The 43,212-nt window shown below is 68.6% G+C and carries 38 protein-coding genes and 2 pseudogenes (1 of these 40 cut by a window edge); 21 read left to right on the top strand and 19 right to left on the bottom strand.

The features are described from left to right. The 10 genes and pseudogenes from DK459_RS18640 to DK459_RS18595 all read left to right on the top strand — a co-directional run. Positions 1-198 (top strand): annotated as a pseudogene (locus DK459_RS18640) (MFS transporter); the annotation flags it as partial. Positions 199-205: 7 nt separating this feature from the next. Further along, positions 206-1,339: an MBL fold metallo-hydrolase gene (locus DK459_RS18635; protein WP_230846555.1), complete on the top strand. Its 1,134-nt coding sequence runs from the start codon at positions 206-208 to the stop codon at positions 1,337-1,339. Between the two features lie 71 nt (positions 1,340-1,410). Continuing rightward, positions 1,411-3,084, top strand: a complete 1,674-nt coding sequence (gene hutH / locus DK459_RS18630) for a histidine ammonia-lyase (RefSeq protein WP_006385807.1) — start codon at positions 1,411-1,413, stop codon at positions 3,082-3,084. A 232-nt stretch (positions 3,085-3,316) separates the two neighbouring features. Continuing rightward, complete coding sequence (locus tag DK459_RS18625; protein ID WP_006385808.1) at positions 3,317-4,015, top strand: glutathione S-transferase N-terminal domain-containing protein; 699 nt, start codon at positions 3,317-3,319, stop codon at positions 4,013-4,015. Positions 4,016-4,270: 255 nt separating this feature from the next. After that, positions 4,271-5,623 carry a cytochrome c gene (locus DK459_RS18620; RefSeq protein ID WP_020926242.1) on the top strand — a complete coding sequence of 451 codons (1,353 nt, stop codon included), beginning with the start codon at positions 4,271-4,273 and terminating at the stop codon, positions 5,621-5,623. Beyond that, positions 5,616-6,515, top strand: coding sequence for a c-type cytochrome (locus tag DK459_RS18615; RefSeq protein WP_020926243.1), 900 nt, complete (start codon positions 5,616-5,618; stop codon positions 6,513-6,515). The genes DK459_RS18620 and DK459_RS18615 overlap by 8 nt, the downstream gene beginning before the upstream one ends. A 120-nt stretch (positions 6,516-6,635) precedes the next feature. Beyond that, on the top strand, positions 6,636-7,562 hold the full coding sequence (locus tag DK459_RS18610) for a LysR family transcriptional regulator (RefSeq protein ID WP_024070462.1): 927 nt from the start codon (positions 6,636-6,638) through the stop codon (positions 7,560-7,562). 145 nt (positions 7,563-7,707) lie between these two features. Further along, entirely contained in the window at positions 7,708-9,141 is a 1,434-nt protein-coding gene (tcuA, locus tag DK459_RS18605; protein ID WP_020926245.1) for an FAD-dependent tricarballylate dehydrogenase TcuA, read from the top strand. Beyond that, a complete protein-coding gene (tcuB, locus tag DK459_RS18600) occupies positions 9,128-10,333 on the top strand; it encodes a tricarballylate utilization 4Fe-4S protein TcuB (protein ID WP_024070461.1) in 1,206 nt (401 codons plus the stop codon). Before tcuA ends, tcuB begins: the two co-directional genes overlap by 14 nt. Before the next feature lie 90 nt (positions 10,334-10,423). Continuing rightward, entirely contained in the window at positions 10,424-11,401 is a 978-nt protein-coding gene (locus DK459_RS18595) for a tripartite tricarboxylate transporter substrate binding protein (protein WP_006385815.1), read from the top strand. 39 nt (positions 11,402-11,440) lie between these two features. Here DK459_RS18595 and DK459_RS18590 read toward each other — a convergent pair whose 3' ends face one another. The 7 genes from DK459_RS18590 to DK459_RS18560 all read right to left on the bottom strand — a co-directional run bounded on the left by DK459_RS18590 (position 11,441) and on the right by DK459_RS18560 (position 17,999). Then, positions 11,441-11,917 (bottom strand): hypothetical protein, encoded by a 477-nt coding sequence (locus DK459_RS18590; protein WP_024070459.1) that lies wholly within the window; start codon positions 11,915-11,917, stop codon positions 11,441-11,443. A 54-nt stretch (positions 11,918-11,971) separates the two neighbouring features. Next, positions 11,972-12,691: a hypothetical protein gene (locus DK459_RS18585; RefSeq protein ID WP_024070458.1), complete on the bottom strand. Its 720-nt coding sequence runs from the start codon at positions 12,689-12,691 to the stop codon at positions 11,972-11,974. Between the two features lie 103 nt (positions 12,692-12,794). Further along, on the bottom strand, positions 12,795-14,204 hold the full coding sequence (locus DK459_RS18580; RefSeq protein ID WP_020926248.1) for a PLP-dependent aminotransferase family protein: 1,410 nt from the start codon (positions 14,202-14,204) through the stop codon (positions 12,795-12,797). 25 nt (positions 14,205-14,229) lie between these two features. Next, the gene (locus tag DK459_RS18575; protein WP_020926249.1) at positions 14,230-14,370 is read right to left on the bottom strand and encodes a DUF2474 family protein; all 141 of its coding nucleotides are present in this window, start codon (positions 14,368-14,370) and stop codon (positions 14,230-14,232) included. Then, positions 14,370-15,377, bottom strand: coding sequence for a cytochrome d ubiquinol oxidase subunit II (cydB, locus tag DK459_RS18570; RefSeq protein ID WP_006385823.1), 1,008 nt, complete (start codon positions 15,375-15,377; stop codon positions 14,370-14,372). Before cydB ends, DK459_RS18575 begins: the two co-directional genes overlap by 1 nt. 4 nt (positions 15,378-15,381) lie before the next feature. Continuing rightward, a complete protein-coding gene (locus DK459_RS18565; protein ID WP_020926250.1) occupies positions 15,382-16,818 on the bottom strand; it encodes a cytochrome ubiquinol oxidase subunit I in 1,437 nt (478 codons plus the stop codon). Between the two features lie 314 nt (positions 16,819-17,132). Further along, positions 17,133-17,999, bottom strand: coding sequence for an EamA family transporter (locus tag DK459_RS18560; RefSeq protein ID WP_070540283.1), 867 nt, complete (start codon positions 17,997-17,999; stop codon positions 17,133-17,135). Between the two features lie 144 nt (positions 18,000-18,143). Here DK459_RS18560 and DK459_RS18555 point away from each other — a divergent pair, with 144 nt between their 5' ends. Next, complete coding sequence (locus tag DK459_RS18555; RefSeq protein ID WP_020926253.1) at positions 18,144-19,040, top strand: LysR family transcriptional regulator; 897 nt, start codon at positions 18,144-18,146, stop codon at positions 19,038-19,040. A 32-nt stretch (positions 19,041-19,072) separates the two neighbouring features. On the opposite strand, the gene phbB is transcribed toward DK459_RS18555, so the two are convergent. The 7 genes and pseudogenes from phbB to DK459_RS18520 all read right to left on the bottom strand — a co-directional run bounded on the left by phbB (position 19,073) and on the right by DK459_RS18520 (position 28,268). Beyond that, the gene (gene phbB / locus DK459_RS18550; RefSeq protein ID WP_006385829.1) at positions 19,073-19,819 is read right to left on the bottom strand and encodes an acetoacetyl-CoA reductase; all 747 of its coding nucleotides are present in this window, start codon (positions 19,817-19,819) and stop codon (positions 19,073-19,075) included. Beyond that, positions 19,809-20,291 (bottom strand): hypothetical protein, encoded by a 483-nt coding sequence (locus DK459_RS18545; protein ID WP_006385830.1) that lies wholly within the window; start codon positions 20,289-20,291, stop codon positions 19,809-19,811. The genes phbB and DK459_RS18545 overlap by 11 nt, the downstream gene beginning before the upstream one ends. Before the next feature lie 47 nt (positions 20,292-20,338). After that, positions 20,339-21,466 (bottom strand): ABC transporter permease, encoded by a 1,128-nt coding sequence (locus DK459_RS18540; protein ID WP_053498288.1) that lies wholly within the window; start codon positions 21,464-21,466, stop codon positions 20,339-20,341. A gap of 3 nt (positions 21,467-21,469) precedes the next feature. Further along, the gene (rbbA, locus tag DK459_RS18535) at positions 21,470-24,223 is read right to left on the bottom strand and encodes a ribosome-associated ATPase/putative transporter RbbA (RefSeq protein WP_070540278.1); all 2,754 of its coding nucleotides are present in this window, start codon (positions 24,221-24,223) and stop codon (positions 21,470-21,472) included. Continuing rightward, entirely contained in the window at positions 24,223-25,290 is a 1,068-nt protein-coding gene (locus tag DK459_RS18530; protein ID WP_070540275.1) for an HlyD family secretion protein, read from the bottom strand. The genes rbbA and DK459_RS18530 overlap by 1 nt, the downstream gene beginning before the upstream one ends. A gap of 21 nt (positions 25,291-25,311) precedes the next feature. Further along, positions 25,312-26,745: pseudogene (locus DK459_RS18525) on the bottom strand (efflux transporter outer membrane subunit); the annotation flags it as partial. A 2-nt stretch (positions 26,746-26,747) separates the two neighbouring features. Further along, positions 26,748-28,268 carry an alpha/beta hydrolase gene (locus DK459_RS18520; protein ID WP_070540269.1) on the bottom strand — a complete coding sequence of 507 codons (1,521 nt, stop codon included), beginning with the start codon at positions 28,266-28,268 and terminating at the stop codon, positions 26,748-26,750. Positions 28,269-28,504: 236 nt separating this feature from the next. On the opposite strand from DK459_RS18520, the gene DK459_RS18515 reads away from it, so the two are divergent. From DK459_RS18515 to DK459_RS18490, 5 genes are all read left to right on the top strand, one after another. After that, a complete protein-coding gene (locus DK459_RS18515; protein ID WP_058207495.1) occupies positions 28,505-29,107 on the top strand; it encodes a TetR/AcrR family transcriptional regulator in 603 nt (200 codons plus the stop codon). 99 nt (positions 29,108-29,206) lie between these two features. Then, positions 29,207-30,790 (top strand): EAL domain-containing protein, encoded by a 1,584-nt coding sequence (locus DK459_RS18510; RefSeq protein WP_370445602.1) that lies wholly within the window; start codon positions 29,207-29,209, stop codon positions 30,788-30,790. A 455-nt stretch (positions 30,791-31,245) separates the two neighbouring features. Beyond that, positions 31,246-31,908, top strand: coding sequence for a hypothetical protein (locus tag DK459_RS18500; RefSeq protein ID WP_054499208.1), 663 nt, complete (start codon positions 31,246-31,248; stop codon positions 31,906-31,908). After that, entirely contained in the window at positions 31,908-32,141 is a 234-nt protein-coding gene (locus tag DK459_RS18495) for a helix-turn-helix transcriptional regulator (protein WP_006385840.1), read from the top strand. The genes DK459_RS18500 and DK459_RS18495 overlap by 1 nt, the downstream gene beginning before the upstream one ends. An 84-nt stretch (positions 32,142-32,225) precedes the next feature. Then, entirely contained in the window at positions 32,226-32,594 is a 369-nt protein-coding gene (locus tag DK459_RS18490; protein WP_006385841.1) for a DUF4156 domain-containing protein, read from the top strand. Here the strand turns inward: DK459_RS18490 and kch are convergent. Next, positions 32,591-33,781 carry a voltage-gated potassium channel protein gene (gene kch, locus DK459_RS18485; protein ID WP_370445606.1) on the bottom strand — a complete coding sequence of 397 codons (1,191 nt, stop codon included), beginning with the start codon at positions 33,779-33,781 and terminating at the stop codon, positions 32,591-32,593. The genes DK459_RS18490 and kch overlap by 4 nt on opposite strands. Positions 33,782-34,220: 439 nt before the next feature. After that, entirely contained in the window at positions 34,221-35,036 is an 816-nt protein-coding gene (locus DK459_RS18480) for a winged helix-turn-helix domain-containing protein (protein ID WP_024070445.1), read from the bottom strand. Between the two features lie 680 nt (positions 35,037-35,716). On the opposite strand from DK459_RS18480, the gene DK459_RS18475 reads away from it, so the two are divergent. Then, positions 35,717-36,112: a helix-turn-helix domain-containing protein gene (locus DK459_RS18475; protein ID WP_080564226.1), complete on the top strand. Its 396-nt coding sequence runs from the start codon at positions 35,717-35,719 to the stop codon at positions 36,110-36,112. On the opposite strand, the gene DK459_RS18470 is transcribed toward DK459_RS18475, so the two are convergent. Then, a complete protein-coding gene (locus DK459_RS18470) occupies positions 36,093-37,292 on the bottom strand; it encodes an acyltransferase (RefSeq protein WP_324610090.1) in 1,200 nt (399 codons plus the stop codon). The genes DK459_RS18475 and DK459_RS18470 overlap by 20 nt on opposite strands. Before the next feature lie 265 nt (positions 37,293-37,557). On the opposite strand from DK459_RS18470, the gene DK459_RS18465 reads away from it, so the two are divergent. The 3 genes from DK459_RS18465 to DK459_RS18455 all read left to right on the top strand — a co-directional run bounded on the left by DK459_RS18465 (position 37,558) and on the right by DK459_RS18455 (position 39,854). Continuing rightward, positions 37,558-38,088, top strand: coding sequence for an META domain-containing protein (locus DK459_RS18465; protein ID WP_020926270.1), 531 nt, complete (start codon positions 37,558-37,560; stop codon positions 38,086-38,088). Positions 38,089-38,226: 138 nt separating this feature from the next. Then, entirely contained in the window at positions 38,227-39,021 is a 795-nt protein-coding gene (locus tag DK459_RS18460; RefSeq protein ID WP_006385847.1) for an META and DUF4377 domain-containing protein, read from the top strand. 95 nt (positions 39,022-39,116) lie between these two features. Beyond that, a complete protein-coding gene (locus DK459_RS18455) occupies positions 39,117-39,854 on the top strand; it encodes a sulfurtransferase (protein WP_024070442.1) in 738 nt (245 codons plus the stop codon). An 84-nt stretch (positions 39,855-39,938) separates the two neighbouring features. On the opposite strand, the gene metG is transcribed toward DK459_RS18455, so the two are convergent. Both metG and DK459_RS18445 read right to left on the bottom strand, forming a co-directional pair. Further along, a complete protein-coding gene (metG, locus tag DK459_RS18450) occupies positions 39,939-42,005 on the bottom strand; it encodes a methionine--tRNA ligase (protein ID WP_024070441.1) in 2,067 nt (688 codons plus the stop codon). A 211-nt stretch (positions 42,006-42,216) separates the two neighbouring features. After that, entirely contained in the window at positions 42,217-42,492 is a 276-nt protein-coding gene (locus tag DK459_RS18445) for a hypothetical protein (RefSeq protein ID WP_006385850.1), read from the bottom strand. A gap of 101 nt (positions 42,493-42,593) precedes the next feature. Between DK459_RS18445 and apbC the strand changes: the two genes are divergently transcribed. Continuing rightward, on the top strand, positions 42,594-43,212 hold the 5' portion of the coding sequence (apbC, locus tag DK459_RS18440; protein ID WP_107316107.1) for an iron-sulfur cluster carrier protein ApbC. Its footprint extends 470 nt past the window's final position; only the first 619 of its 1,089 coding nucleotides appear in the window; it begins with the start codon at positions 42,594-42,596; its stop codon lies off the right edge, out of view.

The following is a 43,212-nucleotide window of genomic DNA, read 5'->3' as shown; positions in this document are numbered from 1 at the left end:
CCGACGGCGGTGCGCTCGTCCGGCATGTCCCTGGCCTACAACACCGCGGTGACGGTGCTGGGCGGCTTCGCGCCGGCCATTCTGACCTGGATCACCTACACCACCGGCGTGGCCTTCGCGCCGGCGCTGTACGTGATGGGCGCCTGCGTGGTGGCGTTGGTGGCGTTGACCGTGCTGCCGCAGAAGAATCATGTCTGAGGCCCACATGCGGTTCGCGAATGTGGCGCCAGCAAGCTTGCCGGCGCGTCGGTTGGCCGCCGGCGGCCTGCGCCGCTGGTTCGGCCGCGCCGCCGCTGCGCTGGGCGTGGCGGCGATGCTGGCCGCGCCCGCCGCGCAGGCGGCGGATGACGCCGAACTGGTGCTGCTGGGCGTGGCCGGCGGCCCGACCTGGTACGGCAACGACGCGCCCCACGGCATCTCATCGGCGCTGGTGGTGGACGGCAAGGCCTACCTGGTCGACCTGGGCTCGGGCGCCTACCGGCAATTGCGCCGTGCCGGCATCAAGCCCGGCGCCGAGCAGGCCGTGTTTCTCACGCACCTGCACACCGATCACATCATCGACCTGGCCAGCCTGCTGATGTACGACCCCAGCGCGCGCCGCCGCGCCAAGGCGTCGTTGCAGCTCTACGGGCCGGGCCGCCGCGGCGCTTTGCCGCCGCTGGCGCCGGGCCTGGCGGGCGATCCGGTGATCCATGCCGAGAACCCCGGAGCCGGCACGGCGGACCTGGTGGACTCGGTGGTGGCGGGCATGGCCGCCGACCTGAACATCCGCGTGCGCAGCGAGGGCGTGCCCGATGTGCGCGGTTTCTTCCAGGCCCACGACATCGTCGTGCCGGCCGGGGTGGTGAAAGACCCGAACGCCGATCCCGCGCCGCCGATGGAGCCCTTCGAGGTCTGGCGCGACGAACGCGTGACGGTCAGCGCCATCCTGGTGCCGCACGGGCTGGTGTATCCCAACTTCGCCTACCGCTTCGACACCGCGTCGGGATCGGTGGTGTTCTCCGGCGACACCGCGCTCAGTCCCAACCTGGTCAAGCTGGCGCGCGGCGCCGACATCCTGGTGCACGAGGCGATCGATCCCGCCTGGGTCGACCACATCGTCGGCCCCAAGCCATGGGATGCGCGCCAGCAGGCGCTGGCGCGGCAGCTGCTGGAGGCGCACACCACGCCGCAGCAGGCGGGCGAGGCGGCCACGCGGGCCGGTGTGCGCAAGCTGGTGCTGTCGCACCTGGTGCCCGGCGACGCGCCGGCCGAGCATTGGCTGCATGCCCGCGAGACCTTCAAGGGGCCGGTGGTGCTGGGCCAGGATCTGATGCGTATTCCCCTGAAGCAACCCTAAGCATCGTCGGAGGCGAGATGAAGTCTTTGCGTGTTGATACCCAACGACGCGCGGCGCGCGCGTGCGGCCGGATGGCGCTGCTGGCGTCGCTGCTGCTGGGCGCGGCCGCGCAGGCGGCAGCCGATTGCAGCGTGACGCTGGACGGCAAATCGCTGACCGCGGCGCAGGTGCTGGCGGTGGCGCGGCAGGATTGCGCCGTCGCCATCGCGCCGGCCGCTGCCCAGCGCGCGGCGCGCGCCTACGACCTGCTGCTGGCCTACGCGCGCCTGGACAAGCCGGTCTATGGCCTGAACCGGGGCGTTGGCCTGAACAAGGACCAGACCATCTTCCAGGGCGGCGAGATCTCGCCCGAGGTGCGGCGCCTGTCCGAACAGTTCAACCGCAACCTGCTGCATTCGCACAGCGCGGCCTATGGCGCCGAGGCGCCGCGCGACGTGACCCGCGCCGCCATGCTGATCCGCCTGAACACCGCGCTGTTCGGCGGTTCGGGCATGCAGCCGGCCGTGCTGGAGCAATACGCCGCTTTCCTGAACCGCGACGTGACGCCGGTGATGCTGGGCGAGGGCTCGGTCGGCCAGGCCGATATCACCATCCTGCCGCAGATCGGCCTGGTGATGATGGGCGAGGGCGAAGCCTGGCGTGGCGGCCAGCGCATGAGCGCCGCGCAGGCCTTGCGCGAGGCCGGCCTGGCGCCGGTGCGCCCGTTCGGCAAGGACGCGCTGGCGATGGTCAGCTCCAACGCCTACGGCGCCGCGCTGGCGGTGCTGGCCGCGCACGATGCGCGCGCGCTGCTGGCGCAGGCCGACGCCGTGGCGGCGCTGTCGCTGGAAGGCCTGGACGGTAACCTGGCGCCGTTGTTGCCGCCGGCCCAGGCGCAACGGCCCTACGCCGGCCAGCGCCAGACCGCCGAACGCATGCTGGGCCTGCTGCGCGGCAGCGCGCTGTGGCGGCGCGATGCGCAGCGGCCGTTGCAGGATCCGCTGAGCTTTCGCACCGTGAGCCAGGTGCATGGCGCGGCGCGCGACCTGTTGGCGTTGCTGGATCGCCAATTGCAATTGCAGATCAACAGTTCGGATGACAATCCCACCGTGGTGCTGGACGCCGCGCCGGCGGCCGACGCATCGGACTACGAAACGCAGTACTACGTGACCGACGGACCGGTGCGCGGGGCGGTGATGCCCAGCGCGGGTTTCGACCCCAGCGCCTGGGCGCTGCCGCTGCAAGGCACCGCCGTCGCCCTGTCGCAGGTGGCGCAGTTGTCGGCGCAACGCACCCTGCGCCTGACGGACCCGGGCTTCACGCGGCTGCCGCGCTTTCTCAGCCCGGGCAATGGCGCCATCGGCTACGGCCCGATCCAGAAGACCGTGTCGTCGCTGGCGGCGGACGTGCGCGCCCTGGCCGGACCGGTCCTGACCGACGTGCAGCCGCAGGCCGGCAACATCGAGGACGTCGGCACCAACGCGCCGCTGACCGGCTTGCGCGTGGCGGGCCAGGTCGCTGCCCTGACGCGGCTGCTGGCGGTTGAACTGATGCACGGCGCCCAGGCGGTCGACCTGCGCTATCCACAGGGGCCGGCCGCCGCGCTGGGGCAGGGCACCGCCAGCCTGTGGCGGGATTTCCGCAAGCAGGTGCCTTACATGGCCGAAGACCGGCGCAACGATACCGATGTCATCACCGCCACGGCCTTTCTGCGCCAGGCGCGAGGCGGCCAATCGGCCTGGGCGCGCGCCGACACGGCGCGCTGAGCGGCTGCCAGCGGAAATCGGCTCGCGCCTGGCGGAAATGCGCCCGGGCGTGCGCGCGGTTTTTCCCGTGGAACAGTGCGTTGCGCCGCCATCGCCCGCGCGGTAGCCGGGAGGCGCTTTCCGGCGGGCGATTTGCGCTACATTTGCCCGACGCGCGCGGGGCCCCAGCCAGGCGCCGCGCCTGTCACAATCGTCATCCCTTACCGCCACCGGATCTCCAGGAGCTCCCCGCATGTCCTCCCTAGACTCGTTCGCCATCACCCGGAAATGGCCCGCCCGGCATCCCGACCGCATCCAGCTGTATTCGCTGCCCACGCCCAACGGCGTCAAGGTGTCGATCCTGCTGGAAGAGCTGGGCCTGCCCTACGAGCCGCACCGGGTCAGTTTCGATTCGCAGGACCAGTTCACCCCGGAGTTCCTGTCGCTCAGCCCGAACAACAAGATCCCCGCGATCCTCGATCCCAATGGCCCGGACGGCAAGCCGCTGGCGCTGTTCGAGTCCGGCGCCATCCTGGTATACCTGGCCAGCAAGACCGGCCAGTTCATCCCCGCCGACACCGCCGGCCGCTTCGAAACGCTGCAGTGGGTGATGTTCCAGATGGGCGGCATCGGCCCGATGTTCGGCCAGCTGGGCTTTTTCCACAAGTTCGCCGGCAAGGACTACGAGGACAAGCGCCCGCGAGACCGCTACGTGGCCGAATCCAAGCGCCTGCTGGGCGTGCTGGACAAGCGCCTGGATGGGCGCGACTGGGTCATGGGCGAGCAATACACCATTGCCGATATCGCCATCCTGCCGTGGGTGCGCAACCTTATCGGCTTCTACGGCGCGGGCGACCTGGTCGACTTTCCGCAGTTCAGGAACGTGGCCCGCGTGCTGGAAACCTTCGTGGCGCGTCCGGCCGTGGTGAAGGGCCTGACGATCCCGGCCTGACGGCCCCCAATTGGTGCCGGTCCGGCGGCTCATCGCGGCCCGCCGGAGCGGCCCGATCCGCGCATTCAGGAGATCGTTCCCCTGTTAATTAGTCTGAGGGATCGGGCCGGTTTGCGCCGCATCAAACAACGCCGATACTTTCATTCTTTTCGGTCATATGCTTATTACCAAAAAGCGTAAGCTGCCTCCATAAGCTGGACCACGCAGTACGAACACCCCGACGTGCGCGCTGGCCGGCAGCAACGGAGGGATGGAATGAAGCACTTCGGGATCAAGGCGGTGGCGCTATTGGCGCTGGCGGGCCTGGGCGGCGGTATCGGCGGCGCCCACCTGTTGACCGCCGTCCGCAAGACGGACAGCACGGCGGTCGTCGATCCGCAGGACCGCCGGCTGGCCGAAGCCGGCGCCTACATCGCGCGCACCGCCGACTGTATCGCCTGTCATAGCGCGCCGGGCGACAAGCCGTTCTCGGGCGGCCTGGCGATGCAGACGCCGGTGGGCACCATCTACTCCTCCAACATCACGCCCGACAAGCGCACCGGCATCGGCGCCTATAGCTACGCCGACTTCAAGAACGCGGTGCAATACGGCATCCGCAAGGATGGCGCCACGCTCTACCCGGCCATGCCGTATCCGTCGTACGCCATCATGCCCGACGCGGACATCCAGGCGCTCTACGCGTATTTCATGTCGCAGGTCGAGCCCGTGGACAAGCCCAGCGCCGACTCCACCATTCCGTGGCCCTTGAACATGCGCTGGCCCATGGCCTGGTGGCAGCTGGTGTTCGCCGGCAAGCGCGACTTCGCCGCGCCGGCGGGCGCGGACGAGCAGGTCAGGCGCGGCGCGTACCTGGTGGAAGGTCCGGGCCATTGCGGCGCCTGCCACACGCCGCGCGGCCTGGCCTACCAGGAAAAGGCGCTGTCCATGGCGGACGGCGACGCCTTCCTTTCCGGCGCCGTGATCGACGGCTGGCGCGCCAAGAGCCTGCGCGGCGAAGCCCGCGGCCTGGCGTCCTGGAGCGCGGACGACATCGCCCTGTTCCTGAAGACCGGCCGCACCGACAGGGTCGCGGTGTTCGGCGCCATGGCCGACGTGGTCGAGCACAGCACGCGTCACTTCACCGATGACGACCTGGCCAGCATCGCGGCCTACCTGAAGCAACTGCCGCCGGTGCCGGGCAAGGCGCCGGTGTTCCCCGCCAAGGCGGACAACACCACGGCGTCCCTGCTGGCTGGCCGCTACGACTCGCGCGGCGCGGTGATCTACATGGAGCATTGCGTCATCTGCCATCGCGCCGACGGCCAGGGCATGCCGCGCATCTTCCCGGCGCTGGCGGGCAACTCGGCGATCTTCGCGCAGAACCCGCAGTCCATCATCCAGATCACGCTGGAGGGTGGCGGGATGCCCGCCAATGACCATGACACCATGGCCTTCGCGATGCCGCGTTTCAACCACCTGAGCGACGAGGACATCACCGACGTCATCAACTTCATCCGCACGGCCTGGACCAATCAGGCGCCGCCGATCGCCAGCGACGAGGTCGCGCACATCCGTGGTTTCCTGGCCAGCAAGAAGCCGAACATCGTGTCGGGAGGCAAGCATGAATAAGCTGTACAAGATCGCCGCCGCGGTGGCGCTGATGGCCGGGGGCGGCATGGCCGCGCTGGCGGCGCCGCCGGCGCCGGCCGGCGAGGCCAAGACCTTCGCCGTGCTCGACAAGGACGGCAAGCGGCTGGCCGACTACACCATTCCGTCCGATACCCTGATCGACAAGGAACCCAACGCCGAACAGATCCGCTACGGCCAGCGCCTGCTCAACGAAACCCGCCGGCTGCTGCCGGACAACACCGGCGCCAGCCTCAACTGCAGCAGCTGCCACGTGCAGCAGGGCAAAAAGCCGATGGGCGCGCCGTACATCAATTCGTTCAATTCGTTCCCGCAGTTCAACCCGCGCGCGGGCCGCGAAGTGTCGCTGGCGGACCGCATCAACGGCTGTTTCCAGCGCTCGATGAACGGCAAGCCGCTGGACAAGGAATCGCCCGAAATGCTGGCGATGCTGGCCTACATGAAGTGGCTGGCGCAGGACGTGCCGCACGGCGCGCAAGTGCAGATCAAGAACGCCTGGCCCATCGACACCAAGCTGGTGCCGGATGCGGCGCGCGGCAAGACCCTGTACGCGGCGCAGTGCGCGGCCTGCCACGGCGCCAATGGCGAAGGCAAGCGCGACCGCGCCGGCAACATCGTGTTCCCGCCGTTGTGGGGCGACGAATCATTCAATATTGGCGCCGGCCTGGCGCGCACCTACAAGGCAGCCGCCTTCATCCGCAACAGCATGCCGATGGGCGTGAACACCCATGGCAACTGGGGCGAGGGCAAGGTGCTGTCGGACCAGGACGCGGTGGACGTGGCCGAGTACTTCACGCACATGCCGCGGCCGGATTTCCCGCCCAAGGACAAGGACTGGCCGAACGGCAAGAAGCCCAAGGACGCGCGCTATTGAGCAACCGAGCCGGACGCGCGGGCCGGTCCCGTCCGGGGCGGCCCGGATCCGGGCGGGGTGATGGCGCGCTCCACGCCCTACAATCGGCGAGTCTTCCCTCGTGATCGTCCCCGGCCCGCCATGGAACTGCGCCAGCTTCGTTATTTCGTTCGCGTCGTCGAAGCCGGCAGCATCGGCCGCGCGGCCATGTCGCTGGGCATGGTGACGTCCGCGCTCAGCCAGCAGATCAGCCGGCTCGAAGGCGAACTGGCCACGCGGCTGCTGCAACGCAGCGCCAGCGGCGTGGTGCCTACAGACGCCGGGCTGGCGTTCTTCCGCCAGGCCCAGTTGGCGCTGCGCCATGCCGACGACGCGATCCAGGCCGCGCAGCAGGCGCGCCTGGCCGGTCACGTCAGCGTCGGCCTGCCATCCACCACCGCGGCCATCCTGGGCGCGCCGTTCGTGCAGGCCATGAACCAGCGCTATCCCGATATCCGTCTGCATCTGGTGGAGGCATTGTCCGGCCATCTGGCCGACATGCTCAACGGCCGCCAGCTCGACCTGGCCATCGTGTTCCATGCCGAGGCGGCGCGCCGCTGGAGCGTTATGCCGCTGCTGGACGAACCCCTCTATCTATGCGCCCGGCGTGACATGCCGGGACTGCCCGCCGGCCCCACCACACGCCTGGACGAGATCGCCGGCCTGCCGCTGGTGCTGCCCGGCGGCCGCCATGGGCTGCGCGCCTCGGTCAACCTGGCGTTTCAGCAGGCGGGCCACGTGCCGCGGGTGGTGGCCGAGGTCGATGGCCTGGCGCTGCTGATGGACGTGGTGCAGCTGGGTTACGCCGCCACCATCCAACCCAGCTCGGCCACCGCGCGCATCGCGCCGGGCCAGTTGGCGATGGCGCGGATCGACGAGGCCGACCTGTTCCGGCCCAATCTGCTGGCCAGCCTGTCGGACGACGAACTGTCGCCGGCGGCGCTGGCTGCGCGCCTGGTGCTGGCCGACGTCTCGCGCAGGTTGGCGCGAGACGGCAAATGGGCCGTTACCGCGCTGCATGAGTCGTGAACGGGTGTCGCTTGCCGCCCATGAGCGATGCCGCGCGCAGGCGGCATACCGCTCTTCACGAATCATGAAGACCCGTTGACGGCGCGCTGATATCGCGGCGGGCGGCGCCGGCCTACAGTCCGTTCCTTGATCCGGGAACGATGACATGGTCGATGTATTGGTGATAGGCGGAGGCAATGCGGCGCTGTGCGCGGCCTTGATGGCGCGCGAGGCGGGCGCCAGCGTGTTGCTGCTGGAGGCCGCGCCGCGCGCATGGCGCGGCGGCAATTCGCAGCACACGCGCAACCTGCGCTGCATGCACGACGCGCCGCAGGACGTGCTGGTGGACGCCTATCCGGAAGAGGAATACTGGCAGGACCTGCTCAAGGTCACCGGCGGCCAGACCGACGAGAAACTGGCGCGGCTGGTGATCCGCGAGTCCGCCACCTGTCGCGACTGGATGCGGCGCCATGGCGTCAATTTCCAGCCGCCGCTGTCGGGCGCGCTGCACGTGGCCCGCACCAACGCCTTCTTCATGGGCGGCGGCAAGGCGTTGGTCAATGCCTATTACCGCAGCGCCGAGGCCCTGGGCGTGGGCATTCGCTACGACGCGCCGGTGGACGCGCTGGAACTGGAGAACGGCCGCTTCAAGGCCGCCCGCATCGGCGCCGAGCGCATCGAGGCGCGCGCCTGTGTGCTGGCGGCCGGCGGTTTCGAGTCCAACCGCGAATGGCTGCGCGAGGCCTGGGGCCGCAACGAACGCGGCGAGTGGCCGGCCGACAACTTCCTCATCCGCGGCACCCGCTACAACCAGGGCGTGCTGCTCAAGTTCATGCTGGACGCCGGCGCCGACCGCATCGGCGATCCGTCGCAGTCGCACTGCGTGGCCATCGACGCGCGCGCGCCGCTGTACGACGGCGGCATCTGCACCCGCATCGACTGCGTCTCGCTGGGCGTGGTGGTCAACCGCGACGCGCAACGCTTCTACGACGAGGGCGAGGACTTCTGGCCCAAGCGCTACGCCATCTGGGGTCGCCTGACGGCCATGCAGCCCGGGCAGATTGCCTACTCCATCATCGACGCCAAGGCCGTGGGCCGTTTCATGCCGCCGGTCTTCCCCGGCGTTACCGCAGATTCCGTGGCGGAACTGGGGCGGCGCCTGGGACTGGACCCGGTGGCGTTCGAGCACACCATCCGCGAATACAACCAGGCCTGTAGAACCGGCACCTTCGACCACACGACGCTGGACGACTGCCGCACCGAGGGCCTGGCTCCCGCCAAGACCCACTGGGCCCGGCCCATCGACACCGCGCCGTTCTACGGTTACGCGCTGCGGCCGGGCATCACCTTCACCTATCTGGGGCTGAAGGTGGACGAGACCGCCGCCGTTCGTTTCAACGGCGCGCCCAGCGACAACCTGTTCGTGGCCGGCGAGATGATGGCCGGCAACGTGCTGGGCAAGGGCTACACAGCGGGGGTGGGCATGTCCATCGGCACCGCCTTCGGCCGCATCGCCGGCGCCCGCGCCGCGGCAGCCGCCCAGCGCATGCATCGTACCCCCGGCACCCACCGCAACGGAGCACAGCATGCGGCAGCTTGAAACCCTGGCCCGCGAGGCTCAATCGTTTGCGCGGACGGCGCCGGCCATGGAGGAACGGCCGGTGCGCTGGCATGGCCGCGGCGCGGCCGCGCTCAGTCCGCAAGAAACCGAAGTGGCGCGCGTCATGCAGATCTGCAACGCCTGTCGCTACTGCGAAGGCTTCTGCGCCGTCTTTCCGGCCATGACCCGGCGCCTGGAGTTTGGCAAGGCCGACCTGAACTACCTGGCCAACCTGTGCCACAACTGCGGCGCCTGCCTGCACGCCTGCCAGTACGCGCCGCCGCACGAGTTCGCGGTGAACGTGCCGCAGGCCATGGCCAAGGTGCGATTGCAGACCTATACCGAGTACGCGTTTCCAGCGGCGCTGGGAAAACTGTACCGGCGCAACGGGCTGGCGCTGTCGCTGGCCACGGCGGCGGGGCTGGCATTGTTCCTGGCATTGACGGTGATGCTGACGGGCGGGTTGTTGCACGCGCCGATGGCCGGCAATTTCTACGCGGTGTTCCCCCACAACACGCTGGCGCTGATGTTCGGCGCGGCGTTCGGTTTCGCCATGGTGGCGCTGGCCATCGGCGCGGCGCGCTTCTGGCGCGACGTCAGCCCGGGCACGGCCAGCGGCGCGGCCGTGGCCGAGGCCGCGCACGACGCGCTGCGCCTGCGCTACCTGGATGGCGGCCATGGCAAGGGCTGCAACAACGCCGATGACGCCTTTACGCTGTGGCGCAGGCGCTTTCACCACTTCACGTTCTACGGCTTCATGCTGTGTTTTGCCGCCACCTGCGTGGCCACGCTCTACCACTACCTGCTGGGCGAACAAGCGCCATATCCGTTCTGGAGCGCGCCGGTGCTGCTGGGCACGGCGGGCGGCATCGGCCTGCTGATCGGACCGGCGGGCCTGCTGTGGTTGAACTTGCGGCGCCATCCGCTGCAGGGCGACGCGGCGCAAAAGCCGATGGACCGCGGCTTCATCGCCTTGCTGTTGCTGACCAGCGCCACCGGCCTGGCGCTGCTGGCCGGCCGCGATACCGGCGCCATGGCCCTGCTGCTGGCGGTGCACCTGGGCGTGGTGATGGCGCTGTTCCTGACCTTGCCCTACGGCAAGTTCGCACACGGTATCTATCGCTCGGCCGCGTTGCTGAAGTGGGCGATCGAGAAGCGCCAGCCCGACAAGCTGAAGTTGGGCGCCGACTGAGCCGCGCCGCCGCCGCGGTCCCGTGGCGGTATGCGCGCATGACGGCGCCCTCGAAGGCGCCGCGATTCCAATATCCTTCAGGAGACTTGCATGTTCCCTCATCGCCTTGCCCGCGCGGCATTCGCCGCCGCCTGTCTGCTGCCGGCCCTGCCGGCCGCGCAGGCGCAGCCCTTTCCCGTCAAGCCCATCACGCTGGTCGTGCCGCATTCGGCCGGCGGCACCTCCGACATCCTGGCGCGCACGGTGGCGGCCGAAGCCGCCAGGTCGCTCGGCCAGACCATCGTGATCGACAACAAGGGCGGCGCCAACGGCACCATCGCCGCCAAGCAGGTGGCTTCGGCCGCGCCCGACGGCTACATGCTGCTGCTGGCGACCGCCAGCACCCATGGCATCAACCCGTCGCTGTACTCGCGCATTTCGTATGACGCGGTCAGGGATTTCAAGCCGGTCACGTTGCTAGCGACCGTGCCCAATGTGCTGGTGGTCGGCTCCAACGTGAAGGCCGCCAGCGTGCCGGAGCTGATCGCCTACATCAAGACGCAGGGTGATCGCATCAACATGGGTTCCGCGGGGGCGGGCACGCCCGGCCACCTTGCCGGCGAGATGTTCAAGCGCGCGGCGGCCTTGCAGTTCACGCACGTGCCGTACAAGGGAGGCAGCCCTGCCATCACCGACCTGATCGGCGGCCAGATCGACTTCATGTTCACCACCATTCCGGGCGTGCTGCCGCACGTCAAGGCCGGCACCTTGCGCGCGCTGGCGGTGACCTCGCCGCAGCGTTCACCCGCCTTGCCCGACATTCCCACGATGGCGGAGTCGGGCCTGGCGGGCTTTCAGGCCCTGTCGTGGCATGGGGTGGTGGCGCCGGCCGGGACGCCGGACGCGGTGGTGGCGCGGTTGAATGAAGCCTTGGGCGGGGCCTTGGCGGCGCCGGCGGTCAAGCAGCGCCTGATGGAGGAGGGGGCCCAGGCATCGACTCTGCACACGGCCGCCTTCGGCGCGTTCATCGACAAGGAGATCGCGGCCTGGGCGCAGGCCGTGAAGGACTCCGGCGCCACCGCGAACTGAGTGCGTTGCCGATGCGCGCCGCGCATCGGCGATGGCCGTTCAACCCGCCTGGTAGGCGTCGCACAGGGCCAGGTACTCGTCGCCGCTGATCTCCAGCGCCATGGCCGGGATCAGCACGCGCTTGCGGTCCGGCAGCGAGGTCTTCAGCTGGATCTGGCGGCCGATCGGAATGCCGACGTAGGTCTGGTTGACGTAGGTGTTCTCGTTGACCGCCTGCCAGGGAATCACCGTGCCGTCCGTCAGCCGCAGGCCGTCGCGGGTGAAGGTGATGACGGGCTTGGCGGGGCCGAAGGCGCGCATCAGGCAGCGGATCACCAGCCAGACACCGATGGCGGCGATGGCGGCGAAGAACGCCATCCCGCCGATGTTTGCGCGGGCACGCGCGGCCAGCACGCCGAACGCCACCGCGGCCACCGTCCAGATGACGGCGCCGGCGATGAGGCGGTTGCGGGAGTAGTACACGGGGCGATCGGCCAGGGTCTGGGCTTGGTGCGAGGCGGAGCTGTAGATTTCCATGTTCGGGTTGCGTGCAAAGGATGAGGGGGCCGCCACGCGGGCGGGATTTCGGAGTCAGGCAGGCAGGTAGTGCCGCAGGCAGGCCAACAGCACCGGCTCGTTGTCGATGCCGGAGCGGTCGATCCTGTGGGTCTTGCCGCGCGCGACGACGATCAGCGTCTCGTCGGTTTCCATGCCTTCGCTGTCGGATTGGGTGCGGATGGTGTCGATGCTTGCCCACGGGATCTGCTGTCCCTTGTGCACCAGGCCGGCGGCGTTCATGCCCACGGCGCCGAAGGCGACGGTGGCGCCGGCGTCGATGCGGCGCCTGGCATCGGCTTCGAGATTGCCGCCCACGCGCGCCTCCAGCAGGTCCAGCAGCGCATCGGCATCGTCCCAGATGGCCAGGCGCAGCCGCAGGCGTCGGCCGTCGGTCAGCGTGAGCAGCAGATGGTCGCGATTGTGGCGATGACGCATCGAGGCGATGTCGGCATAGGGTACCGCCAGGGGACCCAGGCGCAGCGCCCGCTCGTCCAGCGTCAGCGCGGCGGGCGCGCGCCACCACGCGACCAGGTCCGAACCCCGCCACAGCAGGTAGCCCACGGTCGGCAAGGTCAGGAAGAAGACCAGCCACATGGCGCGATAGCGCAGCATCTCGACCAGCAGGCGGCGCGGCAGCAGCCAGATGTCAATGGCCGCCAGCAATTGCGCGGAGAACAGATACAGCAGCGCCGCCGCGCCCAGGTAGCAACCCAGCGCGTAGCGCGGCAGAATACGGGGAAATGAAGCCGTCATGGAAACCGGCCGCGACGCGGCACCGTTCTGGAATTTGAAGGCTTGGCACTCTAAGGCGATGTCCGGCGAGGCGGGGTTTCCAACTGTATCAATATTGCGGATTTCATGTCGCCATCAGCTTGCCCAGCGTCGCCATGCCCTGTTCCATCGCGTCGCTCCAGGGATGTCCGCAGTTCAGCCGCAGGTAGTTGCCGAACGCGCCGGAGGACGAGAACAGCGGCCCGGGCGCGATGCTGATGCCGTGGTCGAGCGCCGCGCGATGCAGTCGCAGGGTGTCGATGCGCGCGGGCAGTTCGACCCAGGTGAAGTAGCCGCCGAGCGGCCGCGTGGCGCGCGTGCCCTTGGGAAAGTAGCGCGCCACCGCCTGCAGCATCTCGCCCTGCTGCAAGGCCAGCGTCTGGCGGAACTGGCGCAGGTGGCGGTCGTAGCCGCCCTGCGACAGGTAGGCGGCAATCGCCGCCTGCGTCGGCGCGGCGGTGGCCAGGCTGGTGGTGAGCTTGTTGCGCATGATGGCGCGGGTGTAGCGTCCGGCCGCGACCCAGCCGACCCGGTAGCCCGGCGCCAGCGTCTTCGAGAAGGACGAGCAGTGCATCACCACGCCCTCGTGATCGAAGGCCTTGGCGGGCCGCGGCCGATTGGCGCCGAAGTACAGTTCGCCGTACACGTCGTCCTCGATCAGCGCGACGCCATGGCGCGTCAGCAGCTCGACCAAGGCTTCTTTCTTGGCCTCGGGCATCAGGCTGCCCAGCGGGTTCTGGAAGGTCGTCATCAGCCAGCAGGCGCGCGGCTGGTGTTGCTGGATGGCCCGCTCCAGCGCCTGCAGGTCGATACCCTCGCGCGGATGCGTCGCCACTTCGATCGCGTGCAGCTGGTTGCGTTCGAGCGACTGCAAGGCGGCGTAGAAGGTGGGCGATTCCACGATCACGGCGTCGCCGGGCCGGGTGACCGCGCTCAGGCACAGGTTGAGCGCGTCGAGCGCGCCGTTGGTGATGATGATGTCGTCCACCGGCACCGTCAGCCCGTCGGCCAGGTAGCGCAGGGCGATGGCGCGGCGCAAGGCTGCGTCGCCCGGGCTGAGGTCGTCGATGGAACCCCACGGGTCCAGCTGCTGCACGGTGGCGGCCATGAATTTCGCCAGCCTGCCGTACGGCAGCAGCGACGGGCTGGGAAACGCCGAGCCGAACGGCAGCATGTCGCGCCGCAGGGTGGCGTTGAGCACCTGCAGCACGTTGTCGCTGACGTCCACCGGATGGCGGCCGGCGGCGGCGCTGGACAGATCTTCGGGCTCGGGCAGGCTGGCCTGCGAGGCGCGCAGCACGTAGTAGCCGGAACGGTCGCGCGCGCGGATCAGCCCACGCGCTTCCAGCAGGTAGTAGGCCTTGAACACCGTCGACGGACTGACGCCGCGGCTGGCGCTGGTCTGGCGCACCGAGGGCAGGCGGTCGCCCGCCTGCAGCAGCCCTGACAGGATCGAGGCGGTGATCTCTTCGGTCAGCCGTTCGTAGCGTTTCATGAGGGGATCCGGAGAAGACGGCGTTTCAGGTCGACATGCCGAGGGCGCGCATCACCAGCCGCAACGCGCCGGCGGCCAGGCCCAGCGACGCCACGCCGCCGGCCCAGATCAACAGCAGCCACAGCAGCCGGCTGCGCCAGGAGGGCAGGGAGCTCGGCGCGGCCATCAGTGAAACGCCTCGCCGGTGCGCACCTTGCCGCGGAACACGTAGTAGGACCAGGCGGTGTACATCAGGATAATCGGAATGATGGCGAGCGCGCCGACCAGCGCGAAGCCCAGGCTCTGCGGCGGCGCGGCCGCGGTCCAGATCGACACGTCCGGCGGAATCACGGCGGGCCAGATGCTGATGCCCAGGCCGCTGTAGCCCAGGAACACCAGGCACAGCGCCAGCACGAACGGCCCGGCGTCCGGCTTGCCGCGCACGCGCCGCATCAGGTCGATACCGGCGGCCGCCACCAGCAGCGGCACCGGCAGGAACCAGAACATGTTGGGCAGGCTGAACCAGCGCTGCGCGATATGCGGCTGCGCCAGCGGCGTCCACGCGCTGATCGCGGCGATCACGGCCAACAGCGCCAGCGTCAGCGGCCGCGCCAGCGCGCACATGTGGCGATGCAGGCGGCCCTCGGTCTTCATGATGAGCCAGGTGCAGCCCAGCAGCGCATACGCCACCACCAGGCCCGCGCCGGTGAACAGCGAGAACGGGCTGATCCAGTCCCACGGTCCGCCCTGGTAGGCGCGCTCGACCACCGGGATGCCCTCGATGTAGGCGCCCAGCGTCACGCCCTGGAAGAAGGTGGCGCAGAGCGAGCCCAGCACGAAGGCGCGGTCCCACAGCGGGCGGTGGCGCGGGTCGGCCTTGAAGCGGAACTCGAAGGCCACGCCGCGGAAGATCAGCCCCAGCAGCATGAACACCAGCGGCAGGTGCAGCGCGCTCAGGATCACCGAGTAGGCCAGCGGAAACGCGGCCAGCAGCCCCGCGCCGCCCAGCACCAGCCAGGTCTCGTTGCCGTCCCACACGGGCGCCACGGTGTTGACCATGGCGTCGCGTTCCTCGGCGTCGCCGACCAGCGGAAAGAGGATGCCGATGCCCAGGTCGAAGCCGTCCATCACCACGTACATCATCACGCCGAACAGGATGATGACGGCCCATATCAGTGCAAGGTCGATGCCCATGGTGTCAGGCTCCTTTGAATCCAGGTTGCGCGGACGGGGCGTCCGCCGAGGTGGAGGCGGCCGACAGCGGCCGCGACGGCTGGCGCGGTTCGCCCGGGCCGCCGGACAGCGGCGCATGGCCGGGCGCCGGGGTCGGACCCATGCGGATCAGGCGCAGCATGTACGACACGCCCGCGCCGAACACGAACAGGTACACCACCACGAACAGCGCCAGCGTCAGCGTCAATTCGCCCAGGCCGTGGCGGGTGGCGGCGTCGGCCGTGCGCATCACGCCGTAGACGATCCATGGCTGGCGGCCGATCTCGGTCACGTACCAGCCGGCCAGGATCGCCACCAGGCCGGAGGGCCCCATCCACAGCGCGAAGCGTTGCAGCGCGCGCGACTGGTACAGGCGGCCGCGCCAGCGCGCCCACAGCGCCCAACCGGCCAGCAGGATCATCAGCATGCCCAGCCCCGCCATCACGCGGAACGACCAGAACACGACGGTGGCGTTGGGCCGATCCTCGGGCGGATACGACTTCAGTCCGGGGAACTGGCCGTCCCAGCTGTGCGTCAGGATCAGGCTGCCCAGGCGCGGCACGTTGAGCGCGTAGCGGGTCTCTTCGCGTTCCATGTCGGGGATGCCGAACAGCGTCAGCGGCACGCCCGCGCCCGGCTCGTTTTCCCAATGGCCTTCGATCGCGGCGATCTTGGCGGGCTGGTGCTTGAGCGTGTTCAGGCCGTGGAAATCGCCCACCACCGCCTGCAGCGGCGCCGAGATCGCCAGCATGGCCATCGCCATCGCGAACATCTTTTTCACCGTCGGGCTGCGGTCGCCGCGCAGCAGGTGCCAGGCGCCGGACGCGCCCACCATCAGCGCGGTGGCCAGGAACGCGGCGATGCCCATGTGCGCCAGGCGGTAGGGGAACGAGGGGTTGAAGATCACCGCCAGCCAGTCGGTCGGCACCACCCGGCCGTCCAGGATCTCGTAGCCCGCGGGAGTCTGCATCCAGCTGTTGGACGCCAGGATCCAGGTGGCCGATACCAGCGTGCCCAGCGCCACCATGATGGTCGAGAAGAAGTGCAGCCCCGGGCCCACGCGCGACCAGCCGAACAGCATCACGCCGAGAAAGCCCGCTTCAAGAAAGAATGCGGTCAGCACTTCGTAGGCCAGCAGGGGTCCGGTGACACTGCCGGCGAAATCGGAGAAGAAGCTCCAGTTGGTGCCGAACTGGTACGCCATCACCAGGCCGGATACCACGCCCATGCCGAAATTGACGGCGAAGATCTTGGTCCAGAAGTGGTAGAGGTCGCGGTAGACGGTGTTGCGGGTGCGCAGCCAGCAGCCTTCGAGCACGGCCAGGTAGCTGGCCAGGCCGATGGTGATGGCCGGAAAGATGATGTGAAAGGAAATGGTGAATCCGAACTGTATTCGGGCAAGCAGTAGCGCGTCGCTATCCATGGCGGGTGATTCCTGACTTCAAGGCCCGCGCGATCCTGCCGCCACCGGGCGGCGCGCGCGGACAGGCCGATGCCTGTAGCGCCAAGATAGGCCGGCGGCGCTGCGCAGTACAGATTCAGAAACGTCAGGAAAAAGCGGATCAGTTTGCCGACACCAGGCAGATTGAGTGCGGTGCCGCATAGCGGAAAAGGGCCATTTCCGAGAAAAGGGCCAGATCCCTACGTTACAAAAAAAGCAGCGCAGCGGGAACGCTGTGCTGCCTGGTATCGCCCTCCTGCGGGAGCAAAACGGCAAGGTCGCCGGCGAGTTGGCTCCTAGGCGGGTTTGGTTGACACGCGCCGCTGCACCCGCTGGCTCAGCCACACGCTGCCCACCACGATCACCATCCCCGCCATTTGCGCCGCGCTCAGGCGCTGGTCGAGCAAAGCCCAGCCCAGCAGAACGGCCGATACCGGGCTCAGGAAGCCCAGCGACGACACCACCGCGGGTTCCAGCCGCGCCAATCCCCGGAACCAGATCACATAGGTCAGCGCCGCGCCGATGAGCCCCAGATAGGCAATGCCCAGCACATTCAGCGTGGTCACCGGCGGCAGCGCCGGCTCGGCCAGCAAGGCGACGGGCAGGAGCAGCGCGCCGCCGGCGGTCAATTGCCAGGAGGTGAAGGCCAGCGCCGACACCGGCGGCTGCCAGCGGCGGCTCAGCACGGTGCCCAGCGCCATCGACGCGGCGCTGGCCAGGCCTGCGGCCACGCCCACCGGATCCAGCGCCGCCTTGGGGCCCAGCACCAGCAGCGCCACGCCGCCGATGCCGGCCAGCGCCGCCAGCACCGCCAGGCCGCGCACGGGCGTACCCAGCAGGGCGCGCGCCAGCAGGATCACGATGAGCGGCTGGATCGCGCCCAGCGTCGCCGCCACGCCGCCCGGCAGGCGATAGGCGGCCACGAACAGCAGCGCCCAGAAGATGGAGAAGTTCAGCGCGCCCAGGATCGCGCTGCGCAGCCACCAGATGCCGTGCGGGATCTGGCGCACCGCCAGCAGCAGCAGGAGGCCGGCCGGCAGGGCGCGCAGCATCGCCACGGTCAGGGGATAGCCCTGCGGCAGCATCAGGGTGGTGACGACGTAGGTGCTGCCCCAGATGGCGGGGGCGGTGGCGGTCAGAAGCAGGTCGGTGCTGCGGCTCATTATGGGTTCCTGGCGGCCGGCGGTCGCCACGATGGCCGGCCGACGACTTCGAAACCGACAGGCTAATTGATTAGCGCCGATACGATAATATCCATTCTGATGGCGACATCATTCACTACTGGTAAACAATAAACGGGCCCGTCCATGGACCACCTCACCGCGCTCAAGGTCTTTCGCCAGGTGGTCGAGCAAGGCGGCTTCGCCGCGGCCTCGCGCCAGCTTGGACTGTCGCCCGCCGCCGTCAGCAAGAACATCGCCGAACTGGAGGCGCACGTGGCGGTGCGCCTGCTGAACCGCACTACCCGCCGCATGAGCCTGACCGAGGCGGGGAGGCAGTACTACGAGCAGGTCGCGCGCATCCTCGATGACCTGCACGATGCCGACATGTCGATGGGGCCGCTGCAGCAGGAACCCACTGGCACGCTGCGGGTCAGCGCGCCCATGTCCCTGAGCCTGACGCTGCTGGCGACCGCCATGCCGCGTTTCCTGGCACGCCATCCGCGTCTGTCGCTGGACCTGCACCTGGAGGATCGCCGCATCGACCTGATCCGGGAAGGCTTCGACGTGGCCATCCGCGGCAGCGACAGGCTGGAGGAATCCAGCCTGGTGGCGCGCAAGCTGATGACGCTGGAGCATGTGCTGTGCGGCGCGCCGGCCTACCTGCGCCAACATGGCGAGCCACAGGCGCCCGCCGACCTGCGGCGCCTGGAATGCGTGCGCTTCACCCTGTCGGGGCATGCCGACGAATGGACCTTCCAGCGCGCCGGCCAGGTCGAACGCGTGCAGGTGCGCGGGCGCTACAAGGTCAATTCCAGCCTGGCGGTGCGCGACGCGTTGCGCGCCGGCCTGGGCGTGAGCCTGGTGCCGCGGGTCTACGTGCAGGCCGACCTGGAGATCGGCGCCTTGCGCCAGGTGCTGACGGATTGGACGCCGGTGGAGACGGACGTGTACGTGGTGTATCCGTCGCGGCGCCACATGGTGGCGAAAGTGCGGGCGCTGGTGGACTTCCTGGTCGAGGAACTGGCGCCGCCGGCGGCCTGAACCGCCGGCGGCGCCGCAGCGCGCGATCCGCGTCAATACATGTGCTGTCCGCCGTTCATGGCGACATTACTTCCCGTCATGAACGCCGCCGCATCGCTGCAGATGAACGCCACCAGCGCGGCGATTTCGTCGGGCTGGCCCAGCCGGCCCAGCGGAATCTGCGGCAGGATCTTCTCCTTGAGCACGTCTTCCGGCACGGCCTCGACCATGCGCGTGGCCAGGTAGCCCGGCGACACCGTGTTGACCGTGACGCCCTTCCTGGCCAGTTCCAGCGCCAGCGATTTGGTGAAGCCGTGGATGCCGGCCTTGGACGCGGCGTAGTTGGTCTGCCCGAAGGCGCCCTTGGAGCCATTCACCGACGAGATGTTGACGATGCGTCCCCAGCCGCGGTCGGCCATCGGCCCGCACAGGGGCTGGGTCATGTTGAACATCGAATCGAGGTTGCTGCGCAGCACGTCGTTCCAGTTCTCGTAGCTCATCTTGCGCAGGCTGGCGTCGCGCGTGATGCCGGCATTGTTGACCAGGATGTCGATCTGGCGGCCGTCGTCGGCCAGGCGCCGCGCCAGCGCCTGGCAGGCGTCGTAGTCGGCCACGTCGACCTTGACCATGTCGTAGCGGCGGCCGGCGGCCGCCTCCTGGTCGAGCCACTGGCGCGTGGCCGCTTCGCTGGCATGGCAGGTGACGATGACATCATGGCCGGCATCGAGCAGCGCCCGGGCAATGGCGCGCCCCAGGCAGCCGGTGCCGCCGGTGACGAGCGCGGTGCGTTTAGTCGCCATGGCGCGCTCCGAACTGGCTCGCTTCGCGCATGGCCGAGCAGGCCGAGGTCATCTGGTCGCAATACGACGACCACATACGCGTCAGCGGCGAATCGGCCAGGCCGCCGCTGGCCGCCGCCGAGGCGTTGCGCAGCCAGCCGCTGACGGCCTCGCTGACGCCGGCGGCCAGCGCCGCCTGGTCTTCCAGCGCGGCATGGGTGATGGCCTGGCTGGCTTCGAGCTGGCACTGCCATTGCTTGCGCGTGACCTCGCCCAGCGCGGGGGCGATGTTCTGCCAGTTGCCGTCGAGCTTGAGCGGCGCCAGCGTCGACAGGTACTGGCCGGTGCCGTCGCTGGCCAGGCGCTGGCCCAGCTGCAGCCAGCGCTGCTGGCTTTCGCGCGCCAGTTCAGCCAGGCGCTGGCAGTAGGCGGCGTTGGCGCCGGCGAGGTCCTGGGGCGTGGAAGCGGTGGTCTTCCCGGTGGTCTTCTTCATGATGCGTCCTTTTAAGAGAGTGGTAAGGGGCAACGAATGCACAGGCCTCACGCCATCTGGCTGAGGGTCTTGCGGAAACGGGTCAACGAGAAGGCGAACAGGACGCTGCCGATCAGCGCCAGCGCCAGGAACGGTTGCCATACGACGCCCAGGCCGGCGCCGCGAAAGAGAATCGCCTGGCCGAGTTCCACGAAATGGGTGGTGGGGGCGGCCAGCATGATGTTCTGCACGAAGTCCGGCATGCTTTCGCGCGGCGTGGTGCCGCCGGACAGCATCTGCAGCGGCAGCAGCACCAGGACCAGCAGCATGCCGAACTGCGGCATGCTGCGCGCCAGGGTGGCCATGAAGATGCCCATGGAGGTGGTCGCGAACAGGTGCAGCGCCACCCCGGCCAGGAACAACGCCACCGATCCCTCGATCGGCACGTGCAGCAGGCCACGCACGACGAATGTCAACGATAGCCCAGCCGACACCAGGACCACCAGCCCCATGGACCAGACTTTCGCCAGCATGATCTCGGTCGGTGTTACAGGCATGACCAGCAGGTGCTCGATGGTGCCGTGCTCGCGCTCGCGGATCAGCGCCGCGCCCGTCAGGATGATGGACAGCATCGTGACGTTGTTGATGATCTCCATCAGGCTGCCGAACCAGGCCTGCGTCAGGTTGGGGTTGAAGCGCATGCGCACCGCCAGGTCCACCGGCAGCTCGGTCGGCTTGCGGTAGCGTTTGACGAATTCGTTGATCTCGTCGGTGATGATCTGCTGGATGTAGCTGCTGCCGGTGAACGCCTGGCTCATGCGGGTGGCGTCCACGTTCAGCTGGATCTCGGCCGGCCTGCCGGCCAGCACGTCGCGCTGGAAGTTCGGCGGCACGTTGACCACGAAGGTGTAGCGCCCGGCGTCCATGCCGGCGTCGGCCTCGGCCGACGTGACCATCGCCGGCCGGGTGAAGTGCGGCGGGTAGAACGCCGAGGTGATGCGGGCGGACAGCGGCGAGACGTCCTCGTCTACCACCGCGATGGCCGCGTTGTGCAGCGACTCGGGCACGGCGGTCGCGGCCGTGTAGATCATCAGCGTGAACGACACGAAGATCAGCACCAGCATCATCGGGTCGCGCGCCAGGCTCCACAGTTCCTTGACGCCCAGGCGGAAGATATTGGCGGCATGTCGCGGCATGGTTCAGGTCTCCTGCTTTTTCAGAAGCAGCGCCGAGGCGCCCAGGATCACCGGAATGGCGATCAGCAGCGGCCAGAACGAACCCTGCAGGTTGGAGAAATCCAGCGCCTTGCTGAACACGCCGCGGCTGATCGTGAGCATGTGGGTGGCGGGGTAGACCTGGCCGATCAGCTTGCCGGCGCCTTCCAGCGAGGACACCGGATTGAGCAGGCCGGCGAACTGCACCGCCGGCACCAGCGTGCCGATCATGGTGAAGAACAGCGCCGCGATCTGGCTGCGGGTGAAGGTCGAGGCCAGCAGGCCGATGGCGGTGGCCACCACGTTGTAGATCAGCGCGGCCGCCAGCAGCGTGGTGAAGCTGCCGGTGATCGGCACGCCGAACAGCGTCACCGCCAGCAGCGTCATCAACAGGAAGTTCAGCATCGCCAGCGCCACATAGGGCGCCTGCTTGCCCAGCAGGAATTCCAGCCGCGTCACCGGCGTGACGTACAGATTGATGATCGAGCCCAGCTCCTTCTCGCGCACCACCGCCAGCGCGGTCAGCATGGCCGGCATCATCAGCAGCAACAGCGGGATCACGGCCGGCACCATGGCCGGCAGGCTGCGCACGTCGGGGTTGTAGCGAAAGCGTGTCTCGATGCCGACCGCCTGCGTGGCGGCGGCGCCCAGCCGTTCGCGCGCCTGCTGCTGCAGCCAGCCCTGGTGCATGCCGAGCACGTAGCCGCGGATGGTCTCGGCGCGCTGCGGCATGGCGCCGTCGATCCAGACGCCGACCTGCGCGTTGCGGCCGCGCTCGGCGTCGCGCGCGAACCCCTGCGGAATCTCGATCGCCAGCGACAGCTCGCCGCTGCGCATGCGCGCGTCCATGTCCTGGTAGCTGCTGATCGGCGGCTGCTCGATGAAGTAGCGCGAGCCCGCCAGGTTCAGGCTGTAGTTCTGGCTCAGCGTGGTCTGGTCGCGGTCCATGACCGCGTAGCGCAGGTCTTCCACGTCCAGGCTGATGCCAAAGCCCATCACGAACATCAGCAGCAGCGAACCGGCCAGCGCCAGGGTGGCGCGCACTGGGTCGCGGCGCAGCTCCAGCGCCTCGCGCCACATGTAGCTGAACATGCGCTGCATGCTGAAGCCGCGCGGCTCGTGCGCGGCTGCCGGCGGCTGCGCGACAGGCGCCTGCTCAACATCCCGCGCCGCGTCGGGTGCCGTGCCCGCGCCCGCATCGACCAGGTAGGCGATGAAGGCTTCCTCCAGCGTCTTGGCGCCGCGCATCCGGGTGATCTCGTCGGGCGAGGCGCTCACCAGCACCTTGCCCGCGTGCATCAGCGACATGCGGTCGCAGCGCTGCGCCTCGTTCATGAAGTGCGTCGAGATGAAGATGGTGACCTGGTCCTGCCGCGCCAGCGCGATCAGCAGGCGCCAGAAGTTGTCGCGCGCCACCGGGTCCACGCCCGAGGTCGGCTCATCCAGGATCAGCAGTTCGGGCTTGTGCACCATGGCCACCGCCAGCGACAGGCGCTGGCGCACGCCCATCGGCAGGTTCTCGGGCAGTTCCTCCAGCGCATCGCCCAGGCCGAAGCGCGCCGCCATCTCGGCGACGCGGCCGGGGATGTCGGCCTCGGGCACATGGAACAGCCGCGCGTGCAGCACCAGGTTCTGCCGCACGGTCAGTTCGCCATAGAGCGAAAACGCCTGCGACATGTAGCCGACGCGGCGGCGCGTGTCGATGTTGCGCGGGTCGACTTCGGCGCCGAACAGCCAGGCCTTGCCTTCGCTGGCCGGCAGCAGGCCCGTCAGCATCTTCATGGTGGTCGACTTGCCGCAGCCGTTGGATCCGAGAAAGCCGAAGATCTCGCCCTTGCGGATGCGGAAATTGACATGGTCCACCGCGACGAAGTCGCCGAAGCGCATGGTCAGGTCGCGCGCCTCGATGGCGATGGTGGCGTCTTCGTCCAGCGCCAGCGGCGTGATCTCGACGGGTTGGTGGCCGCGCCGCTTTTCCTCGGGCAGCAGCGCGATGAAGGCGGCTTCCAGCGAGCCGGTGCCGGTGCGCTGGCGCAGTTCGTCAGGGGTGCCGGTAGCCAGCACGCGGCCTTCGTCCATGGCGATGAGCCAGTCGAAGCGCTGGGCCTCGTCCATGTAGGCGGTGGCGACGATCACGCTCATGCCCGGGCGATCGCGCCGGATCTGGTTGATCAGGTCCCAGAACTGCGCCCGCGCCAGCGGGTCGACGCCGGTGGTGGGCTCGTCCAGGATCAGCAGGTCGGGATCGTGGATCAGCGCGCAGCACAGGCCCAGCTTCTGCTTCATGCCGCCGGACAGCTTGCCCGCCGGGCGCGACAGGAACGCGGCCATGCCGGTGCTGCGGGTCAGGCTGTCGATGCGGCGGCGGCGCTCGGCCTCGCCATGGCCGAACAGGCGGCCGAAGAATTGCAGGTTCTCTTCCACCGACAGGGTGGGGTAGAGATTCTTGCCCAGGCCCTGCGGCATGTAGGCGATGCGCGGGCAGACGTCGTCACGGTGGCGCTTGCTGGCCATGTCGCCGCCCAGCACCTCGACCGTGCCCTCCTGCACCGCGCGCGATCCGGCGATCAGCGCCAGCAGGCTGGACTTGCCCACGCCGTCCGGCCCGATCAGGCCGATCATGCGGCCGGCGGCAATGTCGAGCGTGATGCCATCCAGCGCCAGCGTCCTGCCGTAGCGCAGCGACACCCCCGACAGCTTGACCACCGGGGCGGGGGAGGCCGTCGTGGTCGCGGTCATCACGGCACCTTGACTTCAAGGTTGGCGGGCCATTGCGCGTCGGCGTCCAGCTTCAGCCAGGCCACGCCCGGCAGGCCGGTCTTGACCTGGCGCAGATGCTGGCGCAGCAGCTCGGGCGCGATCTGCGCCTTGACGCGGAACATCAGCTTCTGGCGCTCGGTGGCCGTCTCGACGGTCTTGGGCGTGAATTGCGCGGTGCTGGCCACGAACGACACCTTGGCCGGAATCACATACTGCGGCGCCGCGTCCAGCACGATGCGCACGTCCTGGCCCAGGGCGACGCGGCCGGCCGCCTGCTCCGGCAGGAAGAAGGTCATGTAGACATCGGCCAGGTCGGCCATGTTCAGCACCTTGCCGCCCGCGCCCAGCACTTCGCCGGCCTGCGCCACGCGGTACTGCACGCGGCCGTCGCGCGGGGCGCGCAGTTCGCTGTCGGCGATGTCGGCCTCGATGCGGGCGATGGTGGCCAGCGCGGCGTTGACCGCGGACTGGGCGCCAACCTGGGCGGCCTTGGCGGCGTCGATGGCGGCCTGTGCCGCCTTGACCTGGGCGCGCCCGGCGTTGACGGCGGCCTGCGCGCTGCGCACCCGGGCGCGGTCGTCGTCCAGCTCCTGGATCGACGAGGCGCCTTCGCGCGACAGCGTCTCGGAACGCGCCAGGCGGCGGCGCGCCGCGTCCAGCTCGCTTTCGCGCTGCACCACCACGGCCTCGGCGGCCAGCTTGTCGCTTTCGCGTTGCGCCACCTGCGCGCCGGCGCTGGCGGCATTGTTGACGGCCTGCTGGTGCTGGGCGCGGGCTTCCTCGCGCTGCGCCTGCAGCGTGTCGATCTGCATGCGGGCCAGCGGCTGGCCGGCGCTGACGAAATCGCCTTCGGCCACCAGCACGTCCTGCACCCGCCCGGCCAGCTTGGTGGCGACGTCGACCTCGGTGGCTTCGATGCGGCCGTTGCCGCTGACGAAGCCCGCGCCCGGGCCGGTGTCGGACAGCATGCGCCAGCCGTAGTAGCCGGCGGCCGCCACGGCCACGATCGCGAGCAGGGGAATCAGTTTTCGGGTGGACAGCTTCATGATGCGGATCCTGTGTTGAGCGGCGCGCGCCTGCGTGCCCCCGCCCAGCGCGGCGTACAGGCCGACACGGGCCGACAGCAGCGCGCGGCGGGTCTGCACCAGCGTCTGCTGGGCGGCCAAGAGGTCGCGCTGCGCGTCCAGTACCTCCAGATAGGGCGAGGCGCCGTGGTCGTAGCGCAGCTTGGCCAGCCGCGCGCGTTCGCTTTGCGCGTCCACGGTGGCGCGCAATACCTGCACCTGTTCGGCCAGCCAGCGGCGCGCCGACAGGGCGTCCGCGACATCCTTGAAGGCGCCCTGGATGGCGCGCTCATAGCTGGCCACGGCCTGGTCGCGCCGCACCTCGGCCAGGTCGAGGTTGGCGCCGCGGCGTCCCGCGTCGAAGATCGGCAGGTTGATGCTGGGCGCGAAATTCCAGGCGCGGCTGCCGCCGCCGAACAGGCCGTCCAGTTCGGCGCTGGCGCTGCCGAACGCGCCCGTCAGCGTGATGCGCGGAAAGAAGGCGGCGCGCGCCGCGCCGATGTTGGCGTTGGCGGCACGCAGCTGGTGTTCGGCGGCGACGATGTCGGGCCGATTGGTCAGCAGGTCCGACGGCAGCCCGGCCGGCAGGTCGCGCATGACGCTGTCGTCGTCCAGGCCGGCGCGCGGCAGCGGCTGCGCCAGCGGCTGGCCGGTCAGCAGTTCCAGCGCATGGGCCTGCGTGGCGCGGGCCTGTTCCAGGTCGGCGCCAAGCGCGCGCGCCTGTTGCCAGAGCGTCTCGACCTGGGTCAGGTCCAGCTTCGAGATCGAGCCCACCTCGTAGCGCCGGCGGAAGATGCGCAGCGACTCCTCGCGCGAGGCGATGGTTGCGCGCGTCAGCGCCAGCCGCTCATCCAGTTCGCGCAGCGTCAGGTAGCTGTCGGCCACTTGCGCGATCAGGCTCAGCGTGGCGGCTTCGGCGGCGGCGTCCGAGGCCAGGTAGTTTTCCAGCGCGGCGTCCTTGAGGCTGCGCACGCGGCCCCAGAAGTCCAGTTCCCAGGCCGCCATGCCCACGCCGACCTGGTACTGGCTGGCCACCTGCGGCTGGCCGGTGAGGTTCAGGTCGCCGGGCGTGCGGCCGCGGCTGCCGTCCGCCTGCGCGCCGATCGTGGGGAACTGGTCGGCGCGCTGGATGCCGTAGAGGGCCCGCGCTTCCTCGACCCGCAGCAGGGCCGTGCGCAGGTCGCGGTTGTGCGCCAGGGCGTCGCCGATCAGGCCTTGCAGCACGGGATCGGTGAAGTAGCCGCGCCAGTCGACCCGCGCCGCGCTTGGCAGCGAGGCGTCGGGCGCGGCGGCCTGGCCGGGATAGACGGCCGCCACTGGCGCCGTGGGCCGGACGTATTGCGGCGCCATCGACACGCAGCCTTGCGCCAGCAGTACGGCCAGGGCGGCCGGCGCCAGCCGGGCGGCGCGCCATCGCGCAAGGGGACGGCGGGTCATGCTCATTGCTCCATCACATAGGTGCCGGGCGCGTCGCCCAGCGCGGGGTAGCCCTTGCGCGCGGCGTCCATCGCGGGGGGCCTGGCCGGCTTGCCGGACAGCCCGTCCAGCCAGGCGCGCCAGTGCGGCCACCAGGAACCGTCGTGCGGCGTGGCCGCCGCCAGCCAGGCGTCCGGGGCCAGCGCCGGCTGACCCGCCGCGCGCAGCAGGCTGCGAAAGCGCCGCCGCGGATGGCCCGGTTCGCTGACGATGCCGGCGTTGTGACCGCCGCTGGTCAGCACGAAGGTCAGCGCGGCAGGCGACAGTTCGTGCAGCTTGTAGACCGAACGCCATGGCGCCACATGATCGGTCTCGGTGCCGACGCAGAAGGTCGGCAGGCGCAGGTCCTGCAGCCGCACCGGGCGGCCGTCCACGGCGTAGCGGCCGGCGGCCAGGTCGTTGTTCAGGTACAGGTGGCGCAGGTATTGGCCGTGCATGCGCGCCGGCATGCGGGTGGCGTCGGCGTTCCAGGCCTGCAGGTCGTTCATGGGGCGGCGCTGGCCCAGCAGGTATTCCGAGATCATGCGCGACCACACCAGCTGCTGCGCGCGCAGCAACTGGAACGCGCCGCTCATCTGCCGCGCCGGGAAATAGCCCAGCGCCGCCATCTCGGCCTCCATCAGGGCGACCTGGAACGCGTCGATGAACAGGCCCAGCTCGCCGGGCTCGCTGAAGTCGGTTTGCGCCGCCAGCAGGCTCAGGCTGGCCAGCCGCGAGTCGCCGTCGCGCGCCATGGCGCTGGCGGCCATGGCCAGCAGCGTGCCGCCCAGGCAGTATCCCGCCGCGTGCACCGCCGCGCCGGGCACGATCGCCGCGATCGCTTGCAACGGCTCGCGCACACCCAGGCGCAGGTAATCGTCCAGGCCCAGGTCGCGGTCGGCGGCCGTGGGGTTTTTCCACGACACGCAGAACACCGTATAGCCCTGGCCGACGAGATAGCGGATCAGCGAGTTGTGCGGCGACAGATCCAGCACGTAGTACTTCATGATCCAGGCTGGCACGATGAAGATCGGCTCGGGCCGCACCTGGCGGGTCGCGGGCCGGTACTGGATCAGTTCGGCCAACGGATTGCGCAGCACGACCTTGCCGGGCGTGACCGCCACCTCGTGGCCGGGACGGAACTGTTCGGCGCCGGCCGGCGGCAGGCCGCCCAGCTGGCGCAGCCCGTCTTCCCAGGCGGCCTGCGCGCCGCGCAACAGATTGGCGCCGCCTTCCCGCAAGGTCTGGCGCAGCACCAGCGGATTGGTGCATGGGTTGTTGTCCGGGGCCCACCACTCCAGCCATTGGCGCACCATGAACGCGGCCAGGTCGCGCTGGTGGCGATCCGCCAGCGGCAGGGCGCGGACGCAGGCGTCCCAGTTGCGCTGGGCCTGCTGGAAGCCTTGGCTCCACAGGGCATAGGGCCATTGGCGCCAGGCGTCGTCATCGAACCGGCCCGCGCGCAGCGCGGTCCGCGGGGGGGCTGGCGGGTTCCGTTTCGGCATGATGGCTCCAGGGCGCGCGGGCGGCGGGAATGCCGCTGGCGAGGCCGGATCGTCGCGCATCCGGGCTTGTGGCCCGGTGTCGGACCAATCCGACTCAAACGTCTTGAACGCATTGTGCCGCCGCGGTGGTGATCAATCCTTGATCAGAATCAAGTTAGCGACTGACTGGTCGGTTTTTAATGGTGCTGTTGGCGGGCGGCGGCGCTGCCCGCCAATCCGCAATGGGAGCAGGGGTGATGAGTTCGCAACGTCAGCGTCTCCCTCCTACCGTGCGCGTCGGGCAGATCCTCGATGCCGCGCTGCAGGAGTTCTCGGCCGCCGGCTACACCGGCGCCCGGATGGATGACATCGCCTTGCGCGCCGGTCTGTCCAAAGGCGGCCTGTACGCGCATTTCGCCAGCAAGGAGGAAGTCTTCGAGGCGCTGCTGGCGCGCTACCTTTGCCCACCGCGGCTCGACGCCCGCGCCCTGGTCGAGGGCTCGACCACGCCGCGCCACCTGGCCGAACGCCTCGTCAACCATCTCTATGCCAGCCTGGCCAATCCGGCCATGATCAGCGCCATGCGCCTGCTGCTGGCCGAAAGCCTGCGCGTGCCGCACCTGGCGCGGCGCTGGCGCGAACAGACCGCCGACGCGCACCAGGCCGACATCGCCCAACTGCTGGAGCTGGCCCGCGCGCGCGGCCTGTGCGGCGATGGCGCCGCGCTGCGGCATCCCTGGCTGCTGCTGTCGCCGGTGGTCCACGCCATCTTCATGGCGATCCTGCTGGGCCCGGACGAGCGCCTGAACCTGCCGCAGCGGCGCGAAGCGCACGTGGCGCTGATCTGCGACCTGCTGTAGCCGCGCGCCTGCCTTCGGCGGCGGCGTCGCCGTGGATGCGCGGGGCCGCGCCGCCCTGTATCCTTGCGACACCCCCATGACTGACGCTGCGAGGAAGATGTGCCCACCTCAGGAATGACGGTCCGCGTGCCGTCCTGGCGCTATTTCCCGGTGGCACTGGCCCTGGTGCTGCCGGTGCTCGGTTGCATCGGCTGGACCTGGCTGCACGCGCTGAGCACCGAGCGCGCCGAAGCCGCCACGGCGGGCCGGATCGTGCGAGTGCAGACCGGCCAGATCATGGCTCGCGCCCTCGACATCCTGCCGCGGGTCACGGCCCTGTCCGCGCAGTCCTGCCAGACGGCGCGTCCCGACCTGTACCGCTGGGGCACGCTCAATCCGTATTTCCGCTCGTTGTTGCTGGTCAAGCGCGAGCACATCTATTGCTCGTCGGCCTTGGGCGAGGTGGACTACGAGACTGGCGCGTTCCACCGCTGGCCGGTCGGCACGCCGCCGACGCAGTGGTTCGTCAGCGTGTCCGGCACGCCCCTGGCGCCCGACCGCCCGGCCTTGCTGCTGGGCATGGCGGGCGAGGACGGCCGCGGCGGCGTGGTGGTGGTCGACGGCCGCTACGTGCAGGACCTGCTCAACGCGGTGTCGTCGCTGGGGGCCTACCAGCTCGAAGTGACGCTGGGCCGGGGCGCGCCCATCCGCAACGATGCCTGGGGCACGGCGGCGGCCGAGAGCCTGTTTGAGTCGACCGAGGCGGTTGCCGGCCGCGGCGACCTGGTCATCAGGGTGATGGCGCCGTCCGAAGCCGTGGTGCGCGCCTGGCAGCAGCTGCTGGTCACCTATCTGCCCGTGGCGATGCTGTGCGGGGCGTTGCTGGCCTTCGGCGCCTACCGCCTGCAAGTGAACCGGCAGTCGTTCAAGGAGCAATTGCGCCGCGCCATGGACGCCGATGAGCTGCACGTCGAATACCAGCCGGTCTACGGCAAGGCCACCGGTCGCTGCGAAGGCGCCGAGGCCTTGATGCGCTGGACCCGGCCGGGCGTGGGGCCGGTGCGGCCCGACATCTTCATCGCGGCGGCCGAGGCCGAAAACATGATCGTGCCGCTCACGCAACACTTGCTCAAGCTGATCCAGCGCGACATGCAGGCCTGGAACACGCCGCCCGATTTCCATATCGCCGTGAACGTGGCGCCGGAACATCTGTCGAGTCCCGCCCTGGTCGCGGACATCCAGGCCTTTCGCGGCGCGATCCGGCCGTCCTTGATGGTGCTGGAAATCACCGAACGCAGCCTGATCTCCGACAATGGCCAGGCCCGCCGCAATATCGACGCGCTGCGCGCGCAGGGCGTTTTCGTCGCGATCGACGATTTCGGCACGGGACATTGTTCGCTGTCGTACCTGCAGATGTTCCCGGTCGACTATCTCAAGATCGACAAGGGCTTCGTGCAGGCCATCCAGGACAACGGCGAGGAAGCGCCGGTGCTGGACGTGATCATCACGCTATCGCACCGCCTGGGCTTGGCGGTCGTGGCCGAGGGGGTGGAAACCCCTGGACAATTCACTTACCTGACCGAGCGCGGCGTGGCATTCATCCAGGGCTACCTGTTCGCGCGGCCCATGCGGTCGGCCGACTTCGTGCGCTGGTATGCCGACAAAGCGGCCGAGCCACCGGTGCCGGCCACGCTTCGGGGCTGAGCGCGGCGCGCTCACTCCATGGCCTGCGCGGGCCGCCCGGACGCCGATATCTGCCAGGGCTTGCCGCGATCCTTTTCGTCCGCCGCCTCCGAAGCCGTTCCGGTCCGGGGCAATGGGCCCCGGTCACAACAGGCGCATGCCGCCCCGTCGCGCACGGACGGGAAGCCCAGCCTTGGCAAGGTCGGCAATGCAAAGCGCTGGCCCAGTGACCAGACGCTGGCGGTGCGCACGGCCGGCGCGCCCCTGTCGCGGTGGCAGGCCCGGCCAGGCGTGTCCCGCCCACAGGCGCAAGCCGACGCCAGCGCCATGAACAACAAGGCCGCGGCGACTAGCGCGGCGATCGCGATGGCTGACCGCATGGTTTTCCTTTTAGGATAAAAAATTATCGTTTGACGATAATTTGTTGCTACACTACAGCAACGTCATTACCTTCGCAACGTGTTCTGGAGGCTCCCGTGGCCGCAGCGCTGACTTCGACTCCCACCCAACAAACCCCGCCCGCGCCGCCAGGGCGCGACCGGTTTGAACGCATCCGCGTGCTGTCGCGATGGATGCGTGGCCTGCTCATCGCCGTGGCGCTGCTGCTGGTCGCCGCACTGATCGGCATGTGGTTTTTCACCGCCGAGGCGGTGCTGGCGCGCGGCATCTATTCGTTCCTCGGCATCACCCCGTCGCCGGCCTCGGTCGACAGCGCGGCCGCCCATGTCGGGCTGGCCGGACCGCCGCCCGCGCCGCACCTGCAGTTGGGGCCGGGCTACCGGCTACTGGGTTTCGCGCTGTTCGGGGCGCTGGCGGGGCTGGCGTTGCGCGGCATCGCGCACGCCTACGCGATGTTCAGCGATTTCGGCCGGGGCGATGTGCTCACGGTCGCCACCGCGCGCCGGCTGCGCGGCATCGCCTTGCTGGTCACGGTGTTCAGCGCGGCGGTGCCGGTGTTGAAGACGGTGCTGGCGCTGGTCCTGACGCTGGCCAACGGACCAGGGCAGGGCCCGCACATGCTGATCGATATCGACGTCAGCGACATCCTGCTGGCGTTGCTGGGTGGCCTGCTGTTTTCGCTGGCCTGGGCCATGGAAGAGGCGGCCCGGGTCGCGGAAGAGAACCGGGGGTTCATCTGATGGCGATTGTCGTGCGGCTGGATGTGATGCTGGCGCAGCGCAAGATGAAGGCGCGTCAGCTGGCCCAGGAGATCGGCATCACCGAGCCGAACCTGTCGCTGCTCAAGTCGGGCAAGGTCAAGGGCATGCGTTTCGACACGCTCGAACGCATCTGCGAAGTGCTGCAATGCCAGCCTGGCGACCTGCTCGAATACCAGCCAGGCCCGGCGGCGGGCGACGAAGCCCCCGACTGACTCCCTCCCGTTCCTGCTTTCCCCTGCGCGTGGCGCGTGGCCATGCGTGGGATTCCCACGTCCTTTCGATGGATGCCTGCCGTCATGCAAACCCTGTCCCGCGATGCGTCGCGTATCGCTTCTTTCCTGGCCTGCGCCACCGCGCTGGCCGCCTGCGCGCCCATCGCGCTGACACCCGGCGCCGCGAGCGTGCGCATCACGCACAACGAACCCGGCAAGGAATGCGTCTTCCTGGGCGATGTCACCGGTAGCCAGGGCAACTTCCTGGCGGGAGCGATCACCTCCAACGCCGACATGGAAACGGGGGCCCGCAATGACCTGAAGAATCGCGCCGCCGCGATGGGCGGCAACGTGGTCTATCTGTTGACGCAGCGCGCCGGACAGACGGGCGGCAAGGATCACATGGAGCAGACCAACGTCACGCTGTCCGGCAATGTCTATCGCTGCGGCTAGCGTTGTGGCGCCGCCTTGGCGAAGAAGAGGTCGGTGATCGATTGGCTGTCCAGCGGCTCGCCGTTGATGGCGCGCGTCAGCAGTTCGGCACCGAGCAATTGCACCGAGAACACCAGGTCGGGCTGCACCCGCCGGATTTTTTCCAGGTGCTTGCTGGTGTTGACCAGGGCCACCGTCCTGGCGCCCTGTTCTCCGGCGGCTTCCTTGGCGGCCAGCACGATGAAGGCGTTCTCGGCGTCGTCCTCGCGCAGCGCCAGCACATAGCGCGCGCGGGTCACGCCCGCGCTGCGCAGCACCTCGACGCTGGAGGCATCGCCTTCGATCAGGTCGGTGGCGGCCGGGTACTCCTGCGGCGCGCCGGCAGGCACGATGACCGTGACCTCGTCGCCGCGGCGCCGCAGGCCGTCGTAGACGCTCATGGCCAGGGGCGTGGCGCCGGCAATGATGATGTGGTTTTTTCTCATGGCGGTGGAAAACCGGCCCTTGACCAGCCGTTTCAGGTTGCCGCCGATCACCGGGCCGGCGATCGCGCTGATGGAGGTGGCGAAGACGGTGATGCCGAGAATGATAATCGACGCGGTGAACAGCCGCGCCGCGTTGCTGTGCGGCGTGATGTCGCCATAGCCCACCGTCGACATCGAGACGATGGAAAAGTACAGGGCGGTCGCCGCGTCCTTGATGGGCGGATTGAATTCCTCGCCCAGGTACAGCGTGCCGAACACCGCATAGATCAGCAGCGACACCATGCTGACCAGCGCGAACAGCGAGCCGGCCGTGACGCTGGCGCGATCGAAGCGGCGCCAATAGGCGACCAGCGCCACCACCAGCACCAGCGTATAGATGCCGAGTCCGGCGCGGCCGCTGTCGCCCAGGATGGCGAAGGTGCCGATGCCGATCAGCAGCACCAGCGAGAAGGCCCAGGCGATGCGCGCCTTCAGGATCAGGCCAAGGGCGATGATCTGCAGCCCCACCCCCAGCACCAGCCGCGGGATCTCCAGCAGGCCGACCACCTGCATCACGTCCCGCCAGTTGTCCAGCGCCAGCCAGAACGAATACTCGCGCGTCCGCACTTCGCGCAGCACCGGATGCATGAAGGCATACCCGTCCAGGGCCACCAGGATGGCGAGACACCAGTTGGGCGGCACAAGGGAGATCACACGGCGCAGGCGGCGCGCGAGGCCGGTCAGGGGATTGGGCATGGCAGGGGCATCCTTTGCCTGCATTCTATAGGCGCCCGTCGGGGGCTTGCTATATCCAATATGTATAGAAGGCTATCAACAAAGAATTACTTGAATTGCGCCCGACGTCCTAAACTGCCTTCATCACGCGGCTATCCGAGAGGAACGCCGCTGATACGGGCGACGAGCCCGCCAGCTGCCAGGGCGGACGAAATCCCCGGGCGTTATCACGCTGCAGCTTGGGTGGGGACTAGAGACCCCAACCGGGCTCACGGCCAGTCCGTGCGTGAGTAGTATGAGGCACGAATGTTGGAATCGCGTGATCTAGGTAGAAGGCATCAGTGCCGGCTGATGACTCCAGGCTCACGTGTTGTTTTAGCGCGGCGTCTTACCTTCGGGGCAGCGCCGCGTTTTTTTCGCCCATCGCCAGGCTCCTGGCGCCAGCGTATCAGTAAGATGGCGCGCCCGCATCTGCGGTGTCGCGGCGCCAGGCCTCCTGTCCGTCCGGACGACTCTCCTCTCCTCCTTCCCGCGGATCCAGTTCCAGCGCGATATCCGCCGCGAACATATAGCCCCAGCCATGCACCGCGCGGATCGGCAAGGTCATGTGATTGGCCGTCGCCTTGCGCCGCAGCCGGCTGATCATGACGTCTACGAAGCGGCGCCGCGTGATGGCGCCGTCGGCGTCTTCGGCGCCGTCGGGATAGAACGCGTCGCGGCTGACCTTGCGGTCGGGCGCCTTCACCAGACGGGTCAGGAAATCACGCTCGCCCGTGGTCAGCCCGAGGCTGCGCCCGGCGGGGCTGATGAGGGTCCAGCCCTTGTTGGCCAGGCGCCAGGTTTCCTGCAGGGGGTCGTCGGGGGGCGGCTCGGCCACCGGTTCGGACAGGTCCAGGCCCACCGCGCGGCGCACCAGCGCCTGCAGCACCGCCGCCAGCTCCAGGCCGGTGACCTCCGGCGGCAGGCACGCGTCGGCGCCGCAGAGCAAGGTGCGAATGCGGTTTTCCTCGGCGCCGAAGGGCGCGATGGCGACGATGCCCAGGCTGCGGTCGATGGCGCGCAACCGTACGGCGGCGTTGTGGATATCGGGCAGCGGCGCTTCCAGGATGATCAGCGGGCAGGCGCGGCGGGAATAGCGGTCGTAGACGTCGGCCAGGTCGTGGCAGCGACGTACGCTGAATCCGAGATGGGACAGCGCTTGGACCAGCCGGCCGTGCCTGGCGTCGTCCTGGGCCAGAAAAATGACATCCAGTGTGTTGTTCATGGATGCCCGTCCGCGCCTGCGTTGCGTGTCATGCCCCTCTCCCTTTGCTGCGCCATGATGTGGCGGCATCTGGCGGTGTTGTCTGGTGGCGGGCGAAGGTCTGGGCTGGTGCCCAGCGTGTGGGCCGCGGCAGGTTGAGGCCGCGGTCGGGGTCCGGGGCGGCGCCTGGCTCGAGCGCGTTGCGCCCAGGCCGCCGATGATCCGATTCCGCATGGAAGTCACGCCCGTGTTTCATTTAAACACGGGCGTGTTTTTTTGTGAAGATACGTTTCTGTAGTTTCTGGTGGTAACAATTGACGCGAGGCATATTTCCGCGTGGCGCTTGGAACGCTGTTTGTTTTGCGTGGTTGAGACCTGAAGATATTAAGTATTACCGATACATTATTTTCTATTTTCACACGCCGAAAAACCATAAACTCGGGCCGGCGTTAACCCCGCGCCAACGTCGCGCGTCCGCGCGCGGCGGGTGCCGTCGGGATGGCGCCGTGCCGACCGCAAGCCGATGATAGAAAGGGGTTTTTTGCATCGCCGCGGGTCAGTTTCGCGGTGGCGGGGCAGGGGCCCGCACGGGGCCGGGAGGAGGGCGCCGCGATTTACGGATTAGCCACGGAATTGGGGTGCAATCCGTTTATTTGGCGGCAGTATTGAGATGTTTTAATCAAATAAATAAATTCATATTAATGTCTCAGGTTGATCGATTGGACACGTTTAGCCATCGTCTGCGCAACGCAAGAATGCTTCAGGGATGGACACAAAAGGACTTGGCGGTCGCGAGCAACCTGTCGCAAAGCGCTATCGGCAATTACGAAAGCGGCCAGCGCCTGCAGCCTTCCAGCGATGCACTCATCAAGCTGACCCGCGCGCTGCGGGTCAATCCCATGTGGCTCAGCACCGGCGAAGGGCCGATGCTCAATCCTGGCCATGCCACGTCCGTCGCCGGCGCCGGTGACGCGCCTGAACAGCCGCCCTGGCCGTTCGAAACGGTGTCGTACGCCACCTATGCACGCCTGAGCCTGCAGGAAAAGCGCCAGATCGAGCAGGTGCTGGCCGCCTACATCAAGGCGCGCGGCGAATAGTCCCCACCGTGCCGCCGGCGGACGCGGCGTGTCGGACGGGCGCCCTGTCCAGAGGCGCCGCGCCGCGCGCCACGCCGGCCGGGTTGACGGTGCGCGGCGCCGATCCCACGCCTGCGAGCGGCGCGTCCACGCGCAGGCGCCGCCGCAGGCGTTCCACCGGCTCGGCGATGAGACTGTTGAGCAACGCGGCCAAGCCGATGCAGCCGGCCACCACCAGCGCCATGAACATCGCCGGCTGCCGCGCCTGGGTGCCGTCGAGCAGCCAGCCGAAGAACAGGATGACCAGCGCGTGGCAGATGTAGATCGGATAGCTCAGTTCGCCGATCGCCTTGTCGAGCCGGTGCCGTGACTGGAACAGGAAGGCCAGCGGCAGCAGCGCAGCGAACAGCAACACCGCGATGCCATCGCGCAAGGTGGGCGGCAGGCCAATGGAAAAATGGGCCAGCGCATACAGCAACAGCAACGCCGTGCCCAGTTCCGGCAGCCGCGCAACGCGCCGGCTCCAGGCCTGCCAGCGTGGCAGCAGCACCTGGTGCGATAGCGAACCCAGCAGGAACAACGCCAATTCGGTTGGGAAGAAACGGTAGGTCCAGGGATCGCCCTGGCCGATGCCGCTGGCGATCAGCGCCGCGCGCAGCGCCAGCGAGGCCACCAGCAGCACCAGCAAGCGGCGCGGCGAGTGCAGCGCGAAAGGCGCGACCAGGTAGAAACTCATTTCCACGCCCAGCGTCCACGCCTGCGGCACCAGCAATCCCTGGTACAGCGGCACTTCGCTGTGGACAAAACTGCCGGTAAAGGCCAGGCCACCCTGTTCGATACCGAAGAACATGAGCCAGTCCTGGCCCAGGATCACCAGGTTCGACACCGCCAGGAACAGTTCGGCGGACAGCGGCAGGTCTTCGTAGACGCGCCAGAACGCCTCGCCACCGCCTGCAAGGTACGCCAGCAGCGTCAGCGCGGCCACGGCCAGATAGACGGGATACAGGCGCAAGGCGCGATTGGCATAGAACCTGCCCGGCGCGCCCCGATAGTGGTCGGTGGCGGTCAGCACATACGAAATCAGGAAGCCCGAGATCACGTAGAAAAGCTGTACGGCAAGGCGCCCGCCCACCAGCCAGTCGGTGGCGCCGCCGCCCAGGTGGTCGAGCACGACGGACAGCGCCAGCAAGGTTCTCAACATGCCCATCGCCGTGTCTCCGGAAATTGTTGTTATGGCTGCCCGGGCCGGGCGCCGATCCGCGCCCGGCCTGTCGGGAAGTGTCAGTCGATTCTGCGCGTGGCGACGGCGCCCCGCCATGCGGCATTCGATGCAGGCCCCCTGCGCGCGATGTAGCGCGCGCGATGAGCGGGTGCAGCTTTAGGCTTCGGCTGTCGGGCGGAGGCACGGGACGTGCTGGCCTCATGGCGGTTACAGTCGAGGTTGTGTCTTTTCAGGAGTGCTGTCGATGTTTACCTTCCTGTCTTCGCGTTGCCGGGTGCTGGGCGTCGGGGTGCTGGCCGTGGCGTTGGCTGGCTGCGCCGGGTCCACCGGCGGCGCGCGCGCCGAGGGCGCCGCCGCCGCCAACGCGGCCAGCAGCGCGGACTCGCTGGCCCAGACCAGCTGGGAACTGGTGCGCTGGACACGCGCGGGCGGGGCCTTGCGCGATATTCCGCATGGCGACAATGGCGAGCCGATCCGCCTGACCTTCCTGGCACAGGGCAAGCAGTACCGCGCCGAGGGCTTCTCGGGCTGCAACCGCTACCAGGGCAGCTATAAGCTGCAGGGCGGCAAACTGGCCATCGACGCGCCCGCCGCCACCCGCATGGCGTGCGTGCCGGCCGAGCGCGCCGCGCTGGAAGCCGACTATCTGCGCGGCTTGACCGTCATCGACACGTTCACGCTGGACAGCGGCGGCGCGCCGCGCCATCTGACGTTCAACCTGCGCGGCGGCGACGTGCTGGAGTTCGAGCGCCGCCAGGATCCGCCCACTCCCTGAACGCGCGCGCCGGCCAGGTGTTTCAGTATGTTTTGCGGCATCCGGCCGCAAGGCGGGGCGCGCCTACAATGGGCGCTGCCCGAAACCGCCGGCAAGCGTGCCGCGGCGGGCGGTCCTTGTTTCTTGCGGGAGATTTCCATGTCCTTGTCCTCTGCCTGGCGCTGGATCGCGCCGTGCGCGCTTGGTTTGACGCTGGCGGCCTGCGCGGCGCCGCCGCGCACCGCGGACGGGCGCGACCCGCGCTTCCAGCCGGCCGCTGCCTCGGACGTGCTGGCGCAGACCAACTGGGACCTGGCGCGTTGGACCCGCCCCGGCGGCGCGTTGCGCGAGATCCCGCATCCGTCATCCAATTCGGTGCCTGTGACCATCGGCTTCATCCATGACCAGGGCGCTACCCGCGCGACCGGCTTCGCCGGCTGCAACACCTACAGCGCGCCTTATACGGTGGCCAACGGCCAGTTGATCATCCAGTCCAACCCGGTGGCGACGATGAAGGCCTGCGCGCCGGTGAACATGAAGCTCGAACAGGAATTCCTGGCCGGCCTGACGCGCATCACCGCCACGTCCTTCGACAACACCAGCAATCCGCGACGCATGACGTGGGCGCTGAGCAACGGCGACACGCTGGATTTCGGCCGTCGCCTCGATCCCGTCGCCGGCGGCCAGGTGGGCGCGACCAAGCTGGTCTACGTCAACGCCGAGCGCGTGCCGTGCAACGCCGGCGCCGGGCGCGCCATGTGCTATCAGGTGCGCGATACGCCGACGCAGCCCTGGCAGCTCTGGTATGGCGATATCACCGGCTTCAATTTCCAGCCCGGCATCCGCTACCGCCTGCGAGTGGTCGAGGTCAGGGACCCCAACCCGCCAGCCGACGCCTCGGGCCTGCGCTGGGTGCTGGATACGGTGGTGGAACAGGAAATCGTGCGCCGCTGAGGCGGTTCGGTGGGCCGCGCTTGATCCGTGGCAAGCGGGCGCCGCGGTCCAGCGATTACTATTACGCCCTTCGCCGCTCAACGCCCCGCTTTGCCATGTCTTCCGTCGTCAATATCGCCGCCTACAAATTCGTTTCGCTGGACGCGCTGCCCGAGCTGCGCGCCCGGCTGCTGGCCGTGGCTGGCGCGGCCGGCCTGAAGGGCACCATTCTGCTGGCCGAGGAAGGCATCAACCTGTTCCTGGCGGGCCAGGCCGGCGCTATCGACGGCTTTCTGCGCGACCTGCGCGGCGATGCCCGGTTCGCCGACCTGGAGGTGAAGTTCAGCCACAGTGCGCAGGTGCCGTTCCGCAAGCTGCTGGTGAAGATCAAGCGCGAAATCATCCGCATGAATCACCCGACGATCCGGCCCGAGGCCGGCCGCGCGCCGGGCGTGGACGCCAAGACGCTGGCGCGTTGGCTGGAACAGGGCGCCGACGACAGCGGCCGCCCCGTGGTCATGCTGGACACGCGCAACGCCTTTGAAGTGGACGAAGGCACCTTCCGCGACGCCATCGACTGGCGCATCGACCGCTTCACGCAATTCCCCGCGGCGGTGCAGGCGCACCGCGACGAACTGCAAGGCAAGACCGTGGTCAGCTTCTGCACCGGCGGCATCCGTTGCGAGAAGGCCGCGATCTACATGAACGAGGCCGGCATCGACAACGTCTACCAGCTCGACGGCGGCATCCTCAAATACTTCGAGGAAACCGGCGGTCCGGGGTTCGACGGCAAGTGCTTCGTGTTCGACGAGCGCATCTCGCTCGACCCGGCGCTGGCGCCGAGCAAGGATTGATCCCGTCCCGCGAGGACCGGCGCGCCGCCGCCTGAAAAAAAGCCCGCAGATTGCGGGCTTTTTTTCATGGCTCGGGAGTGCGGATCAGCGCACGCGCATGCCGGGCTTGGCGCCGGGGAACGGCTCCAGTACGTAGATGCCGGCGTCCACCGTCTCGTCGGCGTGGCTGGCGGCCAGCACCATGCCTTCGGAGACGCCGAACTTCATCTTGCGCGGCGCCAGGTTGGCGACCATGACGGTCAGCTTGCCGATCAGGTCTTCGGGCTGGTAGGCCGACTTGATGCCGGAGAAGACGTTGCGGTGGCGGCCTTCGCCCACGTCCAGCGTCAGGCGCAGCAGCTTGGTCGAGCCTTCGACGTGCTCGCAGTTGACGATCTGCGCGATGCGCAGGTCGACGCGGGCGAAGTCGTCGATCGAGATGGTCTCGGCCAGCGGCTCGCCGCCGGGGATCACGGCGGGGGCGGCGGGCGGCTCGAACAGGTCTTCCAGCATCTGCGGCTCGACGCGCTGCATCAGGTGCTTGAACGGCGCCACGCGCTGCGGCAGCACGGCGGCGTCGGCCCAGGTGAAGTCGGCATCGGCGGCGAACAGCTCGCGCGCGACGCGTTCGGCCAGGGCCGGCAGCACCGGCGCCAGCATCACCGACAGGGCCTTGAAGCCGGCCAGCGAACGCGAGCAGATGTCCTGCAGCGCGGCCTTTTGCGCCTCGTCGGCGGTGGCGATGCCCTTGGCCAGCACCCACGGCTGGGCCGTGTCGAACGCCTGGTTGATGCGGTCGGCGTAGGCCATGATCTCGCGGATGGCGCGGTTGTACTCGCGCGCCTCGAAGGCGGCGCGGATCGATTCGGCCTGCGCGGCGTATTCGGCCGCCAGCGCGGCGGTGTCGCCCGAATAGGCCAGGGCGCCGTCGAAGTGCTTGGTGATGAAGCTGGCGGCGCGGCTGGCGATGTTGACGTACTTGCCGACCAGGTCGCTGTTGACGCGGGCGATGAAGTCCTCGGGGTTGAAGTCCATGTCCTCGACCCGGGCGTTCAGCTTGGCGGCGATGTAGTAGCGCATCCATTCGGCGTTCATGCCGAGTTCCAGGTAGCGCAGCGGCGAGATGCCGGTGCCGCGGCTCTTGGACATCTTTTCGCCGCTGACGGTGATGAAGCCGTGCACGTTGACCGCGTCCGGCGTCTTGCGGCCGGCGAATTTCAGCATCGCGGGCCAGAACAGCGCGTGGAAATAGACGATGTCCTTGCCGATGAAGTGGACCTGCTCGGTGCTGCCGGCCGGGTCGAGCAGGGCGTCGAAGTCCAGGCCCTTGACCGCGCAGTACGATTTCAGCGAGGCCAGGTAGCCCACCGGCGCGTCCAGCCAGACGTAGAAGTACTTGCCCGGCGCGTCCGGGATCTCGATGCCGAAGTAGGGCGCGTCGCGCGAGATGTCCCAGTCGCCGAGCTTGGCCTCGCCGTCCTCGGCGCCCAGCCACTCGCGGGTCTTGGCCAGCATTTCAGGCTGCAGGTGCTTGCCGCCATTGGCGTTGCTGCCGGTGGTCCATTGCTGCAGGAATTCGACGCAGCGGGGATCCGACAGCTTGAAGAAGAAGTGATCCGACGATTTCAGCACCGGCGTGGCGCCGGTCAGGGCCGAATACGGGTTGATCAGGTCGGTCGGGGCGTAGACCGCGCCGCAGACTTCGCAGGAATCGCCGTACTGGTCCTTGGCGTGGCACTTGGGGCATTCGCCCTTGATGTAGCGGTCGGCCAGGAACATGCCCTTGACCGGGTCGTAGAACTGCTCGATGGAGCGGGTCTCGATCAGGTCCTGCGCCTTGAGCGCGCGATAGATGTCCTGCGACAGCGCCACGTTCTCGGGCGAGTCGGTGGTGTGCCAGTGGTCGAAACGGATGTGGAAGCCGTTCAGGTACTGCGGGCGCTCGGCGGCGTAGCGGGCCACCAGCGCCTGCGGCGTGATGCCTTCTTTCTCGGCCTTGAGCATGATCGGCGCGCCGTGCGCGTCGTCGGCACCCACGAAGTGCACCGTGTGGCCCGCCATTCGCATCGAACGAACCCAGATGTCGGCCTGGATGTATTCCATGATGTGGCCGATGTGGAAGGATCCGTTGGCGTAGGGCAGCGCAGTGGTGACAAAGAGAGTGCGAGACATGGTTGTCGGTCGAGGTTGAAGGGAAAAATGGGTTGGCCGGCCATTTTAGGGCAATGGCGAGCATGCGCCCGGCGCGGTCGGGGGCGGGCCCCTGAAACGACGCAACCCGCCGGTCGCGCGGGGCGCGTCTGGCGGGTTGGATAGCGCTAGGCCGGCGGGCCGGCCGCAGCACGGCCGCCGCAGGGCGCGGCGGGCGCCGGTGTTGCCGTGTTCAGCGGACCTCGCGGGCCTCGACGTCGATCACGTCGCCGCGCGGTTGCGTGGCGAACGGGGCGTTGGCGGACTGGAAGGGGCTGGGACGGGCGCCCTGGCGCTGGCTCCAGTAGGCGCGCACGCCGAAAGGCTTGCCGCGCACCTTGGCGACCACGTACAGGATCGCCACGGCGATTGCCGTGGACAGCATGAAGACCAGCGCCATCGCCATGCCGATCAAGGCCAGGGCGGCGAACAACACGGCACGAAAGAAGCGGATAAGAGTATTGGTCATGTAGGTCGGATGCAAAACGCAGCGAAAGGTTCCCGTGTATCCGCTATCCTTTAGGGGATGGCGGCCCGCAGACGCCGCGCTGCCTACGGAACCATAGTGACATGAGTATAACGATAGAACACATCCGCGCCGCGCTGCGCGGCGCGCAAGACCCCAATACCGGCCTGGATCTGGGCGTTTCTGTAAAAGATCGTGACATTCAAATCGACGGCGGCCGCGTCACCGTGGCGCTGGAACTCGGCTATCCCGCCGACGCCGTGCGCGACCAGGTGCGCGAGATCGCCGTGGCCGCGCTGGCCGGCGCCGGCGCGCCTGGCGCGCAGGTGAACGTTTCCTGGAAAGTGGCCGCGCACGCGGTGCAGAAAGGGCTCAAGCCGCTGCCCAATGTACGCAACATTATTGCAGTCGCCTCCGGCAAGGGCGGCGTGGGCAAGAGCACCACGGCCGTGAACCTGGCGCTGGCGCTGGCCGCCGAGGGCGCCAAGGTCGGCCTGCTGGACGCCGACATCTACGGTCCCAGCGTGCCGACCATGCTGGGCGTCTCGGGCCGTCCCGAGAGCCTGGACAACAAGAGCATGGAGCCCCTGACCGGCCATGGCCTGCAGGCCAACTCCATCGGCTTCCTCATTGACGCCGATTCGCCCGCGATCTGGCGCGGCCCGATGGTCACGCAGGCGCTCGAACAACTGTTGCGCCAGACCAACTGGCGCGACCTGGACT

The sequence above is a fragment of the Achromobacter sp. RW408 genome (genome assembly GCF_003184165.1).
Taxonomy (GTDB): Bacteria; Pseudomonadota; Gammaproteobacteria; order Burkholderiales; family Burkholderiaceae_B; genus Achromobacter; species Achromobacter xylosoxidans.
The sequence above is the reverse complement of the archived record's forward strand: the minus strand, read 5'-3'. Positions and strand labels throughout refer to the sequence as shown.

Coding starts and splice junctions, on each gene's coding strand:
- DK459_RS18590 (WP_024070459.1), bottom strand. CDS start 11,917: ATGGAAATCTACAGCTCCGCCTCGCACCAAGCCCAGACCCTGGCCGAT.
- DK459_RS18560 (WP_070540283.1), bottom strand. CDS start 17,999: ATGAGCCGCAGCACCGACCTGCTTCTGACCGCCACCGCCCCCGCCATC.
- DK459_RS18610 (WP_024070462.1), top strand. CDS start 6,636: ATGGAACTGCGCCAGCTTCGTTATTTCGTTCGCGTCGTCGAAGCCGGC.
- DK459_RS18490 (WP_006385841.1), top strand. CDS start 32,226: ATGCAAACCCTGTCCCGCGATGCGTCGCGTATCGCTTCTTTCCTGGCC.
- DK459_RS18460 (WP_006385847.1), top strand. CDS start 38,227: ATGTCCTTGTCCTCTGCCTGGCGCTGGATCGCGCCGTGCGCGCTTGGT.
- DK459_RS18635 (WP_230846555.1), top strand. CDS start 206: ATGCGGTTCGCGAATGTGGCGCCAGCAAGCTTGCCGGCGCGTCGGTTG.
- DK459_RS18555 (WP_020926253.1), top strand. CDS start 18,144: ATGGACCACCTCACCGCGCTCAAGGTCTTTCGCCAGGTGGTCGAGCAA.
- DK459_RS18455 (WP_024070442.1), top strand. CDS start 39,117: ATGTCTTCCGTCGTCAATATCGCCGCCTACAAATTCGTTTCGCTGGAC.
- tcuB (WP_024070461.1), top strand. CDS start 9,128: ATGCGGCAGCTTGAAACCCTGGCCCGCGAGGCTCAATCGTTTGCGCGG.
- DK459_RS18565 (WP_020926250.1), bottom strand. CDS start 16,818: ATGGATAGCGACGCGCTACTGCTTGCCCGAATACAGTTCGGATTCACC.
- DK459_RS18620 (WP_020926242.1), top strand. CDS start 4,271: ATGAAGCACTTCGGGATCAAGGCGGTGGCGCTATTGGCGCTGGCGGGC.
- tcuA (WP_020926245.1), top strand. CDS start 7,708: ATGGTCGATGTATTGGTGATAGGCGGAGGCAATGCGGCGCTGTGCGCG.
- DK459_RS18545 (WP_006385830.1), bottom strand. CDS start 20,291: ATGAAGAAGACCACCGGGAAGACCACCGCTTCCACGCCCCAGGACCTC.
- DK459_RS18580 (WP_020926248.1), bottom strand. CDS start 14,204: ATGAAACGCTACGAACGGCTGACCGAAGAGATCACCGCCTCGATCCTG.
- DK459_RS18470 (WP_324610090.1), bottom strand. CDS start 37,292: ATGTTGAGAACCTTGCTGGCGCTGTCCGTCGTGCTCGACCACCTGGGC.
- cydB (WP_006385823.1), bottom strand. CDS start 15,377: ATGGGCATCGACCTTGCACTGATATGGGCCGTCATCATCCTGTTCGGC.
- DK459_RS18625 (WP_006385808.1), top strand. CDS start 3,317: ATGTCCTCCCTAGACTCGTTCGCCATCACCCGGAAATGGCCCGCCCGG.
- rbbA (WP_070540278.1), bottom strand. CDS start 24,223: ATGACCGCGACCACGACGGCCTCCCCCGCCCCGGTGGTCAAGCTGTCG.
- DK459_RS18615 (WP_020926243.1), top strand. CDS start 5,616: ATGAATAAGCTGTACAAGATCGCCGCCGCGGTGGCGCTGATGGCCGGG.
- hutH (WP_006385807.1), top strand. CDS start 1,411: ATGGCGCTGCTGGCGTCGCTGCTGCTGGGCGCGGCCGCGCAGGCGGCA.
- DK459_RS18480 (WP_024070445.1), bottom strand. CDS start 35,036: ATGAACAACACACTGGATGTCATTTTTCTGGCCCAGGACGACGCCAGG.
- DK459_RS18595 (WP_006385815.1), top strand. CDS start 10,424: ATGTTCCCTCATCGCCTTGCCCGCGCGGCATTCGCCGCCGCCTGTCTG.
- DK459_RS18540 (WP_053498288.1), bottom strand. CDS start 21,466: ATGCCGCGACATGCCGCCAATATCTTCCGCCTGGGCGTCAAGGAACTG.
- DK459_RS18465 (WP_020926270.1), top strand. CDS start 37,558: ATGTTTACCTTCCTGTCTTCGCGTTGCCGGGTGCTGGGCGTCGGGGTG.
- DK459_RS18515 (WP_058207495.1), top strand. CDS start 28,505: ATGAGTTCGCAACGTCAGCGTCTCCCTCCTACCGTGCGCGTCGGGCAG.
- DK459_RS18530 (WP_070540275.1), bottom strand. CDS start 25,290: ATGAAGCTGTCCACCCGAAAACTGATTCCCCTGCTCGCGATCGTGGCC.
- DK459_RS18575 (WP_020926249.1), bottom strand. CDS start 14,370: ATGGCCGCGCCGAGCTCCCTGCCCTCCTGGCGCAGCCGGCTGCTGTGG.
- DK459_RS18520 (WP_070540269.1), bottom strand. CDS start 28,268: ATGCCGAAACGGAACCCGCCAGCCCCCCCGCGGACCGCGCTGCGCGCG.
- metG (WP_024070441.1), bottom strand. CDS start 42,005: ATGTCTCGCACTCTCTTTGTCACCACTGCGCTGCCCTACGCCAACGGA.
- DK459_RS18475 (WP_080564226.1), top strand. CDS start 35,717: ATGTCTCAGGTTGATCGATTGGACACGTTTAGCCATCGTCTGCGCAAC.
- DK459_RS18445 (WP_006385850.1), bottom strand. CDS start 42,492: ATGACCAATACTCTTATCCGCTTCTTTCGTGCCGTGTTGTTCGCCGCC.
- phbB (WP_006385829.1), bottom strand. CDS start 19,819: ATGGCGACTAAACGCACCGCGCTCGTCACCGGCGGCACCGGCTGCCTG.
- DK459_RS18585 (WP_024070458.1), bottom strand. CDS start 12,691: ATGACGGCTTCATTTCCCCGTATTCTGCCGCGCTACGCGCTGGGTTGC.
- DK459_RS18495 (WP_006385840.1), top strand. CDS start 31,908: ATGGCGATTGTCGTGCGGCTGGATGTGATGCTGGCGCAGCGCAAGATG.